The following is a 57671-nucleotide window of genomic DNA, read 5'->3' as shown; positions in this document are numbered from 1 at the left end:
GATATCGTTCTCCAGAATGCTTGTCATCCCATCGAGGTCTGCGTGCGCGACCCGCATAAGCTCGTTATAAACCGACGTCATTTGACCGTGATACGTGTCATACAAATGTCTTTCATTCTGGAGATAAGCCTTGTATATATCCCGATGTTTTTTCTCAAAGGCATGGTATTGATCGCTCATCTGGTTAATGAACGCCGTATCCGCCGCCGAGGCATGGGGGGGAACCGCGCCAAAGCTTAATGTAATAGCAAGTGAGCCGAGCAGGAGCTTAAAGGTTGTACTTGTTCTTTTCATCCTAACCCTCCAAAATAATGTTGATAAAATCCAGAACCATTTGTACTTATGTAAAATCCAACCAATAATGAATTATCATACTATAAATTCTGGAAATAAAAATGGGTATCCAGGGGGATCAAATCTAGTCAATTTTTCATGGTTTGACGATCACCTGAGGAGGTTATCCCGGGTGGCGTGCCTTTATTCCCATCCAGTGCTCGAATGCGATGTCGAATGGCAGCAATTTCCATTGACATATATCCAAGTGCTTAAGTGTGATTTATCATGGCAGACGAAATCCCGGAGCCGCAGATGGGCCGGCAGGATCGTCAGTATGACCGGACGGCAGCAAATGGGATGAAATAGCTTAAAAAATCGCTGGAAATTGCAAATACTTTAGGAGTGCTTCTTGTTATGCTTAAGCTAGTTCCTAAATCTGGAGAGGTAGAAGGTGAGATGATGAATCGTACTTTGTCGTGAAGACATCGTAGCTTGCAGACCGCAAAATCATCAAGGAGTCCCGAAAGGAGGTAGTCGATTGAGAAAAAAAGGTTCGGTTACATATTCGCACATTCGAAAGGCGCTGGCTTACGTCCTCATTAGTAGTATGATGCTGGCCCTAATGCCGCCGATTCCGCTGGCCGCAGCTGTCGGGGAGCCGCTAGCCGTGTTCCGGGAAGATTTCAACGACGGGAATGCCGACGGCTGGAAGGCTTACGGATCGGCAGATGCCGCAAACCGGGGAAGATGGCAAGTGAATGAAGCCAGGCAATACACGGTAAACGGTTCACCCGGAGCCAAGGTCATTGCCGAACATACAAGCTTCGCCGACTTGATCTATGAAGCTGATTTTCAAGTTGGCGGCATTCATTCGGATCAGAGCGGGCTTATATTCCGGGTCACAAATGTAAGTGATAACGTTGCGGATGGCTACAACGGTTATTTCGCCGCCTTGCGCGTGGACAAGAAAGTCATGCTGGGCCGTGTGACGGGCAACAATGAGTGGAGGGAGCTCACGACAGCACCGATTGACTCCGCCAACGCGCATCTGAAGGTGATCGCGGTGGGCAACCGGATTCAAGTCTTTGTGAATGACATGAACACGCCTAAGATCGACTTCACGGACAATGACGGCAAGCAAATAACGTCTGCAGGCGCCGTGGGCTTAAGAACCTGGTGGGGAACCTCGGTGATTGACAACATTCAAGCGAAGGCCTATGCGGCGCAAACGACGGCGGAGCCCGAGTTTCTTACGACCGGCGGGACGTACGCCTCCGAGCAGCTCGTGGCGTTAACCGCAGGCACATCGGAAGCCACGATCCGCTATACGGTCGACGGAAGCGCGCCGAATCCGACATCCCCCGTCTATTCATCCCCGATTTCCATCGCAACGACGACCCTTATCCAAGCTTATGCGGAGAAGGCGGGGGAGACGGTTTCTGATGTCGTTAGCGCGCATTACGTCATAGCCGGTCAGGAGCCGGTGTTTACCGAAAACTTCGACGACGGAAATTCGTCGGGCTGGACGACGTATGCCGGTCAACAAACCGGAAGCTGGACGGTTTCGCAGGATGTTTACGCGTATCAGGTCACGAATCCGCGCGGTGACAAGGCCGTGGTGGATGCGGTGTACGCCGACTTCCAGCTGGAGGTTGATCTGAATCCGCAAGGGACGCTTCAGGACAGCGGGGTCATCTTCCGCGTAAGCGACCCGGGCCATGGCGCGGATAAGATGAACGGCTATTATGCAGGTCTGAATACGGCGGGGTTCCTGATTGTCGGCAAAATGAACTCGGCCGGCAATGGCGGTCAGGGAAGCTGGACCGGTATATCCCAAACGGTGGCGGATGTGAAGCCAAACGAATTTAACCGGCTCAAGGTCGTGGCGCTCGGCACCCGCTACTACATTTATTTGAACGGCAAGCTCGTCACCGCCTTCACGGACGAAACCTATCCGTCCGGAACGATCGGACTGCGCGCATGGAACGACAACAAGTCGGCCGTGTACGATAATGTATCGCTCTTGAGCCTGACGAAGGTGACGTCCCAAGCGAAAGCGCCGGTCTTTATCCCCGGCGGGGGGACATTCAAGGGCTCGCAAACGGTTATGATCCTAAGCCCTACACCCGGGGCCACCATCCATTATACGACAGACGGGAGCATGCCTAATACGAGCTCGCCTGTTTACGGCTCGCCGTTGACTGTCACACAAACGACCGTGCTGAGAGCCTACGCGGTGAAAGAAGGAATGCTCGATTCGTCGACGCAAACGTCTGTGTTTACGAAGGAAGAACACAGCTTTACGGAAGACTTTAATGACAAGCAAGCGGACGGCTGGACGACCTACGGCGGCGTATGGAATGCAGCCGACGGCGCTTACCGCGTGAACAAAGGCGCCGGCTTCAAGTCGGTCGCGGAAGGCACTGACTTTGCCGATTTCATCTATGAAGCCGACATTACACTCCAAGACGGCGTCAACAACGATAACGCCGGGCTTATTTTCCGCGTAAGCGATCCGAGCAACGGAGCCGACAGCATGAAAGGCTATTATGCCGGCCTTGGGGTGAACGGCCGCGTCCAGCTGGGTCGTTTAAGCAACAGCTGGACGGAGCTCGCATCGATTATGTACCCGGTGCAGCAAAATAAAACGTACCGCTTGAAAGTGACGGCTTTAGGCAGCCAAATCGATATTTATGTCGACGGCGAGCATATCGTCAGCGCAGTTGACAGCGTTTACACCACAGGGGCCATCGGCGTACGGTCGCATTGGGTGAACGCAGGCTACGATAACATCCGCGTACAAGACGCAGGCGCAGTCGTGCAGCCGACCTATGATTGGTCGTGGGTGAAGGGCGCGGTATTCGTACCGACCCATGCGGTCAACCAGCTGCAGCAGTGGGATGCGTACAATCATGAGGTAAACGACCGGGAGCTTTCGTATGCTCATACGTACGGGATTAATTTCGTACGGGTATTTTTGCACAACCTGCTGTGGAAGAACGACAGTGCAAAGCTGCTCGCCAATCTGGAGGATTTTCTGCAGCTGGCCGATAAGTACGGCATCAAGGTGGAGATCGTGTTCTTCGACGACTGCTGGGACGATCATCCGGTGCCGGGACCGCAGCTGCCGCCAAGGTACGGCGCTCATAACAGCCGCTGGGTAGAGGCCCCGGGGGATGACATCAAAGCGAACTACGCCGCGAATAAGGATGATTTGAAAAGCTATGTGCAGGGCATTGTCAATGCGCATAAGAACGATCCGCGAATCGCCTTCTGGAACATCTATAACGAGCCGAGCAACGGCGAAAGCGGACTGATGGACCAAATTACGAAGCAAATCATGAACGATTCGCGGATTTGGATCAAGGAAACCGGCTCCAGCCTGCCGGTATCGTCGACGGGGGCCCAATTCTCGGGCGGCCCAACATCGGATTTTATCACATGGCATCCGTATGAATCCGATTACCCGACGCCGTTTGGCATAAGCAAACAAATTTTGGCCGATGAAACGATGAACCGGCTGACGCAATCGGTACCCGGCGTCGTGCGGCATTATGGGGACCAAGGCATCGGGTTCGTCATGTGGGAATTCGGCATCGGCCGGGATAACACCCGCTTCCCATGGGGATCGGATGTGACTCCGCTGACTTCAGAGCCGGAGGTTCCGTTCCACGGCATCGTTTACCCTGACGGGCATCCGTGGGATGTCAACGACATCAAGGCGCTCACCGGACCGGCCTTCGACACGCTGCCCGTGTTTCAGGTGAAGTACTTTAAAGACGCGAGCTTCACAACCTTGGCTAAATCTTCGATCACGCCACGTGTTGACTTCGATCTTGGCGACGAGAAAGGAACCGGCTCGCCCGATCCGACGGCGGGCATCGGCGAGGACCAATTTTCGATCCGTTGGGTCGGCTCCATCAAGCCGGTTCAATCGGGCGTGCATACGGTCTATGTCGACAGCGATCATCTGGCAGGGGTGTGGATCGGCGATACGAAGGTCGTCGACAAGACGAGCGGCGGCAGGGAGGAAGTCAGCGGCGACATCGCGCTGAACGCCGGACAAACGTACACGGTCCGCATCGAGTATGCGCATGCGGCGGGAGACGCCAGTATGCATGTGCGATGGTCCGGACCAGGCTTGGCGAAGCAGGTCATGCGGCCGGTTTATACGGGCAAAAGCGTTCAGTCGGTCATGCTGGATACGCCTTCCTTCAGCCTGAAAGCGGGCGAAACGAAAAAATTGAACGCAGTGGTGGAACCGATCGACGCCTCCAACCAGCAGTTGCTTTGGAGCTCCAGCAATACCGGGGCAGCCGCTGTCGACAGCACCGGACTCGTCCGGGGTGTGAACAAGGGCACAGCTACAATAACCGTAACCGCGGCAGACGGGGGAGCGACGGCGACCTCCGAAGTAACGGTTAGCGCCGGAACGACTTTCGTGAACCCGATCGTACCGGTTTCCGGCGGTGCGGGCGCCGCTGACCCGAGCATCGTATTCAAGGACGGCTTCTACTATTACGTGAAGTCCGACAGTGATTCGTCCCTTCAGGTCGCCAAGGCCAGGCGGCTTCAGGATATCGGCACTGCGCCGCGTGTAACGGTATACACGCCTCCGGCCGGGGAGCCGTATTCGAAGGAGCTATGGGCGCCGGAACTGCAGTATGTCAAGGGCAAATGGTACATATACTTTGCGGCGGACGACGGCAACAACGCCAATCACCGCATGTATGTACTTGAGGGCAATTCACAGGATCCGCAAGGCACGTATACGTTGAAGGGTAAAATCGCCGACGCCTCGGATAAATGGGCGATCGACGGGACCGTACTCGAGAAGGACGACGGTTCCATGTATTTTATCTGGTCCGGATGGGAAGGCGATGTCAATGAGAAGCAGAACATTTACATCGCGCCGATGAGCGATCCGTGGACCATCAGCGGATCGAGGGTACAGCTGTCCACCCCGGATCAGCCTTGGGAACGCATAGGTACGCCTTATATTAATGAAGGGCCGGAAATTTTGAAGAAAGACGGCAAGCTGTTTATCGTCTACTCGGCCAGCGGCAGCTGGACGGACGAATACAAGCTGGGTCTGCTGACAAATTTGGACGGCGATGTATTGAATCCGGCATCCTGGACGAAGTCCGGTCCTGTATTCAGTCAAGCGCCGGGCGCTTTCGGGCCTGGTCACAATACCTTCACGACGTCCCCGGACGGAACAGAGGAGTGGATCGTCTACCATGCCGACCTGAGGTCGGGCGGAAGCTGGGGCAATCGCAGCGTGCGAGCCCAGAAGTTTACATGGAATGCGGACGGTACGCCGAACTTCGGAACTCCGGCTGCCTACGGTTCGCCGGTGGAGCAGCCATCCGGTACACCGGAGGTCGAGCGCTACCACTACGAAGCGGAGTACGGCGAGCTGCTGGGAACGGCTGAAATCCGCAACAGCGCTGACGCTTCGGGAGGCAAGGTTGTCGGTCGCTTGGACAACACGGGCACCGACGGCGTAATCTTTCATGTGAATGTGGAGCGGGCAGGCACGTACTCCCTGATCGTGATGGCAGCCAATGGCACCGCAGGCGGAGCTGCGGCGCAGCACGACGTATCGGTTAACGGTGCGGCTTCTCAAGTCATCAGCTACCGCAATTACGGCTGGGAGCGCTATAACCCGACGTCGATCGATATCAGCCTGAATGCGGGCGCGAACACGATCAAACTTACCAAAAGAAACCATTTCGCGGAGCTTGACAGCATCATTCTGGAGGCGCTGGAAAGCAGCGGTTCGGCTGTTCCGGTAGAGAGCGTTATGCTCGATAAGACGGCTTTAACGCTGGCTCAAGGGGAAACCGCTGCTATCGTGGCCGCAGTTAGACCGCTTGCCGGCACGATGAAGCAGTTGACCCTGACATCGTCGAATCCGGAGGTGGCGTTAGTCACGGAATCCGTAGTCGATTCGGCTACCGGCAGCACGACCTTGTTCATTAAAGGTCTGAAGCCGGGAACGGCTGCCGTGAAGGTGGCAAGCGCCGGAAATCCGGCTCTGTTCACGGAGGCCGTAGTTACCGTACGGGGCTTGCCGAGCGAGCCTGATCTGACCGGCTTTCAGGTGGACTCGTTTGACAACGCCGCGCTGAGCGGTGAATGGTCGATTTTCCAAGAAAGCCCGGGCGACTGGAGCTTGACGCAAAATCCGGGAGCGCTGACCATTCATACGACGCCGACCGATGTATATCAGGACAATAACAGTCAAAACAACGTGTTCCTGCGCAATCCGGGAAGCGGCGATTTCGAAATCGTAACGAAGGTCACGGCGCCGATCGCCAAAAATCATCAGCAGGGCGGACTGTTTATCTGGCAGGATGCCGATCATTTCGTGAAGCTGGCCCATGTCTGGGTGAACGGAGCAACCATCGAAACGGCCTATGAGATCGGACGCAGCTACAAGAAGCCGGGCAATCCCGCTGCACATCCCGGCGGCGACACGATTACCCTGAAAATCAGAAAGCTGGGCAATGTGTATACGACGTATTATTGGAACGGGTATGAATGGCTTCAAGCCGCCGATCCGGTAACCGCAACTCTGACCGATATTAAGGTTGGTTTGTTCGCCAACAATATTGTCGCGACAAATGATCGCATCGATGCCAAATTCGATTATTTCGCGATCCGGGCCATTCAAGGCGGGGTGAAGCTCGATCCGAAAAAGGTAACGCTGCGGCCGGGCGGGAACGTGCAGCTGACGAATCTCGGCGCCAGCGGGAAGGAGCTTCACTGGAGCTCGTCGAATCCGTCGATCGCGGCCGTTACGAGCAGCGGTTGGGTTGAAGCGAAGGCACCGGGCCGTACGGTAATCAAGGCGGCATCGGTGAATGGAGACTTCTGGGATCAAGCGGTGGTGACCGTTGAAGATACCGCTCTGCCATCGGGCGTGCTGTTTACGGATGATTTCACTGACAATGCCGCTGACGGCTGGTCGACTTACGGCGGGGTATGGACGGCGGCCGAAGGGCGGCTTTCCGTGAAGGCCGGAGCCGGTCATAAGGCGCTGTTTGACGGACAGAGCTTTACGGACTTCATGCTGGAGGCGGATGTGCATATCGCCGGCGGGAATGAAGCAGGGCTTCTTTTCCGGGCAACTAGTGCAGAGATTGGAGCGGATGCGTACGAGGGCTACTACCTTGGGATCAGCGCAGCCAATCAATCTGTGGTCCTGGGCTCGAACTCGGGAGGAACATGGACGGAGCTTGCGTCCAGGAAGCTTCCGGTCGCAGCCGATGAATGGGTGCATCTGAAGGTGATCGCACGGGAGGATCATCTCCAGATTTATGTCAATGACAATCCGCTGAACGTAAACGGGTATCCGAAGTTCGATCTGTTGGAAGCTTCCCATTTGGCCACAGGCCGGATCGGCTTCCGCACCTGGAATGCGGATGCGGACTTTGACAATGTAAGGGTAACCTCGATCGACGAAAGCGGGCTTCCGGCAGGTCCGACCTACACGAATGCCGTGCTTCCGGGCGTCGCCGATCCGTTTATCCTGAAGCATGACGGCATGTACTATTTGTACGGAACGAATACGGCCGATTGGCCGAACATGCCTAACGGAATCAAGGTGTATTCTTCCCCGGATCTCGTGAATTGGACGGCGCATGACGGCTGGGCGCTGCATAAGGACCATTCATGGGGCGATAAACAATTCTGGGCGCCGGAGGTCGTCGAGAAGGACGGCATCTTCTATATGTACTATGCGGTTCAGGAACGGCTTGCGGTCGCCACCAGCACTTCGCCGCTCGGGCCGTTCGTGCAGGAGGTCCAGCAGCCGCTGCATCTGAATACGCCGGAAATCGACGCGCACATCTTCACCGACGATGACGGCAAACGTTATATGTACTTTGTCCGCTTCAATAACGGCAACGAGATCTGGGTTGCCGAGCTGAACGACGATATGAAGAGCATCAAGGAAGATACGTTGAGGTTCGTATTCCGCGCTACACAGACGTGGGAGTTGAGCCAGAAGGCACCGGTGGCGAACATCAACGAAGGACCTTTTGTCCTGAAGCATAACGGGCTGTATTACTTGACCTATTCCGGCAACCATTTCGAGAGTCCGGATTATGGGGTAGGCTATGCGACAGCGCCGACGCCTACAGGCCCTTGGACCAAGTACGCGTACAATCCCATCATGAAATCGAACGCCATCGTGCCGGGAGCGGGACATCATTCATTCATCGGCTCTCCGGACGGCTCGGAGCTGTTCATGGTGTACCACACGCACTACAAGGCCGGTACGACCGAGCCGAGAAAGCTGGCGATCGACCGCGTGCATTTTGTGCCGCAGCCGGGAGGAATCGACGCTTTGGAGGTCTGGGGACCGACAATTACACCGCAGCCGGTGCCTTCCCATGCCAAAGCACAGTCCGTGTTGGCAGGCGCAGCGTCTACGGCAGGGGGCATGGCCTTCGACCTGACCTTCGGTCTAAGCGCGGTGACGACGGTTGACTTCGAGCATATGAATGCGCTTGATGTGACCGTAAGCTTCGATCCGAGCCAGGTTGAGCTTAAGGATGCCGCAGCTTTGCGTGAAGGCATAGCGATCGTAGAGAAGAGGCTGCTTGCACCGGGCAAGGTCCGCATCTTGGCGGCGGCGCTCGGCGCCGGACTCCCGGCGAACGGCGACTGGCTCAAACTGACGTTCCAGGCGCTGCCTGTCGCGGAAGCGTTGCAGACCGTCGTTTCGGTAAGCGGCATTGCCATTGCGAATGAAGCAGGCGCCGAGCTGATGGCGAAGGGCGCCTCGCACAGTCTGCAAATTACGGCGAAGGCGGCAAGCAAGGAAGCGCTGGTTCAGGCGATCGCAACCGCACAAGCGAAGCATGACGGCGCATGGGAAGACAATCGCCATGGCGCTTATGTACCGGGCTCCAAGGCGACGCTCCAGGCTGCCATCGACCATGCGGCTGCAACGGCGGTGAACGCGGAAGCTACGCCGCAGCAGATAACCGAGGCGCTGCGGACCGTATCGGAGGCGCTGGCCGCTTTCGAGTCGAAGAGAATCGATGCCAATCTGAACGGCTCAGGCGGGATTACCGTCGGAGATCTGGCTTTAACGGCGGCGTCCTACGGCAAGCAATCCGGTCAGCCCGGATGGGATGAGCAAGCGATGAAAGCGGATGTGAACTACAACGGCAAGGTGGACATTGAGGATCTGGTGATTGTAGCCAGAGCTATGCTGGATTAGGAATGAAGCGAAGAGACGCCCGGCGGCTGCACCTGCGGGGCGTTTCTTCGCAAATGGCAGAAGCCTCGGAAGGAGTGACGACCGGTTATGAAACGAATAGGGCTGCCGATTCTGCTGGTGCTGGCGCTGTTGATCACCGGCTTCACCTTGGTGCAGAACCTTAAACTGACGGAGCCGACTGGCTTCGATCCCGCCCGCAAGATCGATGCCAAAGCGATGGAGCAAATCTTGATGACGGCTGAGGCGCCGAAGACGGCTTCACAGCGTAGGCATTCCGGCGTCCAAGCGCCTTCTTTTACATTGAAGACGTTGGAGGGCGAAACGGTAACGATCGGCGGATCTAGGAACCGGCCGGTGCTGATCCATTTTTGGGCCAGCTGGTGCGAGGCGTGCGCGGTGGAGGCTCCCACGTTGAAGCGGCTGCATGAGCAGTACAAGGATCATGTGGACTTTTACGGAATCAACGTCTCGACGGAAGAAAAGAACCCCGAGCGCATCTCGGCATTCATGCGGATGAACGGCTTAGCCTATCCGACGCTGATGGACGAGAATAAGCGTGCGGCTTATTTATACGAGCTTCATGCACTGCCGACGACATTTCTGATCGATAAAGACGGTTATATCGCCGATACGTTCCATATGGCCGATCCGATAGAGTTCGAGCAGAAGCTGGAGCGCTTGTCGAGCGAATAATGGGGAGGAATGAGGACACATGAGGTTTCAGGCAAGAATCGCGGCGCTTCTGATCCTAACACTGTATGTCAGCCTGCTTCTGCCGGCGGTTCATCTCGAAGCGGCTGCGAAAGCGACCGGCTTTATAGAGGATCATTTTGATCAAAGCTACATCAATGACAATTGGGAGATCATCGAGGGTTCGTGGGCCATCTCATCCGGCAAGCTGACCGTGCCTGCAGGCCGGGGCTACAAGGCTTTGGCCAAGAGCGCGGAGCTGCAGGATTTCACGGTCGAAACGGAGATCAGCCTTGCCAATCGTAACGGGGACGCCGGCCTTTTGTTTCGGGTCGCCGACGCCTCTTCAGGAGCCGACAATGTGAAGGGCTATTATGCGGGAATCAGCGCCGGCGGCACGGGCAGCGTGTTTCTCGGCCGGATGAATAACAACTGGACGGAGTTAAAGCGCTCTTCCATCACGGTGAACCCGAACGTAACCTATCGTTTTAAAGTGACGGCTGCAGGTCCGCTCATTCGCTTTTATGTGAATGACGCCCTTGTGCTGGAGCATACCGATAACAGCTACGCATCGGGGAAAATCGGCGTCCGGATCTATCAATCCGAGGCGATTTACGACAATCTGAGGATCAAGCAACAAGACGAAAGCTTGGCGTTCGAGGATACGTTCGAGGATCCTCCGTCAGTCTCCGGGCTTGAGAAATGGAAGGTGATCGACGGCGTTTGGGGCCTGCAAGCGGGAGGCGTTACTGTGCAAGCCGGAGGCGCTGGTGCGAAGCTGCTGGCCAAGGACGTGGACTTCGGCGACGCCACCGTGGAAACGGAGCTGAAGCTTGCTGCTGCGGATGCGAATGCCGGCCTGCTCTTCCGCGTGGCCGGTGCCGGGCCCGGATCCTCTAACGTTCACGGCTATTATGCCGGATTAAGCGCCGACGGAAATGTGACGTTGGAGCGAATGAACGGCGACCGTACGGTGCTGCAAACGGTGAAGGCGCTGGAACAGGTCGATCCGAACCGGTTGTATCAGCTGAAGGTTGCGACGTACGGTGATCAGATCCAGGTGTATGTAGAGGATATGCACAAGCCCTTGATTACGGTGACGGATGACAGCCCGCAGCGTTTAAAGTCCGGCGGAATCGGCTACCGCGTCGAGCGTGGACAGCCGGTGTTCGATCATTTCATCGCCAGCGAATACGCCGTTCCGGTTGAAGCGTTCAAGGAGCCGGTAGCCAATAAAGCGCCGCTCGTACAAACGCCCTTCGTTTCGCTGCCGCTCGGCTCCGTGAAGGCCGAAGGCTGGCTGCTGAAGCAGCTTGAGCTGATGAAGGACGGAGCGACCGGCTACGCGGAGGATTTGTATGCGGAGCTCGGCAGCAACTCCGAATGGCTGGGAGGCACGGCGCCCGATACGAACTGGGAGCGGCCCGTGTATTATGTGAAGGGCCTGGTAGCGCTCGCTTATACGTTAAACGATCCCGGGCTGATCGCCAAATCGCAAAAATGGGTCAACTGGATGCTGCAGAGCCAGCGCGCGGACGGTAATTTCGGACCGAAGAGCGACAATGACTGGTGGCCGCGGATGGTTGCTATCTATGTACTGAAGGACTATTACGAAGCGACCGGCGATGCGCGGGTGACCGATTTTCTCACCAAGTATTTTCACTATCAGCTCGCGAATCTGGATCAGCGGCCGCTGTTCGATTGGGGGAAAATACGCAATGGCGACAACATGAACGTGGTGATCTGGCTTTACAACCGGACGGGGGATGCGTCATTGCTGCAGCTGGCGGAGAAGCTGAACGCGCAAGGGTTCGATGTGACGGATCTGTTGACGAACAACAAATTTTTGGAACCGGCCCGGACGAACCCGGACAATTTCTATACGCAGCATACCGTAAACGTGAATCAATCGATCAAAACTCCGGCGATTTACTACCAGCTTTCGAAAAACGATGCGGATAAGAACGCCTATGATGCCGGCGTCGCAAATCTGAATCGCTCGCACAATCAAATCACCGGGATCAACGCAGGCACCGAGATGCTCTCGGGTCTGGCATCGACGCAGGGCGTCGAGCTCTGCGCGATCGTGGAGCGCATTCACAGCGATGCGGTGACGGCGATGATCACGGGCGAAGCGTCCGTAGGAGACGCACTTGAAAAGCTGACCTTCAACTCACTTCCCGGCGCGATGAGCAAGGACATCAAGACACATCAATATTACTCGCTTCCGAATCAGATTCAGAGCCGGAATACGGACCACGGCTTTAAGCAGAATTACGACAATGGCACCGTGCAGTCGCCGTTTTCCGGCTTTCCGTGCTGCCGCTTCAATTTACATATGGGCTGGCCTTATTTTGTCAAAGATATGTGGGCGGCAACGAGTGACGGGGGACTTGGCGTGATTGCATACGGTCCGAGCCGGGTATCGGCGAAAATCAAAGGAGCGGATGTGACGATTCGGGAGGCCACGAATTATCCGTTCGAGGACCAGCTTCGGTTTACCGTGGAGCAGGCTTCGGCCAGTGTAGCCTTTCCGCTCAAGCTGCGCATACCGGCCTGGACGGACGGGGCGGCAGTCAAGGTGAACGGGGAACCGCAGCCGGCGGTTACATCCGGCGGCTACTATACGATTGAACGGACGTGGAGCCAGGGCGATACGGTGGAGCTGACGCTGCCGATGAAGCTTCGGATGTCTACGTGGGTGAATAATTCGGTCGGCATCGAACGCGGGCCGCTCGTCTATTCGTTGAAAATCGACGAGAAGTGGACCGAGCAATCGAATCCGGCGCCTCAGGTGACGGAGCCCGGCTTTAAGCAGTACAACATCACGGCAGACAATCCGTGGAATTACGGACTGCTGATCGATCGGGCTCATCCGGAGGCATCGATTCAGGTCGTCACCTCGGAGATGCCGGACAATCCGTTCGAGCAGGCGAAGACGCCCGTGAAGCTGGTTGCCAAAGGCAAGCTGATCCCGACCTGGGGCAAGGCCCCGAACGGCGTGTCGGCGGCAGAGCCGCCGGTAGGGCCGGTTTATTCCGCGGAGCCCACGGTCAACCTGACGCTCGTTCCGTTCGGATCGGAAAATCTGCGCGTGACTTACTTCCCGGAGGTGACCGGGGACGAGAACGTCTCGCCGGCCAAATACGAGGCGGAGCAAGCACAGATCCACAATGCCAAGGTGAATACGAACAACAGTTACGCATCCGCCTCGAGCTATGTCGGCCATATCGATTTTCCCGACAGCTATGTCAATTTCAATGAGGTTGTCGCACCGAAGAGCGGTGTATACAGGCTGTATGTGTGGTATGCGCAGAATACAGGGAATTATCGTCCCGCAACGGCCCGCATCATCGTGAATGACGGGCAGGAGCAACACGTGGATTTGGCGGGGACGATCGGCTGGGGCCGGTTTATGGCGACCAGCGTTCAGGTCGAGCTTCAGGAAGGGATCAACAGCATCAAATTTATGCGGGGAACGGCTGCGGACGCAGGCTTTTACGAGCTGGATTACATCGCTCTTGCTTCAAGGGCTACTGTCGGCACGGACGTTGACAGAACGGCTCTTCAGCAGGCGGCGGCCGACGCACAGACCAAGCACGATGCAGCGGCAGAGGATAACCGGCACGGGTATTACATCGCCGGTGCGAAGGCGGCTCTCCAAAGCTCCATCGAGCAGGCCCGTCTGGTAGCGGCCGATGCGGAGGCAACCGGGGAGCAGGTGAAGAACGCTTACGAAGCCTTGACGGAGGCCGTACAGCGCTTCGAGGCCAAGCGGATCAATGCCAACCTGAACGGCTCAGCCGGAGTTACCATAGGCGACCTGGCGATGGCGGCCCGTTCATACGGGAAGCAATCGAAAGAGGCGGACTGGGATGCGAATGCGGCTAAGGCCGACGTCAACCAAGACGGCAAGGTGGACATGGAAGACCTCGCGATTGTGGCAAGATCGATTTAAGACGAGAAGAAAGGGTGAAGCAGTTCATGAGTATGCGTCGAAAGTGGGCAGCGGTAACGACCGCTCTTAGTCTATGCGCAGCCGTTTGGATCACGCCGGGAGGAGCGGCGGCGGGCAGCCCGGCCTATGAATTGACGGCTTCGCGCACAAGCCTGAACATCGGTCAGGAGCTCCGCGTTACGATAACGGGGGAACAGCTGGTCGATTTGTACGGTTATGATTTGGAGCTGCATTTCGATACGAGCCGGCTTGAATATATCGGGATGTCCACAGGAATAACCGGAGGGTTCAGCATTACGCCGGATCCGAACGTCAGTCCGCCAAGGCTGATTGATGAGAAGCTCGCGCAAGGCGATATTTTGTTCGGCTTTACCAAAACCGGAGACGCTTCAGGACAAAGCGGGCAGGCCACGCTCGGCACGGTCATCTTTAAGGCGAAATCAGCGGGACAGGCGACGGTGACGCTGGGGCGCGTAAAGGTGATACCGGCCGATTCCAAGGCGCCGGCGGTCACCGCGTCGCCTGAACTTGAGGTACGCGCTTCGGTTTCGGGCAGCGGTGAAACCGACGGCGACCCAACGGGGGGAGGCGATACCGGCGGCGGCAGCAGCGGAGGCAATGCCGGACAACAGCCGAATGCCGCCGCGCTAACGGAGGTGGAGGTCAAGGACGGCAAAGCGTCCGTAAGGCTGCCGGAGGGCGCATCGACGGCTATCGTTCCTTTTGACAAGGTATCCGGACATGAGTTGGAGGTTCAAGCGGGACAGCTTGCTATGAAGGTGAAGCCGGAGCTGCTGGCTGCCTTGGCTGCCCGAGCGAACGATTTGAAGGGGGCGACCGTGGAGGTGAAGATGGTTCCGGTAACGGGGCTGGCGGCTCCTGCACCGACTGCGGGAGCCGGAGCCAAGATCAAGATAGCCGGCGTGGTGTATGACCTGCAGGTCACGCTGCGGTCGGCAGACGGTCAGGCGTTTGACGCAGGAATCGTCTCAGGCGGCATTCAGCTCACGTTCACTTACGACGCGTCGACGGTGGACGAATCGCTTCTCGGCGTGTACTATTTCAACGAAGCGACGAAGGCATGGGCGTATGTAGGCGGCACTCTTGAACCCGCTTCCGGACAAATGACGGTAACGCTGGAGCATTTAAGCCGCTATGCGCTGCTGGAACTCGACAAGACCTATGCGGACGTACCCGCTGAGCATTGGGCCTACCGCACCTTGAAGGTGCTGTCTGCCCGGCATGTAGTGAACGGCGTAACGGAAACCGAGTTCCAGCCGAACGGCAAGACGACCCGGGCGGAGTTTGCCGCCATGCTTGTCCGCAGTCTGGAACTGGCGCCAAGCGCTGCGCCGTCGCCTTTCACGGATATCGCGGCAAGCGCTTGGTACGCAAGCGACGTGACGGCCGCCTATCAGGCGGGCATCGTGCAGGGCGTCTCCTTGAACGAATTTGCGCCGGATGCCCCGATAACCCGGGAGCAGATGGCAGCCTTGCTGGTTAGAGCGTATAAGCAGAACGGCGGTCAGGCGACAGGGGCCGGCGGCGGCGGGCTTCTGACGTTTACGGACGGTTCGGAGGTATCGCGCTGGGCTCAGGCAGAGGTGAGCGAGGCGATTGCGCTTGGTCTGATGAAGGGCAAGGGGGCGATGCAGTTCGATCCTGGAGCAGATGCCGTACGTGCGGAGACGGCGCAGGCCATCCTGAATTTGCTGAAGAAGTAACTGTGCCCTGAAAGAGAAGGAAAGATCCCCGATTGCTTGGAGCGGTTGGGGATCGTTTCTATACAGATCATAAAATTACAAAAAAAGAACAGGATATTGTAAATACTTTGTCCGGCCCGTTTTCTACAATAAGAGGGGGGCAGCATTCAATTCAGAAAGAAGGGAGGCTTTACGTTTTGTAAGCGCCATCAAAAAGTCTTGACCATTTCTATGAATCGGAGGTCGTTCACAATCATGAAGTGGAAAAAAACGCTGCGTGTAGGTTTCATTGCCGTCTGGGTGCTCGTGTTTGTTTTGACCAGTTTGCGGGTGCCCGGCCGGGCGCTAGCCGCCGAGAGCGTGACTGCACCCGAGGAAACGCACGGTCTGAAAGCCGAATATTACCTGAATTCCGGAGCCCCTAACTTTACGTTCGGCGAGCTGAAATCAACGATCATCGACCCGAACATCGACTTCGGCAGCCTTGAGGGGGTGTTCAGTGCGCTAACGGGTCGAAACGATCGCGTCAGTGTCCGATGGACCGGCTTTATTCAGCCGGAAACGACAGAGAACTATACCTTTTCGATCATCGGGGATAACGGCTTCCGGTTGTGGATTGACAACAAGCTGTTGATCGATCACTGGGTCGACGATTGGGATAAGGAGCAAACCGGCGCTCCCCTAGCGCTAACCGCCGGGCAGAAGCATGAATTCAAGCTCGAATACTTCGAGAATAACGGCGGCTCCAACCTCCATCTGCGATGGTCCAGTCCCCGTGTGCCGAAGCAGGCCGTCCCGACCCAAGCCTTCTATCCGCCGGCCGGCTTCGATTATGGCGGGACGGTAGCAACGGACGGCTCTACAGCCGAGGTCGTGCTGAGCGAGCCGCTCCAAGAGCTGCCGGCCGGATTGACGGAGCATCTTCGCATTCAGGTGGTGGGCGTCGATTGGCCGATCGCTTCGGCATCGCTTAAGCCCGGCGAACCGCATGTCATCATGCTGAGCTTTGCCTATCCGATTTACTCGAAGGACGTCTGGCTTGTACGTGCAGGCTACGACGGAAAGGGCGGGCTGAACACCCGGGACGGCGCAGCCGTCGCGGCCTTCGATGTCCAGCTGAAAAACCGCTCGACGTATCAAATTACGACCCCTTGGGCGGCCGAAGTGAACCCGGAGAACGTGCTGCCGGACTATCCGCGACCGCAGCTGGTCCGCGGGCAGTGGGCCAATTTGAACGGGGAATGGGAGTTCGAAGCGGCGAAGGAAGACGATGCCGTTCCGACAGGCAGGACGCTGGGGGAAAAAATCCTCGTGCCTTTTGCAGCAGAATCGGTATTGTCCGGGATTAACCGGGTGGAGGACCGGATGTGGTACAAACGGTCGTTTACCGTTCCGGACAGCTGGAGCGGGCAGCGCGTGAACCTCAATTTCGGCGCGGTGGACTATTTGGCTACGGTGTATGTCAACGGCAAGCTTATCGGCAGTCACAAGGGCGGCTACACGTCGTTCAGCTTCGATATTACGGATGCATTGGTGAGCGGATCGAACGAGCTGATCGTACATGTGCTGGATCAAACCGATATGGGCGAGGATCAGGCGGTCGGTAAGCAAACGGTTAAAAAGCTGGGCGGCATCTGGTATACGTCGGTGTCCGGCATTTGGCAAACCGTCTGGCTGGAGCCGGTAGCAAACGCACATATCGAGAAGCTGGATATGACGCCGGATTTGCAGAGCCAAGCGCTGAAGCTGACGCCGGCCGTCCAAGGGGCCCCGGGTCTTACGGTCGAAGCCGTTGCCAAGGTTGGCGGAGAGATCGTCGGCCGTGTGACCGGAGCGGCAGGCGAGACGCTGCAGCTGCCCGTGCCGAACCCAAGGCTGTGGTCGCCGGACGATCCGTTCCTGTATGATTTGACCGTGCGCCTGAAGAACGGGGAGCAGGTCGCGGATGAGGTAACCAGCTATTTCGGCATGCGGGAAATCAAGCTCGGGATGGAGGATGGGGTGCTGCGTCCGCTCCTGAACGGTAAATTTGTGTTCCAGATGGGACCGCTGGATCAGGGCTATTATCCGGACGGCTTGTATACGGCACCGACGGATGAGGCGCTGAAGTTCGATCTGCAAACCGTCAAGCGGGTCGGGATGAACATGGTCCGCAAGCATATCAAGGTCGAGCCCGCCCGTTGGTATTACTGGGCCGATAAGCTCGGTGTGCTGGTCTGGCAGGATATGCCAAGCCTGGAGGACCGTCAGGGCAACCGGGGTTCCGACATTACGCCAGCGACCAAGACCCAGTGGCTGAAGGAGTACAAGGAGATGGTCGATCAGCTCCGCAGCGCACCGTCTATTGTCGTTTGGACCGTCTTTAACGAAGGCTGGGGCCAATTCGACTGGGGCGGACAGCAAACAAGAGACGCGGCCAATTACGTGAAGGGACTCGATTCGACGCGTCTCATCAACAATACCAGCGGCTGGCAGGATTCCGGCGCAGGCGATTTGATCGATGCGCATGCGTATCCGGCGCCGACCTCGCCGACTCCAACCCAGACGCGCGCTGCGGTGCTGGGCGAGTACGGCGGACTCGGCCTGCATGTACCGGGCCATGAGTGGAGCCCGCTCGTGTTCTCCTACCAGCTGATGAACAGCAAGCAGGAGCTGACCGACAAATATGTGCAGTTCATCGACCGATTGAAGCAGCTGAAGCAAAGCCCTGGCTTAAGTGCCGCTATCTATACGCAAATCACAGATGTTGAATACGAGATAAACGGACTTCTGTCGTATGATCGCAAGGTCGAGAAGCTGGATTTCAACCGGATCGCCAAAGCGCACCGCGAGCTGATCGGCGGCGTGACGAGGGAGGACCTGATCGATGAGCTCCAGCTGGCGGAGCAGCTATTAAGCCGCCTCCAGGCTGGTGATGGCGCCGGCCAATATCCGCAGGAGGCAATCGCCGCCTATCGTTCCACAGTTGACGCTGCGAAGGCCGTGAGCATGAACGGCAGCTCGACGGCCAATGACTGGATTCATGCGATGAATGCGTTGAAGGCGGCTAAATGGCAGCTCGTCGTAAGCGTGAATGATCCGATTCCGCAGGGCGCCGTTACGGACTCGTTTGCGACCGGTACGCTGGATCCGGCTTGGTCTATTTACCGGGAGGATGCGGCCCGCTGGAACTTGACGGCCAAACCGGGCAGCTTGCGGCTGCAAACCTTGTCGGGGGATAGCCATCAAACCTCTAACTCGCTGAAAAACGTATTTCTGCGCAAAGCCCCGGAGGGCGATTTCGCCATAACGACGAAGGTCACGGCGCCTGTCGCCAAAAATCATCAGCAGGCCGGTTTAATCATTTGGCAGAACGAGGACAACTATGTGAGGCTGGGCCATGTATGGGATACTGTCGGCAGTACGGGCAAATCGCTGGAAACGGCGGTCGAGCGGAATGCGGTATACACCAAAGCGACGAATATGGCGAAGCATCCGGGTACCGATACCGTCTACCTGCAAATCAAAAAGACCGGCAACGTGTACACGACGCACTACTGGGACGGGGCGGCATGGGCGCCGGCGGCTGATCCGGTGCAGGCCGATTTGACGAATCTTCAAATCGGGTTTTACGGCCTGTCGGCCGGGGACAACACCTCCATGACGGCCGACTTCGACTACTTCTCGGTCGGAGCTCCGGTTCAAGCGCAGCCTAAGGCCACGCTTACGGGGCCGGCGGTTGTAGGGTCCGGGCAGTCCTTTGACCTGACGTACAGCTTAAGCGATGTGGCTGGAAACGTGTACGGCAGCGTCTATGCTCAAGATGTTACGGTCGGCTTTGACCCGTCTAAGCTGGAGCTAACGGACGCCGTATCGGTAAAGGACGGCTTCAGCCTGCTGGAGAAGCGCGAGCTGGAGCCGGGTAAGGTGCGCATGGTCGGCGCCAGCCTTGGCGGCGGAGCGGAGGCGAACGGCGCTTGGCTGAAGCTCTCGTTTAAGGCGAAGCCGACGGCTGCACCGGGCAGCGCCTACACCTCCATTCAGCTGAGCGGTATCGCGATTGCGGACAGAACCGGAGTGGAGACGACGATTCCCGGCACAACCCATCAGCTTCAAGTCACGGCGGAAGCGCCGGATAAATCGGATTTGAACGAAGCGATCGCAGCTGCGCAGGCCAAAGTGGATGCGGCCGTGGAAGACCTGCGGCACGGCTATTATTTGCCGGGCTCCAGGGCGGCGATGCAGGCGATTATTGCGCAAGCGGCAATCGTAGCGAACGACGCGGAGGCGACGCAGCAGCAAATTACGGAAGCCTTAAACGCGCTGACAACGGCTATGCTGGCGTTTGAAGGACGTAAAATCAACGCCGATCTGAACGGAAACGGCAGCATTTCGATCGGCGATTTGGCCATCATAGCGAGCCATTACGGCAAGCAACAGGGGGACAGCGGCTGGTCCGCGACAGCTGATCTGAATCAGGACGGCAAGGTCGATATTCAAGATCTGACCACTGTGGCCAGATCCGTGCTGCAATAAGCCCTCAAGCAGGTTTATACCGAACAGGCTTCCGTAAGCAATCTTTGCGGAAGCCTCTTTGGCGTTCGCGCTGTATGCGAAATAGAACGGAAATTTGTAAAAAATAACCTTTCCGTCTAAATACACCTGGCAGCCTTGAACTTAAAATGAAAGTTAAGCTGAGCTTCCGGGAGTTTGATACTCTCCATAAACGCAAGCAGGAATACCGATGATGGGAAGGAAGGTGCTCACCTAATGAGTGACAATCTATTGTTGAAAATGGAAGGCGTCAGCAAGTCCTTTCCCGGGGTTAAAGCGCTGAGCGATGTGAATTTTACGTTACATCGGGGTGAAATTCATGCGCTGATGGGCGAGAACGGCGCAGGAAAATCGACACTGATTAAAGTGCTGACCGGCGTCTATACCATGGATGCGGGACAGGTGTGGCTGGAGGGAAAGCCGGTGATCGTCCGGTCGCCGCAGGAGGCGCAGAGCATCGGCATCAGTACGGTGTATCAGGAAATTAATCTGTGTCCCAATTTATCGGTGGCGGAAAACTTGTTCATCGGGCGGGTGCCGAGGAAAAGAGGGGGCATTGACTGGAAGCGGATCAACGAGCAGAGCGAGATCCGGCTCCAGCGGCTCAACCTGAACATCGACGTCAGACAGCCCTTGTCTGAATACTCCGTGGCCATTCAGCAGATGGTGGCGATCGCACGCGCCGTCGATATGTCGAGCGGCGTGCTTATTCTGGATGAGCCGACCTCGAGCCTGGATAACAAAGAGGTGGCGCAGCTGTTCGCGGTCATGCGGAAGCTTCGCGAAGATGGACTTGGCATCGTATTTGTCACGCACTTTCTAGATCAGGTGTACGAGGTGACGGACCGCATCACGATTCTGCGCAACGGGGCGCTTGTTGGCGAATACCCCACGAAAGAGCTGCCCAAGAGCAGTCTCGTTTCCAAAATGATCGGCCGGGAGTGGAAGGAAGAGGAGCGCCAGCGGAAAATGACCCCAAGCTTATCCTCCGAGGCGATCATCTCGACGAAAGGCTTAAGCCGCGTTGGCTCCATCCAGCCGGTCAGCCTCTCGGTGAAGAAGGGCGAGGTTGTCGGCCTGGCGGGTCTTCTCGGCTCCGGCCGGACGGAAATCGCCAAGCTGATTTTCGGCATCGATCAGGCCGACGACGGGGTGCTGGTGATCGGGGAGGAAACGTTCCGTTCGATCTATCCGAAGCAGGCAATCCGCCAGGGGCTCGGGTTTTGTCCGGAGGATCGCAAGGTGGCAGGCATTGTGGGCGAGCTGACGATCCGCGAAAATATCGTGCTTGCCCTGCAGGCGAAGCTGGGCTTGTTCCGTCACATCCCGCTGAAGAAGCAGCAGGAGCTCGCCCAGCACTTTATCGATCTGCTGCGCATCAAAACCCCTGGCATGGAACAGCGCATCGACAATCTAAGCGGAGGCAACCAGCAAAAGGTCATTCTGGCCAGATGGCTGGCGACCCAGCCCAAGCTGCTTATTCTGGACGAACCGACACGCGGGATCGATGTCGGCTCCAAGGGAGAGATTCGCAAGCTGATCCTTGAACTGGCCTCCGGCGGTCTGTCGATCCTGATCATTTCCTCCGAGCTCCAGGAGATGATCGAATGCTGCGACCGGATCGTGGTGCTGCGGGACCGGGTGCAAATTGGCGAAGTAGCCGGGGATGCGATGAACGAATCAAACATCATGCGAATGATTGCGGAAGGAGCCGAGCCGAATGTCGCTTATAAAACAACGGGCGCTTAACTTCACACGAATGAAAATATTTTGGCCGGTGCTGGCGTTGACGGCAATATTGCTGTTCAATTTCATCTTTGTACCCGGCTTTTTTCAAATCGAAATAAAAGACGGTCACCTGTTCGGCAGCTTGATCGACGTCCTGAACCGGGCGGCGCCGACGCTGATTATCGCCATCGGTATGACGCTCGTCATCGCCAAGGAAGGCATCGATATTTCGGTCGGCTCCGTACTCGCGATTGCTGGGGCGGTCTCCATTTCGCTGCTGGAGTCGACACCGCTCTGGGTAGCCATTCTTGCGGCGCTTGCCGTCGGGATCCTGTGCGGACTTTGGAACGGCATGCTCGTGTCGGTGTTCGGCATTCAGCCGATGGTCGGTACGCTCATTCTCATGACGGTCGGCCGGGGCATCGCCCAGCTGATCACGGAAGGGCAGGTGCTGACTACAAGCAACGCGGCGTACGGGTATATCGGTAAAGGCTTTCTGTTCGGTCTTCCGTTCTCTGTTTATGTAGCCGCAGCCGTGTTCGGCCTTGTTTATGTGTTGAAAAAACGTACGGCCCTCGGTCTGTTCCTGGAAGCGACGGGCACGAACAAAATATCCAGTGAGTACGCAGGCGTGGAGCCGCGCAAAATTTACTTGTTCGTCTATGCGGTATGCGGCTTATGCGCCGCCATCGCGGGGCTGCTGGTCAGCTCCAATATCAGCAGCGCGGACGCCAACAACGCGGGGCTGTGGATTGAGCTGGACGCGATTCTGGCTGTCGTGATCGGCGGAACCTCGATGCGCGGAGGACGATTTTACTTGGCGGGCACCGTCGTCGGGGCGCTGTTCATCCAGTCTTTAAGCACGACGATTTACTCGATGGGGATTCCGCCTGAGCGCATTCTCGTCGTGAAGGCGTTCGTCGTCATCGTCGTCAGCCTGCTGCAGTCGGAGCGCTTCCGCGAGCTGTTCCAAAGCCGCACGAAGCAGGCGGTGGCCGAATCATGAAGCTCAAAGTGAGGATCAATCAGAACAATATCATCATTTTGACGACTACGCTGCTCATTACACTGCTTTATGCAGCGGGTTCGTTCTTGTATACCGGATTTTTCTCCTGGCAGGTGTTCTTCAATTTATTCATCGACAACGCCTATCTGATTATCGTAGCCACGGGACTTGCCTTCGTCATTATTGCGGGAGGCATCGATTTATCCGTCGCCTCCGTCGTCGCGCTGGTCAGCGTATTGTCCGCGTCGCTGCTGCAGGAAGGCATGAACGCCTACTTGGTCATGGCACTATCGCTGCTGCTAGGAACGTTCTTCGGTGCGGGGCAAGGCTATATCATTCACCGCTTTCAGCTGCATCCATGGATCGTGACGCTCGCCGGTATGTTCCTGGCCCGCGGTATCAGCTATTTGATCAGCACGGAAAGCCTTGTCATCAACGATGCGACCTACAAAGCCATCTCCAGGTTTAAAATTCCGGTCTTCGGCGACAATACGATATCGGTCAGCGTAGTGATTGCCCTTGCGATGGTCGTGATAGCGGTATACATGTCCAAATACACCGAATTCGGCCGGGGGGTGTATGCGATCGGAGGCAACGAGAAGTCCGCTGTGCTGATGGGCTTGCCGGTCGCGCGCATCACGTTGCTGGTGTACACGTTCAGCGGCTTCTGTTCGGCTCTGGGGGGGATCGTATTCACGTTCTACATGCTGTCGGGGTATACGCTGCACTTGATGGGCATGGAGATGGACGCGATCGCCGCATGCGTCATCGGCGGCATTCTGTTAACCGGCGGCTTCGGCTATTTGATCGGACCGATGCTCGGCGTTTTGTGCTCGGGCATCATTCAAACGATCGTCATGTATCAAGGCACGCTGAGCTCCTGGTGGACGAAAATCGCCGTAGGCTTTCTGCTATTCTTGTTTATCCTGCTCCAGCGTTTGATCTTGCTTCGACGCGAGCGCAGGAAGACGATTACGCGCACTTCCCCTGGGCCGGGAGCCGATGCGAAGCAGTCGGCCGGGTCATCTGTGGAGTCGCCGGGAGGGGCTGCGCATTAAGCAGACGATAACTATAATGTGCCGAAATTAGCAAATTATAACGCTATATTCTAAATACAAGCGCTTACCAAACATTTTATAGTGAAGGTGTAAACATGATCAACCAAAGGGAGGAACACAAGTATGTTGTTCAAGATGAAAAGACCGTTTCAACTGGTTACGGCGCTGACGCTGGCAGGTATGCTGCTAACGGCGTGCGGGAGCTCGGGAGGTTCGACGACAGGTGGCTCATCGTCCGGCGGGGAATCGAAAGCGGCGCCTGCGCCCGCTCCTACGCCTGCGCCCGCGCCGGAAACGAAGGCCGATAAGAAGATTGTGCTCGGCTTCTCCCAGATCGGGGCGGAGAGCGGCTGGCGGGATGCGGAAACGCAGTCGATTAAAGAAACGTTCGGCAACGACGCGCAGTTCGAGCTGAAGTTCTCCGATGCGCAGCAGAAGCAGGAAAACCAAATTAAGGCGATCCGTTCCTTTATCGCCCAGAAGGTCGATGTCATCGCGCTGGCGCCGGTCGTCGAATCGGGCTGGGAGCCGGTGCTGGAGGAAGCGAAGGCGGCCAAAATTCCGGTATTCCTGCTGGACCGCACGGTTAAGGTGAACGATGAGTCCCTGTACACGGCATTTATCGGCTCCGACTTTATTCTGGAGGGCCAGAATGCGGCCAAGACGATGATAGAGCAGCTGGGTGCGGACAAAAAGGTAAACATCGTCGAGCTGCAGGGCACGGTGGGGGCTAGTGCGGCGAACGACCGCAAGAAGGGCTTCGAGGAAGGCATTAAATCGAATCCGAACTATAAAATCATCAAGTCGCAAACCGGCGATTTCACAAGAGCCAAAGGCAAAGAGGTGATGGAAGCGTTCCTGAAATCCGACGGCAAAAATATTCATGCCGTTTATGCGCACAACGACGATATGGCGCTCGGCGCCATCCAAGCGATTGAAGAATACGGCTTGAAGCCGGGCAAAGACATCTTCATCGTGTCCGTCGACGGCGTCAAGGCGGCCTTCGAAGCGATCAAAGAAGGCAAGCTGAACGTCACCGTCGAATGTAACCCGCTGCTTGGGCCGCAGTTGAAAAAAGCGATTCTCGATCTGAAGGCCGGCACACAGCCGCCGAAATGGATCAAATCGGAGGAAGGCGTCTTCTTTGGCCAGAAAGCGATCGACGCGCTTCCAACCCGCAAATACTAAGCAGCTGCTTCAGGTCAGGTTGCAAAGGGGCTCCGGCTCCTTTGCAATTTTGCTATTCCAGATATTAACAGGAGCGTTCGCCTGCGTTATAATAGAGTAAAACGAAATCGGGTGAGTGCGTGTTCGCGTCGACCAAGGGCATGAACGTCAAACATTTATATCGTAACAGCATTCGCTTCAAGCTGCTTTTGTATTTCGTGCTTATTATTCTGATCTCCATCGTGACCTTAAGCGCGGTCGGCAGCACCATGTATCAGCGTTCCATCGAGGAAAGCACGAACGAGCATACGAGTCAGATGATGGGTCAGGTCAAGAACAACATCAGCTTTTACTTCACGGAAATGGAGAACATCATCGAGTACATCGCCCAGGACCGTGAGGTGAGGTCCTTTTACGCCGGACAAACGGGTGACGAATGGGCGCTTCGGGAAGTGATGCGGCGATATGAGGAGCGCCACGGGGAAATTGCCGGCATCCTCTTGGTCAACCGCGCGGGCGGGTGGATCAGCAACCGGTTGGGAACGATATCCCGGGACCGGCTTACATCCGAAGCTTGGTATCGGGAAGCCGCGGAACGGCCGGACGAGCTGCATATGATCAGCAAGCCGATCGGTCGGAATATCAAGGCGGACCATAACTACAGTGCCGACCAAGTGCTGTCGTTCGTGAAAGCGATTAAAGACCCGCTCACGGGAAACATGCTCGGGGTCGTGCTGATCGACATGAAGTTGAATATTATCCAACAAACCATTGAATCGGTTTCTTTGGGCAAAAGCGGATTTATATATATGACGGACCGCCAAGGAGGGATTGTGTATTCATCGGTCAATCCTGTCGTTTACCGAATTAAGGCGGAATGGATGGTAAGCGCTTCCAATGATCTGATTAAGACGATCAACGGGCGTTCTTATCAGATCATGCATACGCCCTTCCAGAACATCGGCTGGAAAATCGTGGGTGTATTCCCGCTCGACGAGTCGCGCAGCGTCATTACGCGACTGCAGTTTTACACGGTGCTTGTCGTACTGGTGACGCTGGTGTTGGCGTTCGCCGCCTCTTGGTTTTTCACGAACTCGATCATCAGTCCGGTACGCAAGCTGCGAAGCTTGATGCGCAAGGTGGAGGAGGGGGAATTGAATCTGCGTTTCCGCAGCCGGTCCAACGATGAAATCGGGCAACTCGGGCACAGCTTCAACAAGATGGTGCAGGAAATTGAGCGCCTGATTCATATGGTATACACGGAGCAGAAGGAGAAGCGGGAGGCCGAGCTTAAAATTTTGCAGGCGCAAATCAAGCCGCATTTTCTGTACAACACGTTGGATACGATTCAATGGATGGCGCAGGACCGGAAGGCCGACGACATTGTGGAGATCATCGGTGCGCTGACGAATTTGTTCCGCATCGGGCTGAGCAAGGGGCATGAGATCATCCGGTTGTCCGAAGAGCTCAAGCACGTGGAGAGCTATCTGATCATTCAAATGGCGCGTTACGAAGGAAAGCTGAACTACGAGATTCGCGTGGCCGAGGAGCTGGAGGGCTGCAGCGTGCTGAAGCTGATCCTTCAGCCTCTGGTTGAGAATGCGATCTACCATGGCATCAAGACGAAACGGGGCAGCGGCCGGATTCGAATCGAAGCGGTCAAGGAGCAGCATAAAATCCGGCTTCGCGTTGAAGATGACGGACTCGGGATGAAGCCGGAGCAAATCGAGTATGTTCGAATGGGGCTTCAGGGCTCCGAAAACCCGGAATTTAAGAGCGGGTACGGCCTTTTCAACGTTCATGAGCGAATTCGGCTTACGTATGGGTCGTCCTACGGGGTGCAGGTGGAGAGCGAATATGGCAAGGGAACGTGCATCGATGTCTATTTGCCGTTCGTGAAAGCTTAACTATTCGGGCTGAAAGGCAAGAGGGGGATCCTATTGATGTGGAAGCTGATGATCGCGGATGACGAGCCGAAAATTCGCAGAGGGCTCAGACAGGTGCTCCCTTGGGAGGAGCTTGGCATTGAAGTGACGGGGGAAGCGGAGGACGGACTCGATGCCTTGGAAAAGGCTCAAGCCTTGAAGCCCGACCTTATATTTGTCGATATCTGCATGCCGTTTATGGATGGGCTCTCCTTCATCGAGCAGCTTCGCTTCGATTCCGAGGGGGCGCTCGTGATCGTGATTACCGGACACGACGAATTCAAATACGCGCAGCAAGCCGTTAAGCTGAAGGTGTTCGATTACATCCTGAAGCCGGTCGAGAAAGCGGCGCTGCGGGAAGTTGTGGAGAAGGCGCTGCGGGTTCTCGATCAGAACAAAACGAAAAGCGAGCGGTTCCATTGGGCGAACCATCAGCTGCAAAGCAATTCCAATCTGATCCGCGACACCTTCCTGCGCAAGTGGATGGCCGGCGTGCTGTCTCCGGTTGAGATTCAAAGTACAATGGCGCATTTGAAGCTGCCGGTCGGAGCGAACCGCATGGCCGTATTTAAAGTGCTGCAGAGCACGAACGTGGGCGCGGTGAAACGTGATTGGAACAAGGATCTGCTCGAATTCGCCGTGAAAAACATTATCGAGGAGGTTGTCGCCGCGCTAGGCGAGCATATCGTTTTCTCCGATGATAGGGGCCATGTCGTCGTGCTCTCATCCCTCGAACGGGATCATGATTGGATGCTGGTATGCGGTTCGATTCAAAGTAAGATCGAGGAAATCCTATCGAAAATCGTGGTCGCCGCGGACCGGCTGCTGGAGCCGGATGTTTTGGCGGCGGAGCGTATCTATCATGATCTGGTGCGGGAGGTCGGGATGAAGGTCAACTTTTCCCCGATCGTCATGCTCGCCCGCAAATACGTCGATCAGTCGTTTGCCGAGCCGAATTTAACGCTGCAGGACGTAGCCGACCATGTACGCGTCAGTCCGACGTATTTGAGCAAGCTGCTTAAGAAAGAGGTTGGCCTTTCATTTATTGATTATATAACCGAGATTCGTATTCGCAAGGCGATGCTGTATATGAACGATCCCAATTATAAAGTGTACGAAATCGCGGAGAAGGTTGGCTACAACAGCCAGCATTACTTCAGCAACGCGTTCAAAAAAATAACGGGCGTATCGCCGATGTCTTATCGTAAAGGGTGTCGTACATGACTAGCGGCAGGGCCAAACTGGCGCTCATCGTTTTCACTTTATTTATACTCATGGTCAGCTTCATATCGTCCATACGCGGCACGAGCGGGCAGAAGGTGCCGAAGGATCAGGTTCAATACTTGGTCGGTGTCTCGCAGCCGAATCTGATCGAGCCGTGGCGGATCGTCATGAACGAGGAGATCAAGCGTGAGGTCGCCCGGCATAGCGACCTGCGCGTCATTTTCACGGATGCCGCGAATGACAGCAAGCAGCAAACGGACGATGTGCACAAGCTCATGGGCTACGGGATCGATCTGCTGATCATTTCCTTGGACGATCCGATTCTGCTGACCCCGACCATTGCGGAGGTGTACGCCAAAATTCCAGTCATTGTGCTGGGGCGGGGTGTGACCGGCTACGATTATACGCTATACATCGGGACCGACAACCGCTTGATCGGCAGCAAAGCGGGCGAATACGTGAAGCAGCTGCTCGGACCGAGCGGCGGCAGCATTGTAGAAATCCAAGGCGTACAAGGGTCACCCACGGTGGAAGAACGCAGCTTGGGCTTCCGTGAAGCGCTCGCCGGACAGGATAACCTTCGCTTGCTTCATACGGTGTACGCGGACTGGCAGCGGGACCGTGCCGAGGACGAAATGTCAGCCGTATTGATGCGCAGTCCGCGCATCGACCTTGTTTTCGCGCAGAACGACGCCATGGCGCTTGGGGCTTCGCGGGCGCTGCAGCGGAGCGGTCTGCAGGATGTGAGAATTATCGGCGTCGACGGGGTCAATAGCGAGAACGGCGGATTGCCGCTTGTCAAGAACGGCATTTTGTCCGGCACGTTCACCAGTCCGACCGGGGGCGGCGAAGCGATCCGGTATGCCCTCGATATTTTGAATAAGGAAAAGGGTATTCCGAAGAAGGTGATTTTACGCAGCTATCGCATCACCCCGGATAATGCCGCAGCCTTCGAGCAGCGCTTGGCCTCGTATCCGGCGATTTCCTCGCCATTTACGGAGGAGAGGCATCAGCTCAAGATCGGCTTTGCACAGGTCGGAACGGAAAGCGGCTGGCGGCTCGCGCATACGAATTCGGTAATGGCCGCGGCGAAGGAGGAAGGGTTCGAGCTGCTGTACGAGAACGCCGACCAGAGTCAGGCGAAGCAGGTGGAAGCGATCCGTAAGTTCATTCAGGCCCGCGTCGATATCATCGTGTTCTCACCGGTCGTGAAGACGGGCTGGGACCAGGTGCTGCAAGAAGCGAAGCAGGCCGGCATCCCGGTCATCTTGTCGGACCGTGAAGTCAAGACAGAGGACGATTCCTTATGGACGTCCTATATCGGCTCGGATTTCGTGGAGGAAGGCCGGCGTGCGGCACGATGGCTCTTGCAAGAGCTTGGAAGCCGGGGACGAAAGGTTCAGATCGTCGAGCTGCAGGGGACGGAGGGCTCCGACCCCGCGGCAGGACGCAAGCAAGGCTTCGAGGAGGTTATCGGCAATGACTTTAACTTTCAGCTGATCGAATCGCTGAAGGGTGATTTCACGCTGGAGTCGGGCAGAGCGTTAATGTCGGAGGCGCTGCAGCGGCGGGGCGGCGATATTCAGGTTGTGTATGCCCATAACGACGATATGGCGCTTGGTGCGATGCAGGCCATTGAGAGATTCGGCTTACAGCCGGGCAAGGACATCGTGATCATATCGATCGATGCGACCAAGACGGCGCTCAAGGCGCTTGCTACGGGAAAGCTGAACTTCGTCGTAGAATGCAACCCCCTGCTCGGCCCGCAGCTGATGAAAGCCGTCAAGGATCATAAGGAGGGCAAGGAGCTGCCGATGAAAATCATCACGTCGGAGGGCGTGTTCACCCAGGATTCGGCCAAGCGCGAGCTGCAGAGCCGGGAGTATTAATAGGCTTCCCGGCCATCCTACTGCTGCTTGTCCTGCGCTTGCTCAGGAAGCTTAAGTCCGTTCGTTGCAACTGCGATGTGGAAGGAGCCCTTAAAAGCTATAGCCTAGCCAGTAGATCATTAGCGATCAACAATATGTTAAAATATTCAAAGTATCGTATCCCCAAAGCTTAGGTGTACCGATATTCTTTAAAATGTATACGCTTTCAATTACTTGAGATTATTTCCTATACTCCAATCTTTATTCATACTGTTGACAGTCGTCTTTCGATCGTTTTTTAGCAGGTCACCCGGAAGGATAGAAAGTCTAATCAAAAACCGGTCCAATGGTGAAAGGAGAAAGAACAATGAGGGCTACCGACTTATCTGCCACCGAATTGCTATCATTTCAGTCGAATGAGGGGAAAATTTTTTTTAAAGATCGGCGAACCATTTTTGTCGGGGTCGATGCCTTAGGTACCTTGCGTAAAGATCTGATTTCCGCTCTGGGCATGGATCGGGCGAAAGGTTTTTTGCTCCGGTACGGGTGGCATTGCGGAACCAACGATGCGAGGTACGTCAAGGATGTGTTTGCATGGGAGGAGGAAACGGAATGGCTTCTGGCGGGCCCGAAAATTCACGGAGTTACAGGAAACGTACTGGCCGTTCCGATCGAGATTCGGGGAAACCGCGAAACCGGGGAATTTTACAGTGAAGGGTATTGGCACCATTCTTACGAGGCGGAGCAGCATTTGGAGTATTTCGGCTATCATCATGAGCCGGTTTGCTCGACCCTGATCGGTTATGCCGGCGGATACGGCAGCGAATTTTTAGGAAGGAAAGTCATTTTTAAAGAAATCGAATGCATAGGCAAAGGCGACCGGCATTGCCGATATGTGGGGAAACCTGTCGAAGAATGGGATGCGGAAATCAATCCGGAATTACCTTTCTACAAAGAGGAGAATCTAGCGATAGAGCTAGATAGAGCTTACCGCCGGATAGAAAAACAGAAGGAAGTGTTGAGCAACGCCTTAAGCATCAATGAAAAATTGTCAAAAATACTGATTCAAGGCGGAGGTTTGTCCACGATCGTCAAAATTTTGGCTCAGAATCTTCGTACAACGGTTGTCCTGGAGGATAAAAATTTCAACCTGCTTGAATCATTCGGCGAGTATACGCCTCATGATATCTTAACGTTTATTCAAACTTCGGGCGGGAAGCAGGCACAACGGATCCAGCGGTTAATGGATGAAAAAAGAACGGTTCATCTTTCCGTTCCCGGACAGTTCGGTTGGCAGCATGAACGCTTAATCTCTCCCGTTCTACTGAAGAATGAAGTATGCGGGTATCTTTCATTGGTCAAACCGCTCGACCCGTTTGATGAAATCGAAACCATTTCGCTGCAGCGCGCCTCTACGATATGTGCGGTTCAATTTCTGAATGAACGGACGGTCATTGAGGCGGAACAGCGCATGAAAGGGGAGTTTCTGAACGAGCTTCTCATCGAAAATCCGAATGTGGAAAACCTATCCTACCGAATGAAATTGATGGGATACGATCTGGACAAGCCCCATTATGTATTTGTCTTCAGCCTGCAGCACCGTTATGAAAGCCACGTTCAACAGCGGGATACCCATTTCATGGAATTCAAAAAAAGGATCGCGGAAACCATACATAGTCAATTGAAATCGTACGGGAGAAATGGTCTCGTTTCAACCAGGCTCGATAAAATCATTTCTGTCATACCCGAAGTGCTGTTGACTCAGATGAAGCTTGATCCGAAATCATTCGGCGAATTGTTGGTGAATATCGTAAATGCCAACTATGCGGATTTCAGGATTACGCTCGGTGTCAGCTCTCTTTGCAAAGGGATAGGCTCGTTTCGGAACGGATATGAGGAAGCCAACAAATCCATTGGAATAGCGCATTCGAGAGTAGTGAAGTCGAATGTCATTACCTTTGATGAGCTCGGATCGCTCGGAATTATTCTCCACGCCAAAAATGCGCAAGAGCTGGAGAGCTTTGCCATGAGATTGCTTAAGGATTTATTGGCCTACGATAAGGAAAAAGATGCCGAGCTTTTAAAAACGCTGTACCTATTTTTGGAAAACCAAGGAAATATTCATCAGACGTCGCGAGAAATGATGATTTCGATCGGCGCAATCCGATATCGTCTAAAACGCATTCAGGAGATTAGCGGGATCGACCTGACAAGGGCAAAGGATTTTTTCGATACGCATTTGGCGCTGCAAATCCTTATGTTTTACGGAGTATTTGAATTGTAGCGAATGAAGATGACCTCTATGCTGCGACAGTGCAGACATAGAGGTATTTTTGTTAACGGGATTTAGACGCTTCGTATAAAGTGACGATGCTTTTTTTGTACGAATCGATTAACCGATGAAGTGCAAAAAGGATTAAGAACTTAACCTAAATGCGCATTGAATATTCTGAATATTTAAAATATTATGGAGCTGTGAAGATCAACAAATTATTGGAGGTGAGTTTTTATGCCAACCAGCCCGTTTAACCCTTCGCTTCAGGAGAAGGTTTTCAATTCACAGCTGCCGCAGCTTCAAGCGGAAAAACTGCGCAACCAAATCCGTTATGTGTATGACCGATCCGAGTTTTACCGGCGCAAATTGGATCAGGCCGGAATTAGCCCGGAGCATATTCAGGGAGTGCGGGATTTAGCCAAGATTCCTTTTACAACCAAAGATGAACTGCGGGAAAGCCAGCTTGCGGCTCCTCCATTGGGACTTCATGGAGCCGTTCCGATGGAAGACATCATCCGGATCCACGCTTCTTCCGGGACGACCGGTCGCCCGACGTATGTGGGAATCACGGATAGCGATCGTGAAGTGTGGAATGAAATCGTATCCCGGGTCATGTACACGGGCGGGATGAGGCGTGAAAGCCGGGTCGTCTTTGCCATGGGATTAACCTTTTTCGTCGGTTCTTCGGCCAAAGAAGGCATCGAACGGCTTGGCGCGACATTCATTCCCATCGGAACGGGGGCTTCTGACCGGGTGATCAGCTCCATCATCGATCTGAAAGCGGATGTGATGCTTTGTACCCCGTCCTATTCCTTTTACTTGGCGGAGCATGTCAGGAACAAATGGGGAATGGAGCCGAAGGAATTGGGACTGAAGCTCATCTCAACCGGCGGAGAACCGGGGGGCGGAATGCCCGAAATTCGCAGGAGAATTGAGGAGGATTGGGGATGCAGGGTAGTCGAGGCGATGGGCAACGCAGATATGGCTCCGGTTCTGTTCGGCGAATGTTCGGAGCAGAACGGGATGCATTTCGTCGCTCCCGACTACGTAATTTGTGAAATCATTGATCCGGAAAGCGGTCAACCCATCGAGCTGTCCCAAGATTGCGAAGGAGAACTGGTTTATACGTCAATTGACCGTCAATGCGTACCCTTATTGAGATTTCGCACCAGGGACCTCGTTCGCGTGGAAACGGCGCCGTGCTCCTGCGGATTGAACAGCTTCCGCATCCGCTGCATCGGCCGTACCGACGACATGCTGATCGTGAGAGGAGTGAATGTTTTCCCAAGTGCGATACGTGATGTGATCAGCATGTTCCGGCCGAAGACAACCGGGGAAATTCAAATCCTTTTGCATCAGCCGCCTCCCTTAGTGAATCCACCGCTGCCTGTACTTGTAGAACATGGAAATGGGCTGAGGGAAGAGGAGCTGCATCGGTTAAAGTCGGAGCTCGAAATTGAGCTTCGCACAAAACTGTTTTTCTCGGCAAATATTGAGCTCGTTCCCCCGGGAACATTACCGCGGTTTGAAATGAAGGCCAAACTTGTTAAAGAAATGTTCAAATAGCGAATGGAGGGTTGAACGTGTCGCAATTTACTGTTGATATCGACACAGGGGGAACGTTTACCGACGGTTTCTTCACCCAAGGCGGGAAATACGAAACCGTCAAGGTAGACACGACTCCGCATGATTTAACCGTTTGTTTTAATCAATGCATTGCCGAAGGAGCGCGCCGGTTCGGGTTTGAGAATGTGGGAGATTTTCTGTTGCAAACCAAGACGATCCGTTTATCCACGACCGTCGGAACGAACTCGCTGATCCAGCGTACAGGGCCCAAGCTTGGTTTGATTGTGACCGAAGGTTTTGATCGCTCGCTTTATCAAGAGAAGAACCCCGTTCTTAACTTCCTTGTCGAACCGGAATTAGTGGTTGGGATTCGCGGGAAAGTGGCGGAGGACGGGAGTATTAGCGTAGAGGTCGACGAGGATGAAGTTCGCAGCGCCACGAAAAAATTGCTGGATGCGGGCGCGCGCGCCTTCGTAGTCAGCCTGAAAAACGCCCACCTCAATACAGATAACGAGCGCAAAGTGCGAGATATCATTCAAACGGATTTTCCTACCCACTATTTGGGGGCGAAGTCCGTCCTCTTGGCAGGAGAAATCAGTCTTCGGGCCGATGACGGAATTCGAACCAACGCCGCGATTGTAAACGCTTACCTTCATCGCGACATGGTCAAATACCTGTATAAAGCGGATGAAGGCATACGGCAGCAAGGGTTGACCAACCCGCTGCTCATTGCGCACTCGAACGGCGGGGTGGCCAGGGTGGCTAAAACCAAAGCGATCGATACGTATAACTCGGGCCCGGCTGCAGGATTGATGGGAACGCAATATGTAGGACAACAATATGGAATCGATAACATCCTGACCCTGGATGTCGGCGGTACCAGTACAGATGTCGGCTTGATCTACAACGGGAAGATGACATTCGATACCGCTTCCTCGATTGCCAAGGTGCCCGTTCATACACCTTTAATACATGTTCTTTCCGTAGGCGGGGGCGGAGGATCGATCGCCAAGGTAACGAAGGAGGGCAAGGTTCAGGTCGGTCCTGAAAGCGCAGGGGCAGTACCCGGGCCGGCTTGCTTCAATCTGGGAGGCTCCAAGCCAACCGTGACGGATGCGGCCGTCATTCTAGGACTCATCGATCCGGAGTTCTTCCTTGGAGGGAAGAAGAAGCTTCACGCCCAAAAATCACATGACGCGATCCAGAGGTCGATCGCCGCTCCTCTCCATATTTCCGTTCGGGAAGCAGCCGGCCTCATCATCGATGAATTAACGACGATCGGTTCGGAAGCTTTAAAGAGCCTTGCTGCAGAAAGGGGATACACACCGGAAAACTTCGTACTCTTCTCCTTCGGAGGCGGCGGCGGCTTGTTTTGTGCGGACATGGCCCAAAAATGCGGAATCAAACGTATCTATACGTTCCCTTTCAGTTCTGTGTTCAGCGCTTTCGGTCTATCCACAGCCGACATTAACCATGTCTACGAAACTAGAAGCCGTTTTCAAATCCGGGCGAATGAGGATTCGGCGGATCCCGCGTTGCATTCCGAGTTGTCGGAAAAGCTGGGCATCATGAAAAATTGGGCATACCGCGATATGCGTGGCGAAGGATTTAGCCAGGAAGAGGTTTGCTTCGATATCGAAGTGGAGGTAACGACAGCAGACGGGAAGAAGCGGGGTATATATCCGCTGCCGTTCTCTACTGTTGAAACGCAAGCAAACGCCAAAGAAATAAACGAATATTTGCAAGGGTTGTGCCGGACATGGAAGGCTTCCGAATTGATCGTTGAATTTATTCGTCTCCGTGCTCAGGCTCCCGTCTCCCATTATCGTTTGCCGGAGGCAGCGATGTCCGACAGCAATCCTCTGCCGGCGCAAAAAGGGTTCAGATCGATCGGAATGGGAACGGATCAATTCGAGGCGCGCATTTATGATTTATCGCTTTTGAAGCCTGGCAATGAGATTGCCGGACCGGCCATTATCGAGAGTAACGATACGACGATTTTCATTCCGCCGAACGCCGGCTACCGGATGGATCAACATTTGAATGGAATCTTGGAGGTGTAACCGTTTTGAGACGCCAAATTACAGAGTATCTTGACATTGAGCTGCAGAAGGAAATGTGGGTATGCCGCTGCTGCGGCCATGAACTGATTTCCGCCAGAGAAAACTACAAAAAAGGGTGCCTCCTTTACGATCGCGACCCTCATGATATTCACCCGCCTGTCATTGACGAAACGTATACGTTTTCCGCGGACCCGAATTGGATGCGTTATATTGAGTTTTATTGCCCCGGGTGCGGAACGATGATTGAAGTGGAAGCGCTTCCTCCCGGTCATCCGATCACGCATGACATTGAGCTGGATATCGACCGCCTGAAGGAAAAGTATTTACAGGCCAAGGAGGGATAAAAACATGTCGATTCAGCAAAAGAAACAAGCAACGATCGATATCGATATCGGCGGTACCTTTACCGATTGCTTTATCCGATACAAGGATAAGTCCGTTATTGCTAAAAGCCCGACCACAGGCTACGATCTATCCGTTTGTTTTATGAAATCGATTGAAAAAGGGGCGGCGGAGCTCGGCCTGACCACGGAGGAATTACTAACGGATACGGAAGTGATTCGCTATTCGACAACGGTGGCCATGAACAAGCTGATTCAGCGAAAAGGACCCAAGCTGGCATTGATAACCTCCGAAGGGTTCGAAGACGTCACCTTTATCGGAAAAGGCAGCCAATGGCAGGATGGCATCAGCTCCCAAGAAGCCCGCAATGTAGCCAAGGTGGACAAACCACAGCCTTTGATTCCGCGCGAGCTTGTCGTAGGCGTCAAAGAGAGAATTGATTCGAACGGGAACGTGGTGCGTCCGCTGAATGAGGAAGATTTTCGCAATAAGCTCCAGTATCTTGTCGACCAAGGCGTCATGGGATTTGTCGTTTGCTTGCTTTGGTCGTTTAAAAATCCGGTGCATGAACAGCGGATCAAACAAATCATTAAAGAGGATTATCCTGAATTTTTCTTGGGGAATATGCCGGTTTTCCTTTCCCATGCTGTGCTGCCCAAACGTTTTGAATACAGCAGGGCCAATGTAACGATTCTCAATGCCTATTTGCATCAAACGATCGCGGAGGAATTGGCCGGCATCGGGGATGAGCTTCGTGACCTGGGATATGACCGCTCCTTGCTCATGGTGTATAACACGGGCGGAATGGGAGAGGTGTACCGGACAGCCGCTGTCAACACCTACAATGGCGGTCCCGTATCCGGCGTTATCGGCAGCAGCTACATCGGCAAGCTTTACGGCTACGACAACGTCGTGTTTTCCGATATGGGCGGAACCAGCTTCGATCTTGGCCTTGTCGTGGACGGCAGCACCCGATTTTATCAATTTCACCCTGTGATTGACCGATGGCGGGTGGATTTGCCGATTATTGAAACCAAATCCATAGGAGCCGGCGGAGGATCGATTGCTTGGATCAATACGCTGCTCGGCAACCGACTGGAAGTCGGGCCGCAGAGTGCGGGCTCTTTCCCGGGACCTGCAGCCTTCGATCAGGGGGGAACCGAGCCTACCGTCACGGATGCCGATCTCATCTTGGGATATATTGATCCGGATTATTACCACGGCGGCGAATTGACGCTGAACCTGGAGAAAGCGCGGAAGGCGATTCACGATAAAATAGCCCGGCCGTTAGGAATCGACGTAGTTGAAGCGGCGGCGTTGATTAAGAAGATCGTAGATGGAAATATGGGAAATATCATTCACAAGGAAACGGCCCTTAAAGGCTACGACCCCAAAGATTTTGTCCTGTTTGCCATGGGCGGAGCCGGAGCGACGCATTGCTGCGGATACGGATTTCACGCCGGCATTTCCAACATTGTCGTCATGCAGCAATCTCCTGTATTTTGCGCGTTTTCTTCCAGCTTGATGGATGTCAAGCACATCTATGAGGAATCCAAACATATTATTTTGCTGAAGCCGGGAACCAAGGAATTTCTGGCGGATTATGACAGCTTCAATGAAGTCGTATATCGCTTGAAAGACAAAGCGCTGCGCGATATTCGCGGCGAAGGCTTCAAAGAGGAACAGGTGGTATTTGAGCTGGAAGCGGATATGAAGTTCGGAGGACAGCTCAATGTGAAGCGAACGAAATCTCCAGTTCTGACGCTGGAGAGCCGGGAAGATGTGCAAGCCTTATGGGATCAATTCACCAAAGAATATTCCAATGCGTACAGTCCGTTAGGGGTCTATCCGGAAGGCGGCGTCGAAATCGAGAACATTGTGCTTCATGCTATCGTAGTTCAGCCGAAATATGAACTGCCTGAAGCGGTCCCTCAAGGCACACCCGAGCGCCGCCTGGAAAGGAAAACGGGAAGCGTATTGGGAGGAGCTGAAGGAATACCGCAATACGGATATTTACCAGATGGAGAAATTGAGCTGCGGCAATGTCGTCAGCGGTCCGGCGATTATTGAATCCAGCAACACGACCGTGGTGCTGCCGCCCGGCGCTGCCTATACCGTCGACAAGTATCTTAACGGGCTCATTACGAAGACCGATGCCGCTGTACCGGATGCCATTCGTTCGGCAGATCGCATCTCCATCGTGTAACGGAACCATTATGATGAGGAGGGGAACAGACAATGCCGCTTGATTTGGAGATTAACGAGAGGTTCAAGCCTGAACCGCGGTCAGATTTCGAAACGGAATGCATGGAACGGCTGCAGCCCGGAGAATATGAGATCTACAGTGAAAAGCTGAACAATATCGTGTTGGAGGGCAAGGAAATACTTACGCGGGTCGGCGTCTCCGGCTTCTTCCATTCGGGGGACCTGATTGTCGGTCTCTACACGGCCAAGGGAGACTTGGTCACAGCCTACTGCGGGGTGTTTCTCCACTCCGTAACGACGCAGATTGCCATCAAATATATTCTGAAATACTTCAAGGACGATCCGACCGTCGGGATTCGCGAAGGGGACATTTTTTACGCCAATGAGGCGCTGTATGGCGGCGTGCATAATCCCGATCAGGCGGCCGTCATGCCTATTTTCCATGAGGGGGAACTGGTAGCCTGGGCCGCCACCGCCGTACATCAACCGGAAACGGGTGCCATCGAACCGGGAGGAATGCCGGTTACCGCCCGGACCCGATACGATGAAGGCATGAAGCTGCCGCCGATGAAAATCGGAGAAAATTATCAAATCCGCAACGATATTTTAGAAATGATGGCCAACATGGTATCCCGTGCGCCGCGAATGCAAGTGATCGATACGAAGGCTCGGGTGGTTGGCTGCGACCGCATACGGGTGAGGATTCAAGAGCTGATTAAGGACAAAGGGATTCATGTCGTAGTCGGCGTGATGCGAAAGATGATTGAAGTGGCCGAGGAAGCCGTCTACAAGCGCCTGGAAAGCTGGGAAGACGGAACCTACCGGTCCGTCGCTTTCTTCGACACTATCGGCACGCAAGATTCTTTGATTCGCTGTTTCCTTACCTTGAAGAAAGAGGGCGGCAAACTAACCTTTGACTTTACGGGAAGCTCCCCGGAAAACGACGGATCGTTCAACTCCTTCGCCCATATCGTGAGGGCACACAGCGCGATTTACTTGTTCGGCGTGCCTTTCGCCGATTTGCCGACGGCTTCGGGCATCTTTTCGCCCATTGACTTTGTAGTGCCGCTCGGCACCTACCTCAATGCCAACTGGGATGCTTCCGTTGCGAATTCACCGGTCAGCAACAGCGGAACCATGGCCGTCATCGGGCACGCCATGGCGAAGCTGCTGTTTGCCAGCGGGCAGCATGATATTGCGACAGCCGTTTACGGCTGCAGGGGATCCAGTTTTGTCGTGGCCGGAGTGAATCAATGGGGCGTGTCGTTTGCCGACATCCTGGCTAACGTCTTTAATAGCGAGGGAGGAGGAGCTCGCACAGACCGGGACGGAATCGACAGCTGGGGATTCCCATGGGGATGCTGGGGCAAAGGGCCGGATGTGGAGGATATGGAAAATGAACAGCCTCACCTGCATCTGTTCTTCAAGCATCTGCAAAACTCCATGGGGTTCGGCAAGTACAGAGGCGGTTCCGGCGCGACGATCGGCGTGGCTGTACAGAGTGTGCCCGCTCTAGTGTATCAATCGAACAGCAAAAACCATAAGGTTCCGACCTCGCTAGGCTTGTTCGGAGGGTATCCTCCCGCTACCCACCCGGGTTTATCCTTGAAAAATACGGACTATTTCGAAAAGGCGGAGCGCGGCGACGGAGATTTGCCGTCCGACGTCATGGAGCTTGTAAAAGACCGCACGATTCAAGGAGATTATAAGGTCGAAGGAAATATAAGATTCGCCGAAGTATTCGGGCGCGGGGACATTTTTATCGGAAGCTCTTCCGGAGGCAGCGGTTATGGCGACGTGCTCGATCGCGATTCGAAAGACGTCATTTCGGATTTGCGCAAAGGCATGATTTCAGACGAGGTGGCGAAGCGCTTGTATAAGCTCGTGTATAATTCATCCACATGGGCCGTCGACGAAGAAGCCACTGTGCAAGCGCGGAACGATGAGAGGGACGCGCGCAAGAGACGGGGCAAGAGGTATGAGGATTTCGTAGCGGAATGGTCGAAACATAAACCGTCAGAAGATGCTCTATCCTATTATGGCGCTTGGCCTAACGCAGAGCCTACACGTAAGATCGTGAGAATCTGAATGTTCATCGGGGGAGGAGTCGTATGAACGTCAAAGAGTTGGTAAAAAACGCGCTGCGCTGCCGCAAAGTGCCTCGCCCACCGTTCATCCCGCTCATCGGTTCGTATTTGACGAGGGTCGATCAATATTCTTTGAAGGAAACATGGAGTGATCCGGGGCTTCTGCATCAAGCGCTGCGAAATACGCAGCAATTATTGAATTACGATGCGGTCGTGATGCCGCTCGACACATCGCTGGAAGCCGAAGCTTTCGGTTTGCCGGTGCGGTGGGACGGCGGAAAGCCGGAGATCGGGGGGCGTCTTTCCAGGGAGGAGCCCCCTCCCTTTGACTCCGAGGCCTGGCTTGGACGGGGGAGAGTCCCGGTCTTTATCGAAGCGGCCACACGGTATGCCCAGGTTGAAGGCAAACAAATTCCTCTGTTCGCGTCCGTTTCCGGTCCGTTATCGGTTTGGAGCGGGCTTTACGGCCGGCAAGCGGGAAGCGACGAAGGGGCTGATCTATCCGATCTTCCGCACCTGGAGACCGTTGTTCAAGCTGTGATTGCCTTATGCAGGGAGTATGCGGAGGCGGGTGTAGACGGAATTATTGTAAATGAAGGGAGCAGCGGCGCTTCACAAGAAAGTTTAGTCGCCTTATCGGGGGTATACAAACCGATATTTAACGTCATAAGACATTTTAATCTGCCGGGGGTATTAAGGAGTCCTCAACAGACGGAAGGAAATCGGTTTCCCTTCACATCGTTGGGGGCGGACGCTTGCATTTGTTCGTTACATCCCCATTCGGGCGGGGAAAATATACGGGGGGCGATCGGAATTCCGCTGAAACAAGACTTCTGGTCTGAAGCTTCGGACTCCTTGCCGGTCGTCGGCTTTGGCTCCGCGTTCAAAAACAAAGGCGTATTTCTAACGACGGAATCCCCGTTGGATCAAGAAGATATCGATTTATTGGATCTGCAGGATAGGATTGAACAAATATTGACGGATGCCTACTGGAACGGCTGATGTGAATAGGAAATGAAGATGCCCGGTTGAAGACCCATCCACAGTTTTTAACTTTTGAATGCACGAGAGTGCTGCATATTCTGCGTCCTCAGCGACAACGATATGAAATAGGGCTACATTGTCGGTGAGGATCGCTTCTTTTTTTATCCTATCTTGCTAGAGACGTCTACGACCGCCCTCGAACAAGTTTTGGCCTATTATCTTTGTTGACAAGCTCTTCAGCTAAATGTGAGAAGACCTCCCCAATGAGAGAATCTTCATCATAAACAGATGAACCGGTATTTTCCTCTGGCTGTGCAAAAGGAATTTTGGCGATTACCTCGGTTTGCAGCTCCGACGCAAGTGTTTCACCGCCACCTCTTCCAAAAAGGTAATTCTTCGTTCCAGCTTTGTCTTCATAATAAGACATATTTTCCACGATGCCTAAAATTTCATGTTTGGTATACTTCGCCATGGCACCTGCTCTTGAAGCGACAAAAGAAGCTACATTATGTGGAGTGGTCACAATGATTTCTTTGGCTTGAGGAATCATGGCAGCTACATCAATCGCGACATCACCCGTACCGGGAGGTAAATCAAGAAGCAGGTAATCTAATTCTCCCCAGTGGGTATTCCCAAGAAAATTCCGGATCCATTTGTTGAGCATAGGCCCGCGCCACATCACTACATTGTTATCCGGTGCGAAAAATCCCATTGACATGACTTTAATACCGTGACTAACGGGAGGGATAGCCGTCTGGTCAATCATGGTTGGCTTCTGGCTGATTTGCATCATGGCCGGGATACTAAAACCGTATATATCTGCATCTAATATGCCTACTCTTTTGCCTAATCGCGCCAATGCGGCTGCGAGGTTAATCGTTACCGTTGATTTTCCTACACCGCCTTTTCCGCTAGTTACAGCGATAAACGTTACACCGGAATCCGGACGTAACATTGTGGGCATTCCTCCTTCAGATGTAGATTCTTTTTTTAACGACTGGGTTAAGGCAGCGCGCTCTTCATTCGTCATAGAACTGAATGATAAGGAAATGTCTGCAGCGCCGATGCGTCTGAGAGATTCTTCGATATCTTGCCCAATTTTAGCTTTCAAAGGGCAGCCCTGAATGGTTAATACAACTTCCAGTCCAATTCGGACACCATCGATTTTGATATTTCTTATCATATTTAAATCAACAATGCTTTTATGAAGCTCAGGATCTTCTACATGCCTGAGGGCTTCTAAAACATTTTCGTTTGTCAGCATACTATCATTCCTTTTCTAATAGAAGGGGTCAAATCCAATTTATGAAAGAAACCTTTTGTCTAAATAAGACGAAAAGGTTCCTTTCAAGCAGGATTTAACAATTATTTTTTAATTTATTCTTCTTTTAATCCTTTGCCTAAACCTTTCATGAAATGAATACCGAATCCGATTGCACGGTTAATATCCGGATCATTTAATACTTTTACAAGGTCAAGCATGCCTATTTTTTTATTGCTTTGCAAGTGCTTGCTGCCTTCATCCAAGCCTGATGACAAACTGCCTGCCAGTTTTTTTGTTAGTTCCGGATCAAGGCTGGTTAATGCGCCTGCCGCACCCATAAGATTATTGATCATATTCGTTACGGGTTCACGGGCTATTTGTCCCAGGGCAATTTTTGCGATTTTTTCTTTGGCCTGAAGCATAGCGTTTGCAGCTTCAAATACGCCGATGTCGTTCAGTTCACCAACGATATCCAATATTTTGTTTATGGCTTGTTCGTTATCGGCAAGCAGTGTTTTTAAATCTTCCAGCCTTTGCTGCCGCCGCTCTTCATCGGTCCATTCTTGCTTTTGAATGGCTGTAATTGGTGCTGCCATATACGTTCCTCCTGTCTAGTTATTGGTTAAGTGGACATACCCCGGGCGATCCCACTTGCGCTGAACCTCGACGCCATTTTGGGGATGACGTTTTTTGTTGCGCGGGTTCGTGCGCGGCAGAGGGTTTTCTCCGTCTACACGCAGCACTTCCAGACGAACCTTGGTTTGTTTATATGCAGGTGTATTGGTGCGTTGGTCGACCGCAGGCCCGGTTAAGAAATTAATCGCTGATTCCTTATCTACCGAGTTCATCGGCAGGAAGATTTCATTTGTTTTTACGCGATCCGTTACAAGAGCATGTAATTTAAGCGCTCCGAATGGGGATACCAAACGAACGAGCGAACCGTCTTTAATTCCGCGTTCTTCCGCAAGCTCCGGAGAAACCTCAACGAAAATCTCAGGCACTTTGGATTGAATGCCTTTTGATTTGTTCGTCATATTACCTTCGTGGAAATGCTCGAGCATACGGCCATTATTGATGTGAAGGTCGTACTCTTCCGGGAATTCGGCCGGGAGCACCCAATCAGATAGGGCAAAGCGAGCTTTCTTATCCGGAAAGTTAAATCCATCGACATAAAGAAGCGGCGTGCTGACACCATCAAGGCTTCCCCATAAGAAACTATTCCAGCCTTCAAGCACTTCGTAATTGGCTTCTCCGAAAATTGGAGATAAGCTTGCCATTTCTGCAAATATTTCGCTTGGGTGGCTGTAGTTCCAGTTTTGGCCCAGACGGTTTGCGACCTCTTGCACAATCCACCAGTCGGGCTTGGAATCTCCCAGCGGAGGAAGGGCTTGATACAACCTTTGTACACGACGTTCGGTGTTTGTAAATGTCCCATCTTTCTCAAGAGATGGAGTTGCAGGCAGTACAACGTCTGCGTACTGTGCTGTTTTGGAAAGAAAAATATCCTGAACGACAAAGAAATCAAGACTGGATAAAATATCATGCACATGATTGGAATTGGAGTCGACAAGCGCCATATCTTCGCCAACAAGATACATGGCTCTCATCTTGCCTTCTTCAATCGCATGAAGCATTTGAATGTTATCGAGACCTGGTTTGCCATCGATTTTCACGCCATATGCTTGTTCAAATTTGGCACGGGCTGCATCATCGGTGATGTGCTGATATCCTGGGAGCCAGCCTGGAAGAGTCCCCATATCACAAGCGCCTTGTACATTGTTATGGCCCCGAAGCGGGTAGGCGCCGGCGCCTGGACGACGGTAGTTTCCTGTCGCAAGCAGCAAGTTCGAAATCGCGGCGGAAGTATCGGATCCGCCCGTGTTTTGGGTGACGCCCATACCCCAAAGAATGCAAGTACCGTCTGCATCGCGAATCATTTCAGCTACTTGAATAAGCGTTTCTTTTGAAATTCCCGTAATTTCTTCTGCGTATTCGAGCGTATATTTCTCAAGCACAGCCTTGAAATCATCGAAAAAGTTAACATTCTCATCAATAAAGGTTTGATCGTGCCAGCCTTGATCGATGATATATTTGGTAACCGCCATAAGCCATACTTGGTCTGTACCTTGCTTAGGACTGATAAAGATATCAGACCGCTCAGCCATTTCATTTTTGCGAAGATCCGCAACAATTAGTTTTTGCCCATGAAGCTTGTGTGCACGCTTGACACGAGTGGCTAATACCGGGTGACCTTCTGCCGGATTTGCGCCAACGATGATAACCAGACCTGCTTGCGCAATATCTTTAATCGTACCTGCATCGCCGCCCATACCTACCGTGCGGAATAAACCGTCTGTTGCAGGAGATTGGCAATAACGTGAGCAGTTATCGACGTCGTTCGTTTCGAAAACTTGACGTGCTAACTTTTGAATCACATAATTTTCTTCATTTGTAATCTTGGAAGAAGAGATAAAGCCAATGGAACGATTTCCGTATTGTTGTTTAATCGCACCTAATTTGCTTGCGACTAAATCGAGCGCTTCTTCCCAGGTGGATTCAACGAATGCGCCGTTTTTACGAATTAACGGCTTAGTGAGACGTTCTTCAGCGTTAACGAAGTCCCAGCCGAACTTCCCTTTTACGCAAGTTGAAATGGCGTTGACCGGTGCATCGGAAGTAGGTTGAACTTTAAGAATCTTGCGACCCTTCGTCCAAACTTCGAATGAACAGCCTACGCCGCAGAAGGTACATACGGTTTTGGTTTTTCTCGTACGCGTATCGCGCATCGCCGCTTCTACTTCCGAAATGGCAAAAATACCACTATAGCCCGGCTCAACTTCTTTGACCAGATCGATCATCGGTTCGAGAACGTCCTCTTTCAATCCAGTCATAAATCCGGCCTCGCCCAGCATCGATTTCTCCATCAACGCGTTACATGGACAAATAGTGACACATTGCCCGCAGCTAACGCAGGAAGAATCGTTAATTGCCGCTCCATCATCCCATATCACGCGGGGACGATCCGCTTCCCAGTCTATGGACAAAGTTTCATTGACTTGAAGGTTCTGACAAACCTCAACGCATTGACCGCAGGCGATACACTGGTTAGGGTCATAACGGTAGAAAGGGTGGGACATATCGACTTCAGATACGTCTGCTTTTGGGGTATAGGGGTATTTTTGGTGTTCAATCTCCATCAGCTCAGCGGTATTATGTAACTTACAGTTTCCGTTGTTATTGTCACATACCGTACAGTAGAGCAGATGATTTTCTAATAAGCGATCCATCGCTTCAGTTTGAGCCTCTTTGGCACCTTTCGATGACAATTCAATGTTCATACCGTTCATAGCAACCATGGAGCAAGAACGTACAAGCTTTCCGTCGACTTCTACGATACAGGTATCGCAAGTTTGAATGGGATCTACCTCTGGAACATAACAGATTTGCGGATGCTCGATCCCATTTTGATTAATGATTTCCAGAATGGTTGAACCGGGAGCGGCTTGATACCCTTTGCCGTCAATTGTAATTCTAACCATGTTATCGTTCATGGTTCTACTTCCTCCTTTTAGACAAATAAAAAACCACCATGATCAAACACGCCTGAGGTAACAGGAGGCCGTGTACGATCATGGTGGAATAGTTCATTAGCAGATCTTGCTAACACACCAATCCATTACAAGCGAATGAAATAATAGAATCATAACAGGGTAAATATCATGACTCCATCTTTATCGGTTACTATTATAGCGCTTAGTTAGCGTATTAACAATACAAAAAACTATTTTTTGGAATACGCAGTTTCGGACGCCGCTCTTTTTTTTTCTCAAGTGTTGATTTATGATAAGAAAATTAATAAAAAGCCAACAGTAAAATTTTATATCAATCGTTGAACAAGGAGAATGGTGTCATGTCAAAAATGGTTCATGAATTTAATGATATTATCCGAAAGCTTCGCAAAGATTTGTTTGGCAAGGGGCCGGAGCGTATTCATACCGTATTTGTCGAGAACATGGCCGTTTCCACGCTGTACGGAAATTTGACGCCTACAGAGAAGTTTATTGCAGGAACACCGGACGGTACGGATATGGTCCATATCGCCAGAACTAAAATGATTCAACAAGTGTATTCGAATAATCTTCCACAAGGCTTGGAGGATATCGTGGGCGCCAAATTGGTTCACCTGTTTTCGGATATGAAGGTAGAAGAAGATATTGCCGTTTCCGTTTTTGTCTTTGATAAAAACATCGAAGTGGAGAGGGGGTAAAGAGCATGAAACCCATCGAGGTGAAAAGGGAAGTCCTTCGTTTTGTTAATGGTCATGCCGAGAAAGTTGAGGACAGCATTGTAACGGAATATCCGGTTACGGTGAAAATTAACGGACAGGAATTTGTTACGATGGTTTGTACGCCAGAATTTATAGAAGATATGGTCATCGGTTTTTTGGCGTCTGAAGGGATTATCAGGAAATACGAGGATATTGACAAAATATGGATACAGGAAAGAGAAGGCTTTGTCCACGTGACAACAACCAAAGTCAATTCGTATTACCGTGATTTTCAAAGCAAACGATATATTACCTCCTGCTGCGGGATGAGCAGACAAGGATTTGTTTTTGTAAACGATGCTTTGACCGCCAAGAAGATGGAGGATATTCGTGTAAAAATTTCCATCGACGATTGTTTTCGGTTAATGAATGATCTGCAGCAATCTGCGGATACTTTTCATCATACTGGCGGGGTCCACAATGCGGCTTTATGTGATGCGAACGGAATTGTTTTAAGCCGGATGGACATAGGAAGACATAATGCTTTGGACAAAATTTATGGTTATTGTTTGAAGAATGACATTTCCATCGGTGACAAAATCATCGTTTTTAGCGGTCGTATCTCCTCCGAAATTTTATTGAAAGTTGCAAAAATAGGCTGCGAAGTGATATTGTCAAAGTCAGCTCCGACAGAATTGGCATTACAGCTGGCTGAACAGTTGGGAATTACCACAATAGGCTTTATCCGTAATCATTCGCTAAATGTGTATACGTGTCCGAATCGGATTCTAACTATTTGATATACAGAAGTGAGGCCATCCACATGGAAGATGTTGTGTTGGATAAACTGCAGCGCCCCTTAAGGGATTTGCGGATATCGGTTACCGATCGCTGCAATTTTCGCTGCCGGTATTGCATGCCGGAGGAAATATTCGGTCCGGACTATGCTTTTTTGTCTGATGATAACATTTTAACGTTTGATGAAATTGAAAGATTATCACGGATTTTCGTCTCTTTAGGCGTAAAAAAATTGCGTATTACCGGAGGAGAGCCTTTGCTGCGCAAAGATCTCCCCGCACTTATCAAGCGACTGAAGCTAATCGATGGGGTAGAGGACATTGCCTTAACCACTAACGGTTCATTACTTAAGAAATTTGCAGGTGATCTATACAATTCCGGCTTATCCCGTGTGACAGTAAGTCTGGATTCGCTGGATGAAGAGCGTTTTGCTTATATGAACGGAAATCGAAGCAGGGTGAAAACGGTTCTTGAAGGCATGCAGGCCGCGTCAGAAGCGGGAATGAAAGTTAAAGTAAACATGGTGGTCCAAAAAGGAAAAAATGACCAGGACATCATCCCGATGGCACAATACTTCAAAGAGAAGAGATATACCCTGCGCTTCATTGAATACATGGATGTCGGGAATTCCAATGATTGGAAATTAGATGAAGTGGTGTCCAAACAAGAGATTATCGAGTCGATTAACGAGCGGATGCCCATTGAACGAATTCCTGCTAATTATAACGGAGAAGTGGCGGCCCGGTATCGTTATACAGATCGTGATCAGGAAATGGGAATTATTTCGTCCGTGACAGATTCCTTTTGTTCATCCTGCACAAGGGCCCGCCTTTCGGCAGAAGGAAAACTCTATACTTGCTTATTTGCTTCCAAAGGCTATGATCTCAGAGAACTGCTCCATTCCGGGCAAAATGATCAAACGATTGCCGCCGCCATCTCGGCAGTTTGGAATCATCGTTCCGATCGCTACTCAGACGAACGATTAAGTCATACCCATCCTAAGGTATCTCCTAAAGTGGAAATGTCGCATATCGGGGGATAGGAAAATGTCCAAAGAGGATTGCCGTTATCTTCATTTTTTGTTATGATGAACAACGCCTGCATATACGTTTGTATATGAGGAATGGAAGGTATGCAAGTTCTGTATATTTTCTATTCTAACGACAGTGATGATTGATAGCCTTGTAGGAGAACGTGTGCAAGGAAATTAAGCAGCATTCGAGAACCCGTACCTTGTGTAGGGATTCTTGGTGCTGCTTTTTTATTTAAAAATGGAGGATTGGTTTGGCTATGTCATTTCATGTACCCGGAAAAATCGCCGGCATGGCGATTGAGGCAGGAGTCCAAAAGACGAGGCTGTCTCTGCCTACGATGCTTATGCTTGGTTTTTTGGGAGGAGCATTCATTTCATTAGGTTTTTTGCTTGATATTCGGGTAATCGGCAATTTGCCGCAACATTGGGGGAGCCTGTCCAATTTGCTGGGAGGCATCGTTTTTCCTTTGGGACTCATATTAGTTATTCTGGCAGGCGGAGAACTCATTACAGGAAATATGTTATCCGTGTCAATTGCACTTTACGCGCGGAAAATTTCTTTGAAACAGTTACTGAATAATTGGTTTTGGGTAACATTGGCTAACTTTGCCGGTGCTCTTTTTGTTGCTTATTTTTTCGGACACGTGGTCGGATTGACCGAGACCGGGCCCTATTTGGGTAAAACCGTGGCCATAGCCCAGGCGAAATTACAGGACTCTTTTGGACAAACCATTATTTCTGCAATTGGTTGCAACTGGCTTGTTTGCCTTGCGATTTGGATCGCTTATGGGGCGGACGATATCATTGGGAAAATTGTCGGGATGTGGTTTCCGATCATGGCCTTTGTCGCCATTGGCTTTCAGCACGTTGTCGCAAATATGTTTGTGATTCCGGCAGCGATTTTTGCGGGGCATTTTTCATGGGCAGATTTTGCAGGGAATATTGTTCCTGCTTTTATAGGAAATGCAATTGGCGGTGCTGTATTTGTCGGGTTTGCTTATTTCTTTTCTTTCCAAAAAAGTTTAAAGGAAAAAGGGATATAAGGAGTGAGAGAAATGGTAGAGAGAAGGACACCCATTCCAGTAGGAGAAGCCGTTCGTAATCTGATGGCATATGCCAGTTTTGGTTTAAAAGAAATGGTTGCCCTTGAATTGGCAGACGGGCGTTATTTAGCTGAAGATTTGGCGGCGGATCATGATATTCCGTCCTTTGACCGTTCTCCTTATGATGGTTTTGCGATTAGATCCGAGGATACGGTTCGGGCAAGCAAGGACCATCCAATTACCTTCGAAGTCACGGGTACAATCGGGGCTGGCTCGGTATACCGTGATAAGGTTGGACCCTTTCAAGCGGTCCGCATTATGACAGGTGCGGAAATTCCGAAAAGCTGCGACGCCGTTGTCATGCTTGAATTAACACGCCCGTTTGAAGAGGACGGTCAAGCCTGTATAGAGATTAAAAGGTCGTTTAAACATGGAGACAACATTTCATTTCAAGGTGAAGAGGCACGAAAAGGGATGATTCTAGCGAAGAGAGGTACTTACATAAATCCGGGTATCATGGCCCTTCTTGCTACATTTGGCTATAGTCAAGTACCTGTTGCCAGAAAACCAGTCATCGGAATCATTGCGACTGGAAGTGAGCTTCTTGATGTAAATGAGCCGCTTAAGCCGGGGAAAATTCGAAATAGCAATACGTATATGATTCTTTCTCAAATCCAAAGAGCTGGGGGAGAAGCCAAATACTTCGGAAAACTTAATGACGATTTGGATATGTGTTGCTCCGCAGTGAAAGAATCATTAAGTCAGGTAGACATGTTAATTACAACCGGGGGCGTCTCGGTAGGCGATTATGACTATTTGCCGGCTGTCTATGAAAAATTAGGGGCAGCCGTTCTTTTTAACAAAGTAGCCATGCGTCCAGGAAGCGTGACGACCGTAGCGCATTTAGATAACAAATTATTATTCGGGTTGTCAGGCAATCCTTCAGCTTGTTACGTTGGCTTTGAGTTATTTGTACGTCCGATCGTTCGCACTTATTTATTTCATGGAAAACCGCATTTGAAAAAAGTAAAAGCAATTCTAGGAGAAAGTTTTCCAAAACCTAATCCATTTATGAGGTTCGTACGAGCAAAACTCACGTATGATGAAGGATCACTGATTGTTTCCCCATCCGGTTTTGACAAGTCCAGTGCTGTTTCTTCATTAGCAGAAGCCAATGCGCTGATTGTTCTTCAGGGGGGTACAAGAGGATATGAAAAAGGGACGTACGTGGATGTTCTCCTATTAGAAGATCATCAAGGTAGCGAATGGCCTTGGTAAACACGTGGAGGGTTACATGAACAACCGGATTTTGAATACGTTCCAATTTATACTTAACGGTTCCTTAATTCTTCTAGGTATCATTTTAACGTTTTTAATGATCCGTGAACTATGGATTATTCTGTTATCTACGATCCAGACCACTCTGGACATTCATATTATTTTACAGGAGATACTCGCTTTCTTCCTTTATTTTGCTTTTGTGTCTATGATCGTCAAATATTTTAGAGAGAATTACCATTTTCCTATACGTTATCTTTTATACATTGGTATAACAGGTACCCTGCGTTTTATTATTGTTAACCGTGATCATCCCATGGAAAATTTGATATTATCCTTCGTCATTCTGGTTCTCATGATTGCCTATTCTTTAAAAATAACATCGTCACAGCACTAGTCCAAGGATAAATAACATAAAGCGCCTCAAGCCGAAAGATGGCAGGAGGCGCTTTACGTATATGTCGAATTGAGTTGATCTTGCCCTTCGTAACCTTGCAGAGTTGCCGGTGGCAGCTGTTGATCACATTCGCGCTACAGATCAGCTCGCGCATCTCCGGCGGCAATTTGAAGAAGATCACTATTCAGTTTTCTTACGTATCCATTCAATAATTTTATAATAGCGTGCCAAGCCGCCCGGGACAAGGGGATATGGCCGGGTACGAATTTTGTCGATATTGATAATCATTATCATTTGTATTACCATACACATGTACAAAAAATTAAGGGACTACAGGGGTGTATGAGATGTCAGCAATACAGGTTCGGGATGGCAAGGATGTATGGGAAGTGAGGTTTGAGGATATTCGCAAATATCACGGCGAGCTGGCACTGATGGCTGTTGCGGTCGGCTTTCGCAGCCAGCAGGCGGCCTTTCGCGTGCTATATGGAGACAGCGCGGTCGAGCGCAAGGCGATCTCCGTCGTGTCAGGGCATGCCGGTCCGGGCTTTCGGGATGCGTTCGAATATGTCACGCGGGCGGTGAGTCGTGGGGCTTATCAGGTGGATACGGACTATCCGCGCGGCCAATACGATCCTTACCGTCCGCAGAGCTACGCCTTCGTGATCAAGGGTGAGGGTGCCGGAGCTGTCGAGGTTGTGCTGAAGGAGCATTTTTTGCCGCGGGAATTTTATGATTTTCTAAAGAAGGGCCGTGAAGGGACGACAACGGAGCAGGATGCTGAGGTATTCGGCAGGCTCAAGCTGGAACTGGCCGAACGGGCGCTGGCTTTGCCTGAGCAGGAGCTGCTGGACGTGCGGAAAATCGGATGAGCGGGGCGGACGGATTTAAGGGGGGCGCCGCGGAATTTGTCGTTCTCGATTCCGGCTGCTTCTTCGGCATGGAAAGCGCGGAAGCGCTGCAGGTCCGGCCGGAATGCTTCGTACTGGACCAGTACAAGCTGGCCGAGACGGACCTTGCGCCTTATCCGTGCCTGGTTATCGATGCCTTCGCCGATCAGGAATGGCTGTACCGGCAGCGGGATCTGATCCGCCGTTTTCTCGATCAGGGCAAGCTGTTGATCTTCTGCGGCCATCTGTTCCGCGATTGGCTGCCGGGCGGCTCTCTATTTGTGCCGCGCACCATTCGCAGTCACCTCGATTATACGGTATTGTTCCACAAGCCACACCCGATTTTTACCGGGCTGACGTCCGAGGAGCTGACGTATAACAAGGGAGTGGCCGGGTTCTTCGCCCGGGGGCACAACCCGCCTCCGCCCGGGGCGGAGGTGCTGTTGACGTTGCCCGGCGGGGAAGGAATCACCTATATCGACCGGATGAGCACGGGCGGAACGATACTGGCCCATGCCGGGAACAGCCTGTTCACCTACGGTCCCCCGGAGAGCAAGCCGGAGCGCATCGGAAGCCAGCTCAGAGCGTGGGCGCGCGCGGAGATCGGCCGGATCGGCCGGAAGGAGGGACACGGATGAGAAGGATCGGGGTGCTCTATGGAGGCAATGCGCATCAGCACCGGACCTTTCGGGAGTCCAAGTACAAGACTTATGTGCACCGGCTGATTTATTTGCCGGAGCTGCACCGCGCGTCGTTGGACGATCTTGACGTGCTGCTTATTCCTTCCCAGCTGCATCAGCGGATGGTATCGGCCTCGTCCGGCAAGCTGCGCGCCTTCGCCGATTGCGGAGGCACGATAGCGGCGTTCGGCGCGCAGCCGCTCGATTGGCTGCCCGGCCACGGCTGGGAATTCAGGCCGACCAACTTCTGGTGGTGGCTCGATCCGAAGGCCGACAGCGGACTCGTTCTGAACGAGCCGGGGCATGATTTGTTCCGCTATTTGACGCTGCAGGATGCGACCTGGCACTATCACGGTATTTTCAGGCCGCCGGCGGGGGCGCAGACGCTGATCAGCGTCCGGAACGACGGAGCCATTCTGTATATCGACAAGGTGACGACGCCGGGCACGCTCATTATGACAACGTTGGACCCCGAGTTTCATTACGGCTCGTACTTCATGCCCGCCACCGAGCGGTTTCTGGACGGATTTTTCCCCTGGCTGGCAGAAGGCGACCACGGCTACGCGCCGTCTCAACACGATTACGATAAAAGCCAATAAGAGGAGTGTATGACATGCTGTTCCACACCAAAATCAGTACCTTCGCTTCGCTCATCTGCCTGGCGGCGGTTGTCGCAGGCTGCTCCGGCAGCCAGCCCCCGGCGTCTTCCGCAGGCGACGCTTCGAAATCGCCGGCCGATGCCGCTAAGAGCGTGAACGCCGCGGCTTCGGTCCAAATTCCTTCGCTTCGCCTCGCATGGGGCAATAGCGGCTATCCGTCCCCGTTTGCGTTCAGCGCCTCCGGTCCGGCCGGGTTCCTGCGCAACTCGTTCCTGTTCGATACGCTGACATGGAAGGACGAGAAGGGCGTGATCCCGTGGCTGGCCAAATCGTGGAAGGTGTCGGACGACGGGCTGACGTATACGTTCGAGCTGGAGCAGGGGGTCAAATGGCATGACGGCCAGCCGTTCACCGCGGACGATGTGGTCTTCAGCTTCGACTACTACAAGAAATTCCCGTTCATGTGGACCGGGGACATCAGCCAGATCGCATCCGTCAGCAAAACCGGCGATAGCACGGTAGCGTTCAAGCTTAACTCGAAGTACGCGCCCTTCCTGAGCGATCTGGTCGGCATCGTGCCGATCATTCCGAAGCATGTCTGGGAGAAGGTGGACAAGCCGGTCGAATTCCGCGACGCGTCCGCGCTGGTCGGCACGGGCCCCTACACGCTGAAGGAGTATGACTCCAAGTCGGGCCAATATTTGTACCAGGCCAACGACAGCTATTTTAAAGGCAAGGTCAAGGTGAAGGAGGTCGCCTACCTGAATCCGGCCAACAAGCTGCTCGCGCTGCAGAAGGATGAAATCGACGCCAGCTATTCCCTCAGCTACGCCGATGTGGAGAAGATGACCAAGGAAGGGCTGGACGTAATCAAAAGCGCGCCTACCGGAAGCGCTCTGCGCGTCACCTTCAATCTGGAGCATCCGCAGCTCAAGGACAAGAAGCTCCGCCAGGCAATCGCTTATGCGCTCGACCGCTCGGAGATGGCGCGCAAGCTGACGGGCGGGGAGCCGATCGTCGGCAACGCCGGGATCATTCCTCCGGATTCGCCGTGGTACAACCCCAAGGTGAAGAACTACGCCTATGATACGGCGAAGGCGGAGCAGCTGCTGGACGAGCTGGGCTACAAGAAAAACGCGGAAGGCGTGCGGGCCGATCTGAAGCTGAACGTCATGGTCTCCTCGACTTCTCCCGAGGCTCAGGTGATGCAGGAAATGCTGAAGAAGGTCGGCGTTGCGCTCAACCTGCAGCAGGTCGATGCGGCGACGTTCTCGACGGCGATGGGAGAGAACAAGTACGACATGGCGATTACGGGCCATATCGGTCTGAGCGGAGACCCGGACTTCCTGCGGCTGTGGTTTTTGGGCAAGGCGAACAACACGCTGGCCGCCCGGGGCAAGACGTTCGACAATGCGGAATTCCAGAAGCTCGCCGAAAGCCAGAAGGCCGAGCTGGACCCGACGAAGCGCAAGGCGATCGTGGACGAGCTGCAGAACGTGCTGGCCGAGGAGCTGCCGACGCTGGTGCTGTACCACCGCCCGTTCTACTTTATGTATAAGAAAAATGTGTTCGACGGCTGGTTCAACACGTACGACGGCATAGCGGACGGCATTCCACTTTGGGATAACAAGGTCGCGTTCATCGATGGCGGCAAATAAACAGGCTCTAACCTATGCAGGCGTCTTGATCTTCGTGCTGCTGCTGAACTTCTGGCTCCCTCGGCTTATGCCGGGGGGCCCTGTTGATTTTTTGACCGGAGGCGGGGAGGACGGCGCGATTTTCCTGACGGAGGTCCAGAAGCAGGCGATGCTGGCATATTACCATCTGGACGACTCCTTGTGGGCCCAGTTCACAAGCTATATCCGGGGGCTGTTCACCTTTGACTTCGGCCTGTCCATCAGCTACAAGCAACCGGTTATCGAGGTGATCGCCGAGCATCTGCCCTGGACGCTGCTGATCGTGGGCGCATCCACGGTGCTGTCGACGGCGGCCGGCCTGGCCACCGGTCTGCTGTCCGCCTGGTGGCATCCGGGGCGGAGCGATCGGAGCTGGTTTGTCGGGATGCTGACGCTCAGCGCGATCCCGGAATTCCTTATCGGCATGCTGCTGCTCATTATCCTCTCCGTCCAATGGGGCCTCATGCCGCTGGGCGGGGCGGAGACTGCCTTCCTGCGGTCAAGCGGCTGGTGGGGGCATGCCGTGGATATCGCACGGCACGCAGCACTGCCCACGCTGACGCTGACCTTGACCAATATGTCCGGGCTGTATCTGCTGATGCGCAACGAGGCAATCCGGGTACGGCGGGAGCCTTTCGTGGAATTTGCCGAGGCCAAGGGCATCGGGGAACGGGCGCTGCTGCTGCGGCATGTGGCCCTCAATGCGGCGCTGCCCCTGGTCACGGTCATTGTGATGCGCATCGGCGGACTGGTGGCCGGTTCGGTGCTGGCCGAGACGGTCTTCGCGTACCCGGGGATCGGCAAGCTGCTTCAGGAAGCGATCCTGGCGCGGGACTACCCGCTGCTGCACGGCCTGTTTTTGCTGATTACGGTAGCTGTGCTGCTTCTGAACCTGCTCGCGGATCTCATTTACCCGCGGCTGGACCCGCGCATTCGCATCAGACGGGGGGAGAGTCTATGAACAAAGCGCGCTGGATCGGATTTGCTGTTCTGCTGCTCTTTGCCGTCGCCGCACTCATAGGGCCGCTGCTCGTCTCCTCGTCGCCCTTCGAGATCGACGCCGACCGCTTCCTGCCTCCGTCAGCCGGGCATTGGCTGGGGACGAACTCCCTGGGGCAGGATGTGTTCAGCGGACTTGTATACGGGGCGAGAACGACGCTGCTGGTCGGGCTGTGCATTTCGCTGCTCAGCACGCTGCTGAGCGGCCTGCTGGGCCTGATCGCCGGCTATTCCCGGCGGCTCGATCCCGTGCTGAATGCGCTGGCCAACATGCTGCTGGTGCTGCCGCCGCTGCTGCTTATTCTGATCGTCGCCTCGTTCACCGGCGGCGGCACCTGGCAGCTGATCCTGACGCTGGGCCTGCTGACCTGGCCGTCCTTCATGAGGCTGATCCGCGCTTCGGTGCTGTCGTTGAAGGAGCGGGAGTTCGTCAAGGCGTCCAGGCTGTTCGGCGGCGGCACCTTCTATGTGCTGCGCCATCACCTGCTGCCGTTCCTGTGGCCGCTGCTGCGCACGAAGTTCATCCTGTCGTTTCGGCAGGCGGTGACGATTGAGGCGAGTCTGGCCTTTATCGGCATTGGAGACGCGAACCGCCCCTCGTGGGGGAAAATGCTGCAGCAGGCGTTCAGCCGCAACGAAACGTGGATATCGGACGTCTGGCAGTGGACCGTGCTGCCGCCGACGCTGGCGGTGCTGCTGGTCACGGTCGGGCTGGCGCTGGCCGGGGAGGAAAAATCTGCCGAGGCGGCGCTGACGAAAGCCGGTTCGCCGCGCGGACGCAAAGCGGCGCAGGCTGCCTTCGGGAAGGCCGCCGCCGCGGTGAAGCCGGGAGCGCGCGCGGATGCCGGCGC

The 57671-nt window shown here is 53.5% G+C and carries 36 protein-coding genes (1 of these 36 running past the window's edge); 32 read left to right on the top strand and 4 right to left on the bottom strand.

Going from position 1 to position 57671, the window contains the following annotated elements; all coding sequences use genetic code 11:
• A protein-coding gene (locus JMF85_RS17305) for a copper amine oxidase N-terminal domain-containing protein (protein WP_201318610.1) crosses the window boundary here: on the bottom strand, positions 1-294 show its 5' end (the start). The gene continues 960 nt to the left of window position 1, outside the view; 294 of the gene's 1254 nt are visible here — the first part of the coding sequence; it begins with the start codon at positions 292-294; its stop codon lies off the left edge, out of view.
• A gap of 520 nt (positions 295-814) precedes the next feature.
• Here JMF85_RS17305 and JMF85_RS17300 point away from each other — a divergent pair.
• The 20 genes from JMF85_RS17300 (at position 815) to JMF85_RS17205 (ending at position 41914) form a co-directional block, all read left to right on the top strand.
• On the top strand, positions 815-9514 hold the full coding sequence (locus JMF85_RS17300; RefSeq protein WP_201318609.1) for a family 43 glycosylhydrolase: 8700 nt from the start codon (positions 815-817) through the stop codon (positions 9512-9514).
• Positions 9515-9601: 87 nt separating this feature from the next.
• Positions 9602-10207 (top strand): TlpA family protein disulfide reductase, encoded by a 606-nt coding sequence (locus JMF85_RS17295; protein ID WP_127608975.1) that lies wholly within the window; start codon positions 9602-9604, stop codon positions 10205-10207.
• Positions 10208-10226: 19 nt separating this feature from the next.
• Positions 10227-14162, top strand: a complete 3936-nt coding sequence (locus tag JMF85_RS17290) for a beta-L-arabinofuranosidase domain-containing protein (RefSeq protein ID WP_201318608.1) — start codon at positions 10227-10229, stop codon at positions 14160-14162.
• Between the two features lie 26 nt (positions 14163-14188).
• Positions 14189-15886, top strand: coding sequence for an S-layer homology domain-containing protein (locus JMF85_RS17285; RefSeq protein WP_201318607.1), 1698 nt, complete (start codon positions 14189-14191; stop codon positions 15884-15886).
• A 234-nt stretch (positions 15887-16120) separates the two neighbouring features.
• The gene (locus JMF85_RS17280; RefSeq protein ID WP_201318606.1) at positions 16121-20380 is read left to right on the top strand and encodes a PA14 domain-containing protein; all 4260 of its coding nucleotides are present in this window, start codon (positions 16121-16123) and stop codon (positions 20378-20380) included.
• Positions 20381-20614: 234 nt separating this feature from the next.
• Positions 20615-22147 (top strand): sugar ABC transporter ATP-binding protein, encoded by a 1533-nt coding sequence (locus tag JMF85_RS17275; protein WP_155614057.1) that lies wholly within the window; start codon positions 20615-20617, stop codon positions 22145-22147.
• Positions 22119-23132: an ABC transporter permease gene (locus JMF85_RS17270; RefSeq protein ID WP_127608970.1), complete on the top strand. Its 1014-nt coding sequence runs from the start codon at positions 22119-22121 to the stop codon at positions 23130-23132. The genes JMF85_RS17275 and JMF85_RS17270 overlap by 29 nt, the downstream gene beginning before the upstream one ends.
• Positions 23129-24190 (top strand): galactofuranose ABC transporter, permease protein YjfF, encoded by a 1062-nt coding sequence (gene yjfF, locus JMF85_RS17265; protein WP_201318605.1) that lies wholly within the window; start codon positions 23129-23131, stop codon positions 24188-24190. Before JMF85_RS17270 ends, yjfF begins: the two co-directional genes overlap by 4 nt.
• A gap of 123 nt (positions 24191-24313) precedes the next feature.
• On the top strand, positions 24314-25378 hold the full coding sequence (locus tag JMF85_RS17260) for an ABC transporter substrate-binding protein (protein WP_230875944.1): 1065 nt from the start codon (positions 24314-24316) through the stop codon (positions 25376-25378).
• Between the two features lie 119 nt (positions 25379-25497).
• Positions 25498-27264 (top strand): sensor histidine kinase, encoded by a 1767-nt coding sequence (locus tag JMF85_RS17255; RefSeq protein ID WP_196426826.1) that lies wholly within the window; start codon positions 25498-25500, stop codon positions 27262-27264.
• 36 nt (positions 27265-27300) lie between these two features.
• A complete protein-coding gene (locus tag JMF85_RS17250; protein ID WP_127608968.1) occupies positions 27301-28506 on the top strand; it encodes a response regulator in 1206 nt (401 codons plus the stop codon).
• Positions 28503-30395 (top strand): substrate-binding domain-containing protein, encoded by a 1893-nt coding sequence (locus tag JMF85_RS17245; RefSeq protein ID WP_141336014.1) that lies wholly within the window; start codon positions 28503-28505, stop codon positions 30393-30395. Before JMF85_RS17250 ends, JMF85_RS17245 begins: the two co-directional genes overlap by 4 nt.
• 346 nt (positions 30396-30741) lie before the next feature.
• Positions 30742-32658: a XylR N-terminal domain-containing protein gene (locus JMF85_RS17240; RefSeq protein WP_201318604.1), complete on the top strand. Its 1917-nt coding sequence runs from the start codon at positions 30742-30744 to the stop codon at positions 32656-32658.
• A 225-nt stretch (positions 32659-32883) separates the two neighbouring features.
• Positions 32884-34215, top strand: coding sequence for a phenylacetate--CoA ligase family protein (locus JMF85_RS17235; protein WP_201318603.1), 1332 nt, complete (start codon positions 32884-32886; stop codon positions 34213-34215).
• Positions 34216-34232: 17 nt separating this feature from the next.
• Complete coding sequence (locus tag JMF85_RS17230) at positions 34233-36278, top strand: hydantoinase/oxoprolinase family protein (protein WP_127608966.1); 2046 nt, start codon at positions 34233-34235, stop codon at positions 36276-36278.
• A gap of 5 nt (positions 36279-36283) precedes the next feature.
• Positions 36284-36622 carry an acetone carboxylase subunit gamma gene (locus JMF85_RS17225; protein ID WP_201318602.1) on the top strand — a complete coding sequence of 113 codons (339 nt, stop codon included), beginning with the start codon at positions 36284-36286 and terminating at the stop codon, positions 36620-36622.
• A 4-nt stretch (positions 36623-36626) separates the two neighbouring features.
• Positions 36627-38690, top strand: a complete 2064-nt coding sequence (locus tag JMF85_RS17220) for a hydantoinase/oxoprolinase family protein (RefSeq protein WP_201318601.1) — start codon at positions 36627-36629, stop codon at positions 38688-38690.
• The gene (locus JMF85_RS28430; RefSeq protein WP_269103491.1) at positions 38608-38826 is read left to right on the top strand and encodes a hypothetical protein; all 219 of its coding nucleotides are present in this window, start codon (positions 38608-38610) and stop codon (positions 38824-38826) included. Before JMF85_RS17220 ends, JMF85_RS28430 begins: the two co-directional genes overlap by 83 nt.
• A 32-nt stretch (positions 38827-38858) precedes the next feature.
• The gene (locus JMF85_RS17210) at positions 38859-40913 is read left to right on the top strand and encodes a hydantoinase B/oxoprolinase family protein (RefSeq protein ID WP_127608965.1); all 2055 of its coding nucleotides are present in this window, start codon (positions 38859-38861) and stop codon (positions 40911-40913) included.
• Positions 40914-40936: 23 nt separating this feature from the next.
• On the top strand, positions 40937-41914 hold the full coding sequence (locus tag JMF85_RS17205) for a uroporphyrinogen decarboxylase family protein (protein ID WP_127608964.1): 978 nt from the start codon (positions 40937-40939) through the stop codon (positions 41912-41914).
• Positions 41915-42080: 166 nt separating this feature from the next.
• Here JMF85_RS17205 and JMF85_RS17200 read toward each other — a convergent pair whose 3' ends face one another.
• The 3 genes from JMF85_RS17200 to fdhF form a co-directional block, all read right to left on the bottom strand.
• Positions 42081-43160 carry a P-loop NTPase gene (locus tag JMF85_RS17200; protein WP_127608963.1) on the bottom strand — a complete coding sequence of 360 codons (1080 nt, stop codon included), beginning with the start codon at positions 43158-43160 and terminating at the stop codon, positions 42081-42083.
• A 113-nt stretch (positions 43161-43273) separates the two neighbouring features.
• A complete protein-coding gene (locus JMF85_RS17195) occupies positions 43274-43756 on the bottom strand; it encodes a helical membrane plugin domain-containing protein (protein ID WP_201318599.1) in 483 nt (160 codons plus the stop codon).
• Positions 43757-43771: 15 nt separating this feature from the next.
• Entirely contained in the window at positions 43772-46711 is a 2940-nt protein-coding gene (gene fdhF, locus JMF85_RS17190) for a formate dehydrogenase subunit alpha (protein ID WP_201318598.1), read from the bottom strand.
• Positions 46712-47070: 359 nt separating this feature from the next.
• Between fdhF and JMF85_RS17185 the strand changes: the two genes are divergently transcribed.
• The 12 genes from JMF85_RS17185 to JMF85_RS17130 all read left to right on the top strand — a co-directional run.
• Positions 47071-47427, top strand: coding sequence for a Na-translocating system protein MpsC family protein (locus JMF85_RS17185; protein ID WP_127608960.1), 357 nt, complete (start codon positions 47071-47073; stop codon positions 47425-47427).
• Positions 47428-47432: 5 nt separating this feature from the next.
• Positions 47433-48227, top strand: coding sequence for a formate dehydrogenase accessory sulfurtransferase FdhD (fdhD, locus tag JMF85_RS17180; RefSeq protein WP_127608959.1), 795 nt, complete (start codon positions 47433-47435; stop codon positions 48225-48227).
• Positions 48228-48250: 23 nt separating this feature from the next.
• Complete coding sequence (moaA, locus tag JMF85_RS17175; protein ID WP_201318597.1) at positions 48251-49267, top strand: GTP 3',8-cyclase MoaA; 1017 nt, start codon at positions 48251-48253, stop codon at positions 49265-49267.
• Positions 49268-49515: 248 nt separating this feature from the next.
• Complete coding sequence (locus JMF85_RS17170) at positions 49516-50301, top strand: formate channel (protein ID WP_201318613.1); 786 nt, start codon at positions 49516-49518, stop codon at positions 50299-50301.
• Between the two features lie 12 nt (positions 50302-50313).
• The gene (locus tag JMF85_RS17165) at positions 50314-51579 is read left to right on the top strand and encodes a molybdopterin molybdotransferase MoeA (RefSeq protein ID WP_201318596.1); all 1266 of its coding nucleotides are present in this window, start codon (positions 50314-50316) and stop codon (positions 51577-51579) included.
• A gap of 16 nt (positions 51580-51595) precedes the next feature.
• Entirely contained in the window at positions 51596-51976 is a 381-nt protein-coding gene (locus JMF85_RS17160) for a phosphate-starvation-inducible protein PsiE (protein WP_127610752.1), read from the top strand.
• A gap of 347 nt (positions 51977-52323) precedes the next feature.
• A complete protein-coding gene (locus tag JMF85_RS17155) occupies positions 52324-52848 on the top strand; it encodes a hypothetical protein (RefSeq protein WP_127610754.1) in 525 nt (174 codons plus the stop codon).
• Entirely contained in the window at positions 52845-53504 is a 660-nt protein-coding gene (locus JMF85_RS17150; protein WP_201318595.1) for a phosphate starvation-inducible protein PhoH, read from the top strand. The genes JMF85_RS17155 and JMF85_RS17150 overlap by 4 nt, the downstream gene beginning before the upstream one ends.
• The gene (locus JMF85_RS17145) at positions 53501-54145 is read left to right on the top strand and encodes a hypothetical protein (RefSeq protein WP_127610758.1); all 645 of its coding nucleotides are present in this window, start codon (positions 53501-53503) and stop codon (positions 54143-54145) included. Before JMF85_RS17150 ends, JMF85_RS17145 begins: the two co-directional genes overlap by 4 nt.
• Before the next feature lie 14 nt (positions 54146-54159).
• Positions 54160-55803 carry an ABC transporter substrate-binding protein gene (locus tag JMF85_RS17140; protein WP_201318594.1) on the top strand — a complete coding sequence of 548 codons (1644 nt, stop codon included), beginning with the start codon at positions 54160-54162 and terminating at the stop codon, positions 55801-55803.
• Positions 55790-56782, top strand: coding sequence for an ABC transporter permease (locus tag JMF85_RS17135; protein ID WP_127610760.1), 993 nt, complete (start codon positions 55790-55792; stop codon positions 56780-56782). Before JMF85_RS17140 ends, JMF85_RS17135 begins: the two co-directional genes overlap by 14 nt.
• Positions 56779-57671: ABC transporter permease (locus JMF85_RS17130; RefSeq protein ID WP_201318593.1), on the top strand; the 893-nt coding region annotated here is incomplete at its 3' end. The genes JMF85_RS17135 and JMF85_RS17130, both read left to right, overlap by 4 nt.

This window comes from Paenibacillus sp. EPM92, assembly GCF_016586185.1.
GTDB lineage: Bacteria > Bacillota > Bacilli > Paenibacillales > NBRC-103111 > Paenibacillus_G > Paenibacillus_G validus.
This window is presented reverse-complemented; position numbering and strand designations above follow the sequence as displayed.

Bases quoted from the DNA above. Each gene is read 5' to 3' on its own strand.
- JMF85_RS17185 (WP_127608960.1), top strand. From the start codon at position 47,071: ATGTCAAAAATGGTTCATGAATTTAATGATATTATCCGAAAGCTTCGC.
- JMF85_RS17135 (WP_127610760.1), top strand. From the start codon at position 55,790: ATGGCGGCAAATAAACAGGCTCTAACCTATGCAGGCGTCTTGATCTTC.
- JMF85_RS17155 (WP_127610754.1), top strand. From the start codon at position 52,324: ATGTCAGCAATACAGGTTCGGGATGGCAAGGATGTATGGGAAGTGAGG.
- JMF85_RS17295 (WP_127608975.1), top strand. From the start codon at position 9,602: ATGAAACGAATAGGGCTGCCGATTCTGCTGGTGCTGGCGCTGTTGATC.
- JMF85_RS17160 (WP_127610752.1), top strand. From the start codon at position 51,596: ATGAACAACCGGATTTTGAATACGTTCCAATTTATACTTAACGGTTCC.
- yjfF (WP_201318605.1), top strand. From the start codon at position 23,129: ATGAAGCTCAAAGTGAGGATCAATCAGAACAATATCATCATTTTGACG.
- JMF85_RS17145 (WP_127610758.1), top strand. From the start codon at position 53,501: ATGAGAAGGATCGGGGTGCTCTATGGAGGCAATGCGCATCAGCACCGG.
- fdhD (WP_127608959.1), top strand. From the start codon at position 47,433: ATGAAACCCATCGAGGTGAAAAGGGAAGTCCTTCGTTTTGTTAATGGT.
- JMF85_RS17240 (WP_201318604.1), top strand. From the start codon at position 30,742: ATGAGGGCTACCGACTTATCTGCCACCGAATTGCTATCATTTCAGTCG.
- moaA (WP_201318597.1), top strand. From the start codon at position 48,251: ATGGAAGATGTTGTGTTGGATAAACTGCAGCGCCCCTTAAGGGATTTG.
- JMF85_RS17195 (WP_201318599.1), bottom strand. From the start codon at position 43,756: ATGGCAGCACCAATTACAGCCATTCAAAAGCAAGAATGGACCGATGAA.
- JMF85_RS17150 (WP_201318595.1), top strand. From the start codon at position 52,845: ATGAGCGGGGCGGACGGATTTAAGGGGGGCGCCGCGGAATTTGTCGTT.
- JMF85_RS17270 (WP_127608970.1), top strand. From the start codon at position 22,119: ATGTCGCTTATAAAACAACGGGCGCTTAACTTCACACGAATGAAAATA.
- JMF85_RS17280 (WP_201318606.1), top strand. From the start codon at position 16,121: ATGAAGTGGAAAAAAACGCTGCGTGTAGGTTTCATTGCCGTCTGGGTG.
- JMF85_RS17275 (WP_155614057.1), top strand. From the start codon at position 20,615: ATGAGTGACAATCTATTGTTGAAAATGGAAGGCGTCAGCAAGTCCTTT.
- JMF85_RS17140 (WP_201318594.1), top strand. From the start codon at position 54,160: ATGCTGTTCCACACCAAAATCAGTACCTTCGCTTCGCTCATCTGCCTG.
- JMF85_RS17235 (WP_201318603.1), top strand. From the start codon at position 32,884: ATGCCAACCAGCCCGTTTAACCCTTCGCTTCAGGAGAAGGTTTTCAAT.
- JMF85_RS17285 (WP_201318607.1), top strand. From the start codon at position 14,189: ATGAGTATGCGTCGAAAGTGGGCAGCGGTAACGACCGCTCTTAGTCTA.
- JMF85_RS17290 (WP_201318608.1), top strand. From the start codon at position 10,227: ATGAGGTTTCAGGCAAGAATCGCGGCGCTTCTGATCCTAACACTGTAT.
- JMF85_RS17205 (WP_127608964.1), top strand. From the start codon at position 40,937: ATGAACGTCAAAGAGTTGGTAAAAAACGCGCTGCGCTGCCGCAAAGTG.
- JMF85_RS17200 (WP_127608963.1), bottom strand. From the start codon at position 43,160: ATGCTGACAAACGAAAATGTTTTAGAAGCCCTCAGGCATGTAGAAGAT.
- JMF85_RS17220 (WP_201318601.1), top strand. From the start codon at position 36,627: ATGTCGATTCAGCAAAAGAAACAAGCAACGATCGATATCGATATCGGC.
- JMF85_RS17165 (WP_201318596.1), top strand. From the start codon at position 50,314: ATGGTAGAGAGAAGGACACCCATTCCAGTAGGAGAAGCCGTTCGTAAT.
- JMF85_RS17250 (WP_127608968.1), top strand. From the start codon at position 27,301: ATGTGGAAGCTGATGATCGCGGATGACGAGCCGAAAATTCGCAGAGGG.
- fdhF (WP_201318598.1), bottom strand. From the start codon at position 46,711: ATGAACGATAACATGGTTAGAATTACAATTGACGGCAAAGGGTATCAA.
- JMF85_RS17210 (WP_127608965.1), top strand. From the start codon at position 38,859: ATGCCGCTTGATTTGGAGATTAACGAGAGGTTCAAGCCTGAACCGCGG.
- JMF85_RS17260 (WP_230875944.1), top strand. From the start codon at position 24,314: ATGTTGTTCAAGATGAAAAGACCGTTTCAACTGGTTACGGCGCTGACG.
- JMF85_RS17170 (WP_201318613.1), top strand. From the start codon at position 49,516: ATGTCATTTCATGTACCCGGAAAAATCGCCGGCATGGCGATTGAGGCA.
- JMF85_RS17245 (WP_141336014.1), top strand. From the start codon at position 28,503: ATGACTAGCGGCAGGGCCAAACTGGCGCTCATCGTTTTCACTTTATTT.